37 protein-coding genes and 1 pseudogene are annotated in these 40,928 nt (G+C 57.2%); 27 read left to right on the top strand and 11 right to left on the bottom strand.

The window, feature by feature from the left end:
• The 6 genes and pseudogenes from BMY49_RS10450 to BMY49_RS10425 all read right to left on the bottom strand — a co-directional run.
• Nucleotides 1-254, bottom strand: a pseudogene (locus BMY49_RS10450) (IS1380 family transposase); the annotation flags it as partial.
• 110 nt (nucleotides 255-364) lie between these two features.
• Complete coding sequence (locus BMY49_RS10445) at nucleotides 365-766, bottom strand: GlcG/HbpS family heme-binding protein (RefSeq protein ID WP_044628702.1); 402 nt, start codon at nucleotides 764-766, stop codon at nucleotides 365-367.
• A gap of 81 nt (nucleotides 767-847) precedes the next feature.
• Nucleotides 848-2,080 (bottom strand): glycolate oxidase subunit GlcF, encoded by a 1,233-nt coding sequence (gene glcF, locus BMY49_RS10440; protein ID WP_054640959.1) that lies wholly within the window; start codon nucleotides 2,078-2,080, stop codon nucleotides 848-850.
• A 14-nt stretch (nucleotides 2,081-2,094) separates the two neighbouring features.
• The gene (glcE, locus tag BMY49_RS10435) at nucleotides 2,095-3,192 is read right to left on the bottom strand and encodes a glycolate oxidase subunit GlcE (RefSeq protein WP_089675529.1); all 1,098 of its coding nucleotides are present in this window, start codon (nucleotides 3,190-3,192) and stop codon (nucleotides 2,095-2,097) included.
• A 17-nt stretch (nucleotides 3,193-3,209) separates the two neighbouring features.
• Nucleotides 3,210-4,709 (bottom strand): glycolate oxidase subunit GlcD, encoded by a 1,500-nt coding sequence (gene glcD, locus BMY49_RS10430; RefSeq protein WP_054640957.1) that lies wholly within the window; start codon nucleotides 4,707-4,709, stop codon nucleotides 3,210-3,212.
• A 202-nt stretch (nucleotides 4,710-4,911) separates the two neighbouring features.
• Complete coding sequence (locus tag BMY49_RS10425; protein WP_089675528.1) at nucleotides 4,912-6,603, bottom strand: L-lactate permease; 1,692 nt, start codon at nucleotides 6,601-6,603, stop codon at nucleotides 4,912-4,914.
• A 362-nt stretch (nucleotides 6,604-6,965) separates the two neighbouring features.
• Between BMY49_RS10425 and BMY49_RS10420 the strand changes: the two genes are divergently transcribed.
• From BMY49_RS10420 to BMY49_RS10410, 3 genes are all read left to right on the top strand, one after another.
• Nucleotides 6,966-7,658: a glutathione S-transferase family protein gene (locus BMY49_RS10420; protein ID WP_044628697.1), complete on the top strand. Its 693-nt coding sequence runs from the start codon at nucleotides 6,966-6,968 to the stop codon at nucleotides 7,656-7,658.
• Between the two features lie 78 nt (nucleotides 7,659-7,736).
• Entirely contained in the window at nucleotides 7,737-8,426 is a 690-nt protein-coding gene (locus BMY49_RS10415) for a glutathione binding-like protein (RefSeq protein ID WP_062360615.1), read from the top strand.
• Between the two features lie 176 nt (nucleotides 8,427-8,602).
• A complete protein-coding gene (locus BMY49_RS10410; protein ID WP_054640956.1) occupies nucleotides 8,603-8,959 on the top strand; it encodes a phasin family protein in 357 nt (118 codons plus the stop codon).
• Nucleotides 8,960-9,069: 110 nt separating this feature from the next.
• Here the strand turns inward: BMY49_RS10410 and uraD are convergent, their stop codons facing one another.
• A complete protein-coding gene (gene uraD / locus BMY49_RS10405; RefSeq protein WP_089675527.1) occupies nucleotides 9,070-9,615 on the bottom strand; it encodes a 2-oxo-4-hydroxy-4-carboxy-5-ureidoimidazoline decarboxylase in 546 nt (181 codons plus the stop codon).
• A gap of 138 nt (nucleotides 9,616-9,753) precedes the next feature.
• On the opposite strand from uraD, the gene uraH reads away from it, so the two are divergent.
• From uraH to BMY49_RS10390, 3 genes are read left to right on the top strand one after another with little or no spacing between them, the layout of a single operon-like run.
• Nucleotides 9,754-10,107, top strand: a complete 354-nt coding sequence (gene uraH / locus BMY49_RS10400) for a hydroxyisourate hydrolase (protein ID WP_062360619.1) — start codon at nucleotides 9,754-9,756, stop codon at nucleotides 10,105-10,107.
• 11 nt (nucleotides 10,108-10,118) lie between these two features.
• On the top strand, nucleotides 10,119-11,318 hold the full coding sequence (locus BMY49_RS10395; RefSeq protein ID WP_089675526.1) for a urate hydroxylase PuuD: 1,200 nt from the start codon (nucleotides 10,119-10,121) through the stop codon (nucleotides 11,316-11,318).
• Nucleotides 11,319-11,342: 24 nt separating this feature from the next.
• The gene (locus tag BMY49_RS10390; protein ID WP_062360622.1) at nucleotides 11,343-12,059 is read left to right on the top strand and encodes a GntR family transcriptional regulator; all 717 of its coding nucleotides are present in this window, start codon (nucleotides 11,343-11,345) and stop codon (nucleotides 12,057-12,059) included.
• 131 nt (nucleotides 12,060-12,190) lie between these two features.
• Here BMY49_RS10390 and BMY49_RS10385 read toward each other — a convergent pair whose 3' ends face one another.
• The 3 genes from BMY49_RS10385 to BMY49_RS10375 form a co-directional block, all read right to left on the bottom strand.
• A complete protein-coding gene (locus BMY49_RS10385) occupies nucleotides 12,191-13,663 on the bottom strand; it encodes an NCS1 family nucleobase:cation symporter-1 (RefSeq protein ID WP_089675525.1) in 1,473 nt (490 codons plus the stop codon).
• A gap of 65 nt (nucleotides 13,664-13,728) precedes the next feature.
• Nucleotides 13,729-15,099: an NCS1 family transporter gene (locus BMY49_RS10380; protein WP_062374107.1), complete on the bottom strand. Its 1,371-nt coding sequence runs from the start codon at nucleotides 15,097-15,099 to the stop codon at nucleotides 13,729-13,731.
• A 128-nt stretch (nucleotides 15,100-15,227) separates the two neighbouring features.
• Entirely contained in the window at nucleotides 15,228-15,983 is a 756-nt protein-coding gene (locus tag BMY49_RS10375; protein WP_058577171.1) for an aspartate/glutamate racemase family protein, read from the bottom strand.
• A gap of 263 nt (nucleotides 15,984-16,246) precedes the next feature.
• On the opposite strand from BMY49_RS10375, the gene puuE reads away from it, so the two are divergent.
• The 19 genes from puuE (at nucleotide 16,247) to BMY49_RS10280 (ending at nucleotide 37,364) form a co-directional block, all read left to right on the top strand.
• A complete protein-coding gene (gene puuE / locus BMY49_RS10370) occupies nucleotides 16,247-17,173 on the top strand; it encodes an allantoinase PuuE (protein WP_044628690.1) in 927 nt (308 codons plus the stop codon).
• Between the two features lie 14 nt (nucleotides 17,174-17,187).
• Nucleotides 17,188-18,012: a bifunctional allantoicase/(S)-ureidoglycine aminohydrolase gene (locus tag BMY49_RS10365; RefSeq protein WP_062374104.1), complete on the top strand. Its 825-nt coding sequence runs from the start codon at nucleotides 17,188-17,190 to the stop codon at nucleotides 18,010-18,012.
• 44 nt (nucleotides 18,013-18,056) lie between these two features.
• Entirely contained in the window at nucleotides 18,057-18,548 is a 492-nt protein-coding gene (locus tag BMY49_RS10360; protein ID WP_089675524.1) for an ureidoglycolate lyase, read from the top strand.
• A gap of 86 nt (nucleotides 18,549-18,634) precedes the next feature.
• Nucleotides 18,635-20,119 carry a pyruvate kinase gene (pyk, locus tag BMY49_RS10355; RefSeq protein WP_054640952.1) on the top strand — a complete coding sequence of 495 codons (1,485 nt, stop codon included), beginning with the start codon at nucleotides 18,635-18,637 and terminating at the stop codon, nucleotides 20,117-20,119.
• Nucleotides 20,120-20,122: 3 nt separating this feature from the next.
• The gene (modA, locus tag BMY49_RS10350) at nucleotides 20,123-20,890 is read left to right on the top strand and encodes a molybdate ABC transporter substrate-binding protein (RefSeq protein WP_074211564.1); all 768 of its coding nucleotides are present in this window, start codon (nucleotides 20,123-20,125) and stop codon (nucleotides 20,888-20,890) included.
• Nucleotides 20,890-21,558, top strand: coding sequence for a molybdate ABC transporter permease subunit (gene modB, locus BMY49_RS10345; RefSeq protein WP_054640951.1), 669 nt, complete (start codon nucleotides 20,890-20,892; stop codon nucleotides 21,556-21,558). The genes modA and modB overlap by 1 nt, the downstream gene beginning before the upstream one ends.
• Nucleotides 21,551-22,684: an ABC transporter ATP-binding protein gene (locus BMY49_RS10340; RefSeq protein WP_244154947.1), complete on the top strand. Its 1,134-nt coding sequence runs from the start codon at nucleotides 21,551-21,553 to the stop codon at nucleotides 22,682-22,684. The genes modB and BMY49_RS10340 overlap by 8 nt, the downstream gene beginning before the upstream one ends.
• On the top strand, nucleotides 22,681-23,202 hold the full coding sequence (locus BMY49_RS10335) for a DUF192 domain-containing protein (RefSeq protein ID WP_054640950.1): 522 nt from the start codon (nucleotides 22,681-22,683) through the stop codon (nucleotides 23,200-23,202). Before BMY49_RS10340 ends, BMY49_RS10335 begins: the two co-directional genes overlap by 4 nt.
• A gap of 258 nt (nucleotides 23,203-23,460) precedes the next feature.
• Nucleotides 23,461-24,471, top strand: a complete 1,011-nt coding sequence (locus BMY49_RS10330; RefSeq protein WP_089675522.1) for a DctP family TRAP transporter solute-binding subunit — start codon at nucleotides 23,461-23,463, stop codon at nucleotides 24,469-24,471.
• Nucleotides 24,472-24,531: 60 nt separating this feature from the next.
• Nucleotides 24,532-25,011, top strand: coding sequence for a TRAP transporter small permease (locus tag BMY49_RS10325; RefSeq protein ID WP_044628679.1), 480 nt, complete (start codon nucleotides 24,532-24,534; stop codon nucleotides 25,009-25,011).
• On the top strand, nucleotides 25,001-26,302 hold the full coding sequence (locus BMY49_RS10320; RefSeq protein ID WP_054644999.1) for a TRAP transporter large permease: 1,302 nt from the start codon (nucleotides 25,001-25,003) through the stop codon (nucleotides 26,300-26,302). Before BMY49_RS10325 ends, BMY49_RS10320 begins: the two co-directional genes overlap by 11 nt.
• A gap of 398 nt (nucleotides 26,303-26,700) precedes the next feature.
• The gene (locus BMY49_RS10315; RefSeq protein ID WP_089675521.1) at nucleotides 26,701-27,681 is read left to right on the top strand and encodes a TAXI family TRAP transporter solute-binding subunit; all 981 of its coding nucleotides are present in this window, start codon (nucleotides 26,701-26,703) and stop codon (nucleotides 27,679-27,681) included.
• A 135-nt stretch (nucleotides 27,682-27,816) separates the two neighbouring features.
• The gene (locus BMY49_RS10310) at nucleotides 27,817-30,417 is read left to right on the top strand and encodes a TRAP transporter permease (protein WP_044628676.1); all 2,601 of its coding nucleotides are present in this window, start codon (nucleotides 27,817-27,819) and stop codon (nucleotides 30,415-30,417) included.
• A gap of 10 nt (nucleotides 30,418-30,427) precedes the next feature.
• Nucleotides 30,428-30,856: a universal stress protein gene (locus BMY49_RS10305; RefSeq protein WP_044628675.1), complete on the top strand. Its 429-nt coding sequence runs from the start codon at nucleotides 30,428-30,430 to the stop codon at nucleotides 30,854-30,856.
• A 282-nt stretch (nucleotides 30,857-31,138) separates the two neighbouring features.
• Nucleotides 31,139-31,960: a DUF2189 domain-containing protein gene (locus tag BMY49_RS10300; RefSeq protein ID WP_089675520.1), complete on the top strand. Its 822-nt coding sequence runs from the start codon at nucleotides 31,139-31,141 to the stop codon at nucleotides 31,958-31,960.
• A 151-nt stretch (nucleotides 31,961-32,111) separates the two neighbouring features.
• Nucleotides 32,112-32,639, top strand: coding sequence for a putative pterin-binding protein (locus tag BMY49_RS10295; protein WP_054640948.1), 528 nt, complete (start codon nucleotides 32,112-32,114; stop codon nucleotides 32,637-32,639).
• Nucleotides 32,629-34,872 carry an ATP-binding protein gene (locus BMY49_RS10290; protein ID WP_089675519.1) on the top strand — a complete coding sequence of 748 codons (2,244 nt, stop codon included), beginning with the start codon at nucleotides 32,629-32,631 and terminating at the stop codon, nucleotides 34,870-34,872. Before BMY49_RS10295 ends, BMY49_RS10290 begins: the two co-directional genes overlap by 11 nt.
• The gene (gene nosP, locus BMY49_RS10285; protein WP_228168320.1) at nucleotides 34,853-36,010 is read left to right on the top strand and encodes a nitric oxide-sensing protein NosP; all 1,158 of its coding nucleotides are present in this window, start codon (nucleotides 34,853-34,855) and stop codon (nucleotides 36,008-36,010) included. Before BMY49_RS10290 ends, nosP begins: the two co-directional genes overlap by 20 nt.
• Complete coding sequence (locus tag BMY49_RS10280) at nucleotides 35,988-37,364, top strand: ATP-binding response regulator (protein ID WP_044628672.1); 1,377 nt, start codon at nucleotides 35,988-35,990, stop codon at nucleotides 37,362-37,364. The genes nosP and BMY49_RS10280 overlap by 23 nt, the downstream gene beginning before the upstream one ends.
• Here BMY49_RS10280 and BMY49_RS10275 read toward each other — a convergent pair.
• Nucleotides 37,361-38,041, bottom strand: coding sequence for a response regulator (locus tag BMY49_RS10275; RefSeq protein WP_058577195.1), 681 nt, complete (start codon nucleotides 38,039-38,041; stop codon nucleotides 37,361-37,363). The genes BMY49_RS10280 and BMY49_RS10275 overlap by 4 nt on opposite strands.
• 117 nt (nucleotides 38,042-38,158) lie before the next feature.
• Here BMY49_RS10275 and exaC point away from each other — a divergent pair, with 117 nt between their 5' ends.
• Both exaC and adhP read left to right on the top strand, forming a co-directional pair.
• Nucleotides 38,159-39,679, top strand: coding sequence for an acetaldehyde dehydrogenase ExaC (gene exaC / locus BMY49_RS10270; RefSeq protein ID WP_062360648.1), 1,521 nt, complete (start codon nucleotides 38,159-38,161; stop codon nucleotides 39,677-39,679).
• Between the two features lie 120 nt (nucleotides 39,680-39,799).
• A complete protein-coding gene (gene adhP, locus BMY49_RS10265) occupies nucleotides 39,800-40,828 on the top strand; it encodes an alcohol dehydrogenase AdhP (RefSeq protein WP_172416473.1) in 1,029 nt (342 codons plus the stop codon).
• Nucleotides 40,829-40,928 lie beyond the last annotated feature (100 nt).

Below are 40,928 nucleotides of genomic sequence, written 5' to 3'. Positions count from 1 at the left end.
ACCTTCTGCAGGGTCAGCAGTTGTTGGAAGGGCTTGTCGCGGCGGAAGTTCTCGACAGCGTCATAGTCGCTCATGCCCAGACACAGCAGGCCCAGGTAGCTCTTGATCACGTCACTGGTGCGCATGCCCAGCGTGGTGGGGAAGCGGCTGTCGATGCTGTCGACGCCAGCGATCTCGAAGCATTGCCCGATGATGGACAGCCCGGCGTGGCTGGTGAGGGTGCGGCGACTGGCGCGGAACTTTATGTTGGGCATGGCACTGTCTGGGTGAATGGCGATAATGGCTATATTGCCATGCAGGTCAGTGGGTTAGAAGTGCTTCCGGGGGCCGGTCTCACGGATTCAGGTTACTTACTATGGAAGTGTTAGGCGATTGCGCTGACGCCTGCTTTGGCAATTTGCACGTCTTGATCTGGCTTGACGCCAGAGATGCCAACAGCGCCGACGACTTGGCCATCCACGATGATCGGCACGCCGCCAGATAGCAGACCCTGTAGCGGCGCAGAGACAAACGCCGTGCGGCCACCGTTAATCATCTCTTCAAACACTTGGGTCTCTTTACGACCCAGGGCCGCGCTACGCGCTTTTTGGGTAGCGACATCGGCGCTGAACGGGGCAGCACCGTCTAAACGGCGCAGTGCCAGCAGGTGGCCGCCATCGTCGGTGACGGCGATGGTGACCGGCCAGCTGTTGTTGTCAGCTTCTTTCTGTGCGGCATCGAGGACTTGGATAACGTCGGCTTGGCCTAAAACAGCTTTGGTTTGCATCAAAGGATCCTTCTTATCATAGGGATTAAAGCGCTGCGCCCAACCGTTAATACGTTGTGAAAGCGCAGCGAGTGCACAGGGTTATACCAGGGCAGCGTCTACGACTTCTACCCAGTGGCGTACCGGCGTGCGGTTGGCACTGGCCAGATGCGTTTGACAGCCGATGTTGGCGGTCACAATCACCTCAGGGTTGCCTGCTTCTAGCGCATTCAGCTTGTTATCGCGCAGCTGAGTGGCGAGCTCTGGCTGTGTCACCGAGTAGGTGCCCGCCGAGCCGCAGCACAGGTGGGCATCTTTCACGGGCGTGAGTGCAAAGCCGAGTTTGCTAAGCACGCCTTCCACTGCGCCGTTGAGCTTCTGGGCGTGCTGCAGCGTGCAGGGGCAGTGGAACGCTAAACGCTGGTGCTCTTTAAGCTGCAGCGCTTCCAGCGGCTCGTCGCGCAGTATTTCGACGATATCCTTTGCCAGTGCGCTGACTTTTTTGGCCTTTTCAGCGTAGGCGGGGTCGTCCTTGAGCATGTCGGCATACTCTTTGACGAAGGCGCCGCAGCCGCTGGCGGTTTGCACGATGGCTTCCGCGCCCTGCTCGATTTGCGGCCACCAGGCATCGATATTGGCGCGCATCCGCTCGCGGCCCGCCTCTTGGGCATTGAGGTGAAAGTCGATAGCACCACAGCAGCCAGCTTCACTAATCGGTGTGACGCTAATGCCCAAACGATCGAGCAGGCGTGCCGTGGCTGCGTTGGTGTTGGGCGACAGGCCCGGCTGCACGCAGCCTTCTAGAATCAATACCTTGCGGGCATGGCGCTGGCTGTCGGGTCGCTGGCCTGCATCGACCGGTGCGGGCGGCATTTTGCTACGCAGTTTGCCGGGCACTAGAGGCTTGAAGGTTTGCCCCAGGGCCAGCAGCGCTTTGAAGCGTTTCGGGTCGACCAGCATTTTGCGCAGCGCATAGCGCTGAGCCCGTTCTGCCGCTGAACGCGGCACACGACGGTCGATTTCCGCACGGCCAATATCCAGCAGCTTGTGATACTCCACGCCGGAGGGGCAGGTGGTTTCGCAGTTGCGGCAGGTTAGGCAACGGTCTAGGTGCAGGCGAGTCTCTTCGGTGACTTGGTCATCGTCATCGCGGCTCTCCAGCAGCTCTTTCATCAAGTAGATACGCCCGCGAGGCCCGTCTCGCTCATCGCCCAGCAACTGGTAAGTGGGGCAGGTGGCGTTACAAAAGCCACAGTGCACACAGGTACGTAGAATGCGCTCGGCTTCCTGAATATGCGGTTTTTGGCGGTCGGCATCGGTAAAGTGCGTCTGCATGTCAGCTCTCCTGATTAAAATGCCGCATAAAGACGACCAGGGTTGAAAATGCCGTGGGCATCCAGCTCGGCCTTCAGGTTGCGGTGGTACTTCTCGACCACAGCATTCAGCGGAGTAAACGGTGACTCCGCGCCCCCTTGGGCATGCGGGGTGTAGCAGGTAGCGTGGCCACCGGCCTTCTGGCATTCATCGCGCAGCGTGTCTGCGAGCAGTGCGGTTTTCACCCAGCGCTGGCTGCCGCCCCAATCATAGAAGATATCGCTTTCATCAACGGCGAGCTCTAGCGCTGGGGTATGGGGCGGTAGCGAGAGGCGCCACAGTGCTTGCCCTTCGTTGAGGCTGAAAAAGCCATGCTGCTGGTCACGCAGCTGTTGCCAGAAATCCGCAGAGAGCGCTTCACCGCCCAGGCGCTCTTTCGTGGCCTTGACGGAGCTTTCACCGCCTTCCAGCCGAATAAACAGCTCGCCCGCGTGCCATGCCGCAGCCGTGATAGGCAGCGGCTGGCGGCCAAGCTCAGAGAGCTTCGCTAAAGCATCTTGCAAGCCCATTTCAAGGCGCAGACTGTGGCTGGCGGTGGGAATAGGCAGCACCTTAAATGAGATATCGGCCAGCACGCCTAGCGTGCCCTGGGCACCTGCCATCATGCGAGAAAGGTCATAGCCCGCCACGTTTTTCATGACTTCGCCGCCAAAGCGCAGCAGTTTGCCTTCCTGGGTGATCACCCGGGTGCCCAGCACGAAATCCCGTGCGGCACCTGCCCAAGGGCGGCGAGGGCCGGACATGCCGGTGGCCACCGCGCCGCCAATGGTGCTGGCGTCGCCAAAAATGGGCGGCTCGAAAGGCAGCATTTGATGTTTTTCTGCCAGTGCCGCGTTCAGCGCGCTCAGGCGGGTGCCTGCCCGTACCGTGACGACGAGTTCGATAGGGTCGTAAGAGACGATGCCGCTATGCGCTGCGACATTGAGTTCCGTGCCTTCCACCGGGCGGCCATAAAAGGCCCGGGTGTTGCCCGCTACAATGCGTAGCGGGGTGCGGTCGTGGTAGGCGCTACGAACCTGTTCGCACAGCTCATTGGCGATATCCTGGTCAGCGTGTATCGCTAGTTCGGTCATGGTCGATCCTTATAGCATCAGAAGCGTGGCAGTTCTGGATGCGGTAACTCGTTGTTATGCACATGCATCGCGCCAAATTCGGCACAGCGCGCCAGGGTGGGAATATTTTTCCCTGGGTTGAGCAGCCGTTTGGGGTCGAAGGCCGCTTTCAACGCGTGGAAGACCGTCAGCTCATCGGGCTGGAACTGGCTGCACATCTGGTTAATTTTTTCGCGACCTACGCCATGCTCGCCAGTAATCGAGCCACCGGCGGCCACGCACAGCTCCAGGATCTTGCCGCCTACGTCTTCCGCCAGGGCAAGCTGACCCTCTTTGTTGGCATCGAACAGGATCAGCGGGTGCATATTGCCGTCACCCGCGTGGAAGACGTTGGCCACGGGCAGGCCGCTCTCTTCTGAAAGTGCGGCAATGCCTTTCAACACGCGCGGCAGCTCGCGGCGGGGAATGGTGCCATCCATGCAGTAGTAGTCCGGCGACATGCGGCCTACGGCAGGGAAGGCATTCTTGCGCCCGGCCCAGAACTTGGCGCGCTCGGCTTCGTCCCGCGCCTGTTGAATGTTAGTGGCTCCGGCCTTTTCCAGTACGCGGCGCACGGTCTCGCAGTCGTCGTCCACGTCGGCTTCCACACCATCCAGCTCACAGAGCAGAATGGCTTCGGCTTCCACGGGGTAGCCTGCCTTGATGAAATCTTCGGCGGCTTTGATGGCGAGCTTATCCATCATTTCCAGGCCACCGGGGATAATGCCTGCGGCAATGATGTCGCCCACCGCGCGGCCCGCTTTTTCGATATCATCGAAGCTGGCCATCAGCACTTTGGCGGTTTGTGGCTTGGGCAGCAGCTTCACGGTGATTTCCGTGACCACCCCAAGCATGCCTTCTGAACCGTTCATCAAAGCCAGAAGGTCGAAACCGGGGGCATCCAGGGCTTCAGAGCCCAGCGTCATGTGCTCGCCTTCAATGGTCAGGACATCCACGCGCATGACGTTATGCACGGTAAGACCATACTTCAGACAGTGCACGCCGCCTGCATTTTCAGCCACGTTGCCGCCAATCGAGCAGGCAATTTGTGAGGAGGGGTCGGGGGCGTAGTAGAGCCCGTAAGGGGCGGCCGCCTCGGAAATGGCAAGGTTGCGCACCCCAGGCTGAACGCGGGCAATGCGCGCGTCGGGGTCAACGGTAATAATTTGGTTGAACCTCGACATGACCAGCAGCACGCCCTGCTCAAGCGGCAGTGCGCCGCCGGAAAGGCCGGTGCCTGCGCCCCGGGTCACCACGGGTACGCCCAGTGCATGGCAGCGCTTTAACAGGCCCTCGACCTGTTCCAACGTTTCCGGCAGGGCCACCAACATGGGCAGCACGCGATAGGCGGCGAGGCCATCGCACTCGAAAGGACGTAAATCCTCCTCACGATGCAATAGCGTCAAAGAGGGGACAGCGCCTTGCAGGTCGCTGAGTACGTCAGCTTTATCACGGTGGACAAGCTCGCCATCGAGGCGCTCGTCGAAAAGGATATTCATGTTAACTCCTATGGATGAGGAGGATAGATGGCTATCTAATCACTTTATGGAAAATGCTTCCATAACGTATGAGTGGTTTTGGAATTGTTTTTCATAAAGTACTTGAGGAGTGGTCGGTCAGGTAAAATACATCTTTTTAATATAGTGCTGGGTAGCCCTAGGGCTACCCAGCGGGTGATGACCAATGAGGTAAAGAGGCCCTTTACATCAACGGGTCAGTAACACCAAGGACATAAAACGCGATCAGCGCGATAATGCCAGCAAAGACTAGGTAATAAATAGTCGGGATGATCGTTTTACGAATGGTGGTGCCCTCGCGGCCGAGTAGGCCAACAGTAGCCGACGCCGCCACGACGTTGTGAATTGCGATCATGTTACCTGCGGCAGCACCCACGGCTTGCAGTGCCACCATCATGGCTGTGGACAGCCCCAGCGTTTCGGCAACGCTGAACTGGAACTCCGCCAGCATTAGGTTAGACACCGTGTTGGAGCCTGCAATAAAGGCACCCATCGCCCCAACGGCAGGCGCAAAGAACGGGTAGATGCCGCCCACACCGTTAGCCACCGCTTGCGCCATCATGACGGGCATCGAGACCAGGTCCGCGCCGTTGACGCCGGAGTTGATCAGGATACGTACCATCGGCACAGTGAAGATCAGGACGAAGCCCGCACCAAAAATGGTTTTGGTCGACTCGGATACTGCAGCGCTTAGCTGGCGCGGGTTCATGCGGTGCAGGAAGTAGGTCACCAGCACGACCGCTAGGATGATACCGCCGGGCAGGTAGAGAGGCTGGATGCCACCGCTCACGCCTGCTTCGCCGAAGATATTGGCCCAGTTCAGGTTGATGGAGGTTAACGCAGCTTTGAGCGGCTCGATGGTGCGTGAGGCTACCAGGAACAGAGCGAGCAGTACGTAAGGCACCCAACCTTTAAAGGTCGACATCGGTGCTTTACCGGCCACATCGTCAAGCTTGATTTGCAGGTTGCCGATCCACTCATCCGGCCAAGCGGTCGATTCTGGGAAGTCCCAGGTATCTTTGGGCAGCAGGAAGCCTTTACGTGCAGCAGGCACCACAATCGCTAAGCCCACCATCGCGCCAATCATGGAAGGGAATTCCGGCCCAAGCAGCACGCCCACCAGCATGTAAGGCACCACGAAAGAGACACCCGTGAAGATGGCGAATGGTGCAATCGAGAGCCCCTCTTTCCAAGAGCGGTTGGCACCGAAGAAGCGCACCATTACCAGTACGAGGATTAGCGGCATCAAAATACCCACGATACCGTGGGTGATCGCCACCGAACTGGTCACCTGCTGGAAAAACACGTCCCAAGTAGAGCCGTTCGCTTCTAGCTGCGCGGTAATGTCGGCACGGTTTAAGCCGCTACCCACACCCACCACAACAGGCGTACCCACGGCGCCAAACGACACTGGCGTGGATTGGATCATCATACCCACGACCACCGCCGCCAGAGCCGGGAAGCCCAGCGCTACCATTAGCGGGGCTGCAACGGCAGCAGGTGTGCCAAAACCAGACGCGCCTTCAATGAAACAGCCAAACAGCCAAGCAACAATCAGCGCTTGTACACGGCGGTCAGGGCTGATGCCTGAAAAGCCGTTACGAATCGCGGTGATGCCGCCTGAGTGTTTAAGCGTGTTGAGCAGTAAGATCGCGCCGAAGATAATCCACAGCAGGCCAGCGGTCTGGATAAGCCCCTGTACGGTGGATGCCGCCACGCGGCTAAACGACATATCCCAGGCGGTTAGGCCAATAATGGCCGCCGTGAGGAAGACAATCGGCATCGCTATCTTGGCCGGGACTTTAAAGCCTACGAGCAAAATCCCGGCGAGCAACAGCGGCAGAAATGCCAGAAGAGCGAGTATAGTTTCATTCATGGGAGGAACGGCCCCTTGTTATTGATTTGGTGTGCTCCGCAGTAGCCAACTTGTCATTTCAATGATAGTTGGGTCAGCTTGAAAGATACGGTTAGGCGGGCTGAATGACTACATTGGAAAATTGGTCTTACCAGTTGATGTGGGCCGTTTTGAGCATGATTTAAGCGGTCGTTTTAATTTAACGTGTTGTTTTTAAGGTGTTTTAAACATTGCATCAGAGTGTTAATACAGCAACAGTCATTAGACTAATAGACAGTGCAGCAGGCCTTCGCGCGGTGGGTTACTAACGTCGCTTGTGTCGCTAACCACTTAGACTCACTGTAGGTGGCGGATTGACCCCTGTAAAAAAGAGAACTAACAATATGGCAATAACACTTTATGACCTGTGCGGCCGTGATGAGCGCCTACGCTTTTCGCCTTATTGCTGGCGGGTACGTATGGCGCTAGCCCATAAAGGGTTGGACTACACAACAGTAGCCTGGCGTTTCCAAGAAAAAGAGGCGCTGGCGTTTGCCAACTACGACAAAGTACCCGTGTTGACCGATGGCGACACGGTAGTGACCGATAGCTTCGAGATCATGCGCTATCTGGACCGCGCCTACCCCGAAGCCCCGGTGCTGGGCGAGGGTGTAAGCCTTCAGCGCGTGATGTTTTTTAAACAGCTGGTAGAGCGAAGCATTACGCCTGCGCTGTTCAAGATTGTGGTGTTAGATCTCCTAGAGGCGATTCACCCTGATGACCGCGCTTACTTCCGTAAAACCCGGGAGGCGCGTTTTGGCGCTACCTTAGAAGCCGTCAGCAATCCGGAGCAGGGGCGTCAGCAGCTTAAACAGGCACTAGTACCGGTAAGCGCTCAACTGAAAGAGAGCCTATTTTTGGATGGTGAAACGCCCAGCGGTGCGGATTACTTGCTGTTTGGCAGCATGATGTGGGCCTATACCGTTTCTACCGAGCCGCTCGTGGAAGAAAGTGACCCTGTAGCAGCGTGGTTTGCGCGTATGCTAGAGGTGCATGATGCAGCCGCTGGCCAAGCCATGACGATTCGTGATCTATAACAGGTAAGGCGGCCATGGCCGCCTAACACCCACAGGCAACACTAACGGCGTAGTCCGTTAGTGTGAAAGGAGATGGCAATGATTGACCTGTATTACTGGACAACCCCGAATGGCCATAAAATCTCCATCATGCTTGAAGAGGCAAAGCTGGCTTACCGTGTTAAGCCCGTTAACATTGGCCGCGGCGAGCAGTTTGACCCTGAGTTTCTAACCATTGCTCCTAATAACCGCATTCCCGCCATTGTTGACCACTCCCCCCAAGACGGCGGCCAGCCGATGGCGCTGTTTGAATCAGGTGCGATTCTTGAATATCTCGCCGATAAGACAGGGCAATTTCTGCCAGCAGAAGGGCGAGAACGCTATGTAGTACTGCAGTGGCTGCACTGGCAGGTGGGTGGGCTTGGCCCTATGGCGGGCCAGAACCATCACTTTTGCCACTACGCACCGCAGAAAATTGAGTACGCCATAGAGCGCTATATACGCGAGACCAACCGGCTCTACAGCGTGCTGGATCAACGACTCTCTCAGCAGCATTATGTTGGCGGCGACCGCTACTCCATTGCGGATATGGCGATCTACCCCTGGATTGTGCCCTGGGAGAAGCAGCGTCAAACCTTGGAAGAGTTCCCCGATCTTGAACGCTGGTTCGAAGAGGTATCGCAACGCCCGGCGGTGCGTAAAGCCTACGCGCTAGTGGAAGATATCAATCCCCAAGCGGGCATCACGATGGATGATGAAGCTCGTAAACATCTGTTTGGCAACCGTTAATCCAACGGCTTTTTCTGGTCTTTGAGTGGGCGAAAGTGTGGCAAGCGCAGCATGTTGAAAATCATGTTGCGCTGCACAAAAATCGCTGCTAGCTTTGTGGGTAGCAACGGCAAACGCCCACTACCGGCCTGCCTCGGCGCGGGTCGAATCGCTAGCTCACTCAAGGAGATTACGTGATGAACAAGGCCGCAGAGAAAACCAGTCAGCAGTTCGAGTCGGTATTCGTGTCCCCCATGCGTTCCTACACGTTGGCGGCACTGAACTACTACGAGCAGCTGGTCGGCGCGCAGATGGATGCAGCCCGTGCCTACTCCGACATGACCATTGCCCAAGCGCGCACATGGTTAGACGTAAAAGACGCGGACAGCTTCAAAAAAGCGATGGAGAGCCAGCAAAAAACTGCTGCCGATCTGATGGAGCGCATGAAAGGCGACTCTGAAAAAGTCACTTCTATCAGCCAGAGCTTCATGCAAGACAGCCAGAAAATGGCCGAAGAAACGACCAAGAAAGCGGTAGAGACTGCCAAGCAGTAATTATCCCGCTTGAGTGAAAAGATGCCGCGCCTGGAATTATTCCAGGACGCGGCATTTTTTTGCGTACTTGTTACTTAGCATGTTTTTTTGGTTAGTAGGAGGCGTGGCGATTATAGCGAGGCCTCGTTAGCGCGTGCTCGGAGCCGAAAGCGCGCTATGCGAATAATTTGCTGAATCGCGGTTTCACGCTCCTGGGCTAATCCGTTCTCCAGGCGTTCTTCAAACGCCGCGAGTATGTCGTAGCGGTCCAGCCCTTTCACCGCAATCACAAACGGGAAGCCGAATTTCTCTTTATAAGCCTGATTGAGCTGTTCAAAGCGGGCAAATTCTTCTGGTGAGCACTGGTCGAGCCCTGCGCCTGCCTGCTCGCTGGTGGAGTCGTGCGTTAACTCTCCCGCCAGTGCGGCCTTGCCAGCTAGATCGGGGTGGGCCCGAATAACGGCAATCTGCTGCTCGGGCGTTGCCTGACGCAGCATTAAACCCATCAGTTCGGCTAGCGCGTCAGGGTTGTCATGTTTAGGACGCAGGCCCTGGTGCCAAGCGGCTTCTGCCACCCAGGGCGAGTGCTCATACACATCGCCATAGTGGGCGACGAAGTCTTCCAGGCTGCATTGGCTGGGGGTAGGGGATAATGTGAGTGGGGTAGCAGTCGACACAAAAACTCTCCAGGCGTGCGAAAAGGGAAATGCTGTATACAATAAATAGCATCAACGGTACTCTTTGACCAATAGGTCAAACTCTACACATAACATCTATCCATAACACCAATAACCCCGCCAATGTAAGGAGTGACGATGGGACGCTTAACTACCCACGTGCTGGATACCGCCAAAGGACAGCCCGGCCAAGGCATTACCATTGAGGTTTTTCGGCTAGCGGACGGCAGCCGCGAGCATTTAGGCACCACCGTCACTAATAGCGATGGCCGCTGCGATGCCCCCATTTTAAAAGGCGATGCGCTAATGCCAGGCGAGTATGAGCTTGTGTTCCACGCTGGAAACTATCTGCGCGCTCAAGGGGTAGAAGCCGCTGAACCGCGCTTTTTAGACGTTATTCCGCTGCGCTTCGGCGTGGCCGATGCAAGCCAGCACTATCATGTACCGTTGCTGCTTTCGCCCTACGGCTACTCCACTTACCGTGGTAGCTAAGAGGACTAGGCATGCAAGCGTATATCATCGAGTTTGTGAATCTACTGCTGCGCTGGTTACACGTGATCGCAGCGATTGCATGGATCGGCGAGTCGATCTACTTCGTAATGCTGGATAATGGCCTGCGCACTCCCAAAGCCGCTGAAGATCGTGAAAAGGGTGTTTTTGGCGAGATGTGGGCTGTGCATGGTGGCGGTTTCTATCATAACCAGAAATATGCCACGGCCCCGGCCAAGCTGCCCAACGACCTGCACTGGTCGTTCTGGAAAGCCTATACGACGTGGCTATCGGGTTTTGCGCTGTTCGTCATTCTCTACATGGTGAACCCCGGTTTCTACTTAGTGAATCCGGACAGTAACTGGGCCTGGGCGGCTAACCTCACCGGTTGGCAGGCGAACCTGCTGGCGCTTGGGTTCCTGCTAGGCGGCTGGGTGGTTTATAACGAGCTGTGCAAGCGTATTAGCCCCAACATGGAGCGCGATGGCCTGCTGAGTATTGCCGTAGCGGTGATGATGGTGGTGGTTGCCTACTTAAGCACCCAGATGTTTACCGGGCGGGCGGCATTTCTGCTCACCGGCGCGGTAATGGCCACGGCGATGTCGGCCAACGTCTTTTTCTGGATCATTCCCGGCCAGCGCCGCATGGTGAAAGCCATGAAGGCGGGCGAGGCTCCCAACCCACTAGACGGCAAGCGCGGCAAGCAGCGTTCGGTGCACAACACCTACTTCACGCTCCCCGTGGTGCTGCTGATGGTGAGTAATCACTACTCATTTATCTACGCCCACGAGCTCTCTTGGGTGGTAATGGTGCTGTTTATCTTTGCCGGAGCGCTGATTCGTCAGTTCTTTGTACTGATGCATGCCGGTAACATTCAGCCTGCCTACCCTGCAGTAGGCGTTGGGCTGATTTTGCTCGCGTTCTGGGTGGCCGCGCCCAGCCCAAGTAGCATCGCAGAAAGCACTGGCGGTGCGCCCACACAAGCGCAGATATCTGGATTGATTGAGCAACACTGCACCCAGTGCCATGCCCGCAACCCCGAGCATGCCGGTTTCTCCGCGCCGCCTGCAGGCTATGCCTTTGATAGCTGGGACGATATTCTTGGTCACAAAGCGCAAATCCAACAGGTCGTTGGCAGTCGCTACATGCCGCTTGGTAATATCACCAACATGAGTGACGAAGAGCGCGATATCATTGCGGCCTGGGAGGAGTAATCAGAGTCGCAGACAGGAGACACTATGAGTGATGCGCAGGCGGCGTTAAAGCGGAGGCCTTCTGACAAAGAGGGCGATGAGCGCCACGAAGCGATTTACCGGGCGGTGAGCGATGCGATTGTGGAGCAGCGCCTTAAGCCCGGCGCTCGGCTGCGTGAAGATGCGCTAGCGGAAGTATTCGGTATTAGCCGCACGGGGATTCGTAAGATCCTTCAGCGGCTGGCGCTGGAGCAGCTTGTTACCTTGACCCCGCGTCGTGGGGCTAGCGTGACGCGCCCCACCGCCGATGAAGCGAAAGACGTGTTCGATGCCCGCCAGTTGATCGAGTGTGGCCTCATGCCCGATGTGGCCAGGCGAATGAACGCCGCGGCGGCGGCGGAGCTTCGCGAGATGGCCCGCCAAGAACGTCAAGCCCTACGCAGCGGTCAGCAGAGCGTGGCGATTCGTCTCTCGGCGGATTTTCACGTGCGCTTAGCCCAACTCTCCGGCAATGCCACCCTGGCAGAATTCGTCGAGCGCCTCTGCTCCCGCTCATCACTGATCCTCGCCGTTTACGGCCATCGCGGCCACCTAGGCTGCGAATCCCACGACCACGACGACCTGATTGGCTATCTTGAAACCGGCAACGGCGAACGCGCCAAAGCCTTTATGAGCCGCCACCTCAAAGCCATCGAAGCCTCGCTCTCCATGGTTGAAGAGGAAGAGAATGTACCGGATCTGCAGCAGATTTTTGGTGTTTAGCGACGACGCATCTGCTCAACTGTAATGGCGGTTAGGCAGTTTTTTTGGATTAACGTAAAAGCGCCACCGGAGCTCATCCGGTGGCGCTTTTAGTGGTTACCACGTTTTGCTATGAGCCATCACTTCATGGCTTAGTGCGCTTTTTGCTCAGCCATCACGGGCGCTGCCTTAAACCGCTTCATCAGCCCGTAATAGAACACCCCACCCAAGCCAGCGCCGATCAGCCAGCCATAGCCGCCTAAGCTGGCTAAAGCCGGTACCAATATGGTAGAGAGCGAGAACATTGCCGCCACGCCAAAGGCGATGAGGGCGCGGGTGTTCCAGCCGTTGACGTAGTAGTAGGCGCTGCTGGGGGCTGAGGAGAATAGCTCCTGCATGTTGAGGTGCTGGCGTTTGATCAGGTAGTAGTCCACCACGATGATGCCGTAGAACGGCGCGACGATAGCGCCCAGCGCATTTACAAAGCCCGGCACGCCAATTTGGCTGATCACTGAGATCCATAGCGCACCCACGAAAAAGGCAATCACGGCGGTAATCAAGCCGCCCATCTTGAAGCTGATTTTGCTTGGGAACAGGTTAGCTAAGTCGTAGGCGGGGGGAATGAAGTTAGCGACGAGGTTGATACCCACCGTAGCGGCAAAGAAGGTGAGGGCGGCCACAAGGGTCAGCGGCAGCGAATCGACGCGTTCCACAATATCTGCTGGGTTGGTTAGCGCTTCGCCAAACAGTACCAGCGTGCCGGCGGTGATAATCAGCGCAATAAACGAGAAGAACGCCACGTTCAAGGGCAGGCCCAGCAGGTTGCCCAGCTTCATCTGGCGTTCGGTTTTTACAAACCGGGTAAAGTCGCCGAAGTTGATCACCACTGCGGCGAAGTAGGCCACCATCGTACCCACAATGGCGAGAAACGCACCCAGGCCGCCCTGCTCATCGCTGCCGCTAAAGATGGTGCTAATGGCGGGGAGTAGCTCGCTACCGGCTTGTACCCATACCACAATCATCAACACCACCATCACCACATACACCAGCGGGCCTGCCCAGTTTAGGAAGTGTTTAATGCGCTCGATGCCCTGCCAAAAAATCGCGATCTGAAACAGCCACACAATCACGAACGACAGCCACGCCACCCCGGAAAGGCCAAGAAAGGTGCCGCCGTTGCCCACGCCAAACAGCGCGGTAATCAGCAGCGCCACGGCGGTGGAGGCGAAGTAGGTCTGCACGCCGTACCAAAAAATACCCACAATGGCGCGCAGCATGGCGGGCAGGTTGGCACCACGCACGCCCATGCTGGCGCGCACCATGACGGGGAAAGGTATGCCGTATTTCACGCTGGGTTTGCCGGTCAGGTTGACCAAAAACATGACGATAATCCCGGCCAGAATAATCGCTGCCATTACGGCCCAGCCGTTTAGGCCATAAGAGAGGAACAGCGACGCCGCCAGGGTGTAGCCAAACAGGCTTTGAATATCGTTGGACCAGACGTTAAAAATCTCAAAGGCGCCCCAGGTGCGGTGCTCTGGCTTTAGCGGGGCGAGGTCTTCGTTATAGAGCGTTGGATCAATCTGCTGGATGTTTAGGTCGCTTTGGCTGGGTTGTTCATTCATTGCAAGGCTCTTTATCCGGAAATGGTCGCCTGCCACGCGAGGGTGGTAGGCGTTGGCAAGGCGAGTTACTGGGTGAAGCGCTGGCAGGCGGGCCAGTGTTTCATCAGCAGGTAGTAGGTCAGCCCGGCAGGAATAAGGCTGGCGTACCAAGAGACCGCCGAGAACGAGAGTGCTGCGATAATCCCCACCGCCGTGGCAATCAGTGCGGCGTTGTTAATGCCTTGGTACGGGCCGTTTTCATCGTAGAGCTTGCCGATATCCAGCGTGCGGCGGCGAATCACGTAGTAGTCCACCACCAGAATGGCGAAGATGGGGCCAAGGAACGCGGAGTAGGTTTGTACAAAGAGCTGCAACCCTGCGGCCGATTCCGGCTGCACCAGCTTCCAGGGGAAAGTGGCGAAGGCCAGCAGACCCACAATCACCGTTGCGACGGGGAACTTGAGTTTGAACACGTCCATCAGCACGTAGGTGGGCGGCACCACGTTGTTCAGCACGTTGGTGGTTACCTGGGCGAAGGCGATAAACAGCAGGGTGATCATTAGTAGCGGCGTGTTATCTACCGCGTTGGCGAACACCTGGATGGGGTCTGCGGTGCCAGTGGCTTGCGACACCATGTAGCCAATCAGGCCCATAAACAGCGTGCAGGGCAGAATCGACATGGCGTAAATAGTGGTTAATAGCCCTTGGCCGGTGCCTTTTTTATGCTCACGGGAGTAATCGCTCACATTCAGCATCATGGTGCTGTAGATGCCCAAAAACAGCATGGTGGCGCTCCAGAAGGGCATCCCCCAAGAGCCTTCCATGGTCAGCAGGCTGGTGGAAAGCTCGTCACCGTAGCGCTGCACCGTGGCGTAGAACATGTACATCAGCGAGCAGAGAATAAAGGCGCTGCCGATATTTTCCAGCCACTTAATGCCCTGAAAGCCGAGTACCGAAAGGCCAATCTGCAAACACTGGAAAGCAATGAAGTAGAAGATCAGGTTGTCGAAGCCAAACAGTGTCGCCGACACCATGTTGAGGGCACCTGCGCCAATCCAGCTTTGAAAACCGTACCAGACGATGGCAGGAACGGCGCGCACCAAACCGGGAATACGCGTGCCGGTAAAACCGAATGCACTGCGTGCCTGCACCATAAACGGGATGCCGTATTTGTAGCCAGCAGCCCCGTTAATGGCGAGCGCCACGCCAATCACAAAGCAGCCAATGGCGATGGCCAGGGTGGCTTGAAGCAGGTTGAGCGTGCCCACCACGCTTGAGCCCATGGCGAAGGTGCCGATAGAGACACACCCCCCAAACCAGGCTAAAAAGTAGGAAGTGCGCCCCATAATGCGGGTACTTTGCGGAGCTAAGCTTTCCGCCCCAACGGCTTTGGCGGTGGCGGGGCTAGCCGCTCCCGGTAGTTCATCTGAGGTAAGAGCAGAGGTTGAAGTGCTCATGTTACCGTCCTCGCAAGATTATCGATGTTATTGGTAACCTGGGCAGACTCTGCCCAAGAGACGCTTGCGGCGTGGCGTGCTAATGGCGGTATTCGTACGGTTGTTATAGTTTTATGGTGCGTGATTTTTTAGCGTGTGGGTGGCAGGGTTAGGTTGGATAAATCCGCGAACTTGCCGGTAAAGGGTTTTGGGCGAGGGTAGTCTAAATCGCCGTATTTGCTGGTATGTAAGCCCAGCCCCACCAGCGATTCGGCAAGCTTCAGCGCCGCGCTTACCCCTTCCACCACGGGCAGGCCAACTTCGCGGCTAATGGCGTGGGTGAGGTTCGCCATCCCGCCGCAGCCCAGCACAATCGCGCCGATGCCATCCTCATCGCGGGCACGGCAGCACTCTTGCACAATGCGGCTAAAGGCGGCGTCAGGGTGGTCTTCCAAATCCAGCACCGGAATTTCAGCGGCGCGAATGCGGCGGCAGTGGTGGCTAAAGCCGTACTGCTCAAGAAGGTGCTCGGCAATAATACCGGTACGGCCTAGCGTGGTCACAATCGAGAAGCGCGTGCTAATCAAGGTGGCCATGTGAAAAGCGGCTTCGGCAATGCCAATCACTGGGGCGCGGGTCAGCTCGCGGGCAGCCAGCAAGCCGGGGTCACCAAAGCAGGCCACTACGTAGGCATCAATATTGCCCTCGCGCTCGCCTTTCAGCACCTCTTCGGCCACGCCCACCGCGCTCACTGCTTCATCGAAGTGGCTCTCGATAGAGACCGGGCCAGCGTCGGGTTGAGTGGCGCTCACCGTGGTCGATGGGGCCGCTAACTGTTCGGCTGCTTGTCGAATTGTCGCCGTCATGGCAGCCGTGGTATTAGGGTTAATCAAGCGTATATGCACGGGGTGATACTCGCATGTGAACAATATTTTCTATCTTGTATACGAAAATAGGGCGCTTTTCTGCGATGCGCAAGCCCTTTCATGCAACGGTTTAGCGCTCGTAGAGTTGATCAAGTGTTCAGGTTTCAAAGGGTTAGTGTGCTGTTGAGCCGAAAAGCGTCGTCATCTCAATTAATTAGCCCTGCGTTGAATTGCGATGGCCGTTCAAAATGGCTATTTTGTATACAAACTAAAACGCTCTGCCTTTGTTAAGGAGCCTGTCCATGACCTCTCATTACCCTCGCGATTTAATCGGCTATGGCCGCACGCCGCCCCACGCTAACTGGCCAGGCAAGGCCAAGATCGCCGTTCAATTTGTGCTTAATTATGAGGAGGGCGGCGAGAACTGCGTGCTGCATGGGGATTCAGGCTCGGAGCAGTTTTTGTCCGAGATTATTGGTGCGGCCAGCTACCCAGACCGCCACCTGAGCATGGAATCCATCTACGAGTACGGCTCCCGCGCTGGCGTGTGGCGTATTCTGCGCGAGTTCGAGCGCCGTGGGTTGCCACTGACCGTATTTGGGGTGGCGATGGCGCTAGAGCGCCACCCGGACGTGGCCCAGGCGTTTAAAGAGCTTGGCCATGAAGTGGCGTGCCACGGCTACCGTTGGATTCACTACCAAGAAACTCCTGAGCATGTCGAGCGCGAACATCTGCAAAAAGCCATGGAGATCTTCCAGCGTTTGTATGGTGAAAAGCCTGAAGGCTGGTACACCGGGCGCGATAGCCCCAATACGCGCCGTTTAATTTTGGACGAAGGTGGTTTTCTTTACGACAGCGACTACTACGGCGACGACCTACCGTTCTGGACCAAGGTGAGCGATAGCCAGGGGGCTGAGCATAACCACCTGATCGTGCCTTACACCTTAGATACCAACGACATGCGCTTTGCTGCTCCGCAAGGTTTCAACACGGCGGACCACTTCTTTACCTACCTGCGCGACGCCTTTGATGTACTGTATGCCGAAGGGGAAGAAGCGCCGAAGATGCTCTCGATTGGTATGCACTGCCGTTTGCTGGGCCGCCCCGGGCGCTTCCGCGCGCTGCAGCGCTTCTTAGACCATATTGAAGCCCACGACCGAGTGTGGGTGGCTCGCCGGGTGGATATCGCCCGCCACTGGGCGGAGCATCATCCGGCACCGACTCGTTAAAAGGCAGCATCATAATGAATAAAACGACTTACTACGCCCCCTCCGGTGGTCACCCGCCGCAAACCCAACTCACCGCTGACCGTGCGGTCTTTACCGAAGCCTATGCACTGATTCCCAAAGGCGTGATGCGCGACATCGTGACCAGCAACCTGCCGTTTTGGGAGGGCACTCGGTTGTGGGTGCTGGCGCGGCCGCTGTCGGGATTTGCAGAAACCTTCTCCCAGTACATTATGGAAGTGCAGTCCGAGGGCGGTAGCGATAAGCCTGAGCTAGACCCCCAAGCGGAAGGCGTGTTGTTTATTGTGGAGGGTGAGTTAACGCTCACTTTAGCGGGCGAGCGCCATACGATGGGGCCGGGCGGCTACGCGTTTATTCCACCTGGCAGCCACTGGCAGGTGCGCAATGAAACCCGCGAGCCTGTGCGTTTCCACTGGGTGCGCAAAGCCTACGAGTATGTAGAAGGTCTGGAAGTGCCCAAAGCCTTCGTGACCAATGAGCAGGAGATTGCACCGATCGAAATGCCGGGCACCGAAGGCCGCTGGGCCACGACGCGTTTTGTCGACCCTAACGACGTGCGCCACGATATGCACGTCAATATCGTTACCTTTCAGCCGGGCGGCGTGATTCCGTTTGATGAAACCCACGTGATGGAACACGGCCTCTACGTACTTGAAGGCAAAGCGGTGTATCACTTGAACCAGCAATGGGTCGAAGTGGAAGCGGGCGACTTTATGTGGCTACGCGCCTTCTGCCCTCAGGCGTGCTACGCCGGTGGCCCTGGCCCGTTCCGCTACCTGTTGTACAAAGACGTTAACCGCCATGCGGCGCTCAAAATCTGAGTTGGGAAAGCCCACCACAACTAATTACTCGTTAGGATGATGCTATGTTAAATCTGACGGCAAAACCGCTGACGGCGGAGGCGTTTGCGCCCTTTGGAGACGTCATCGATGCCCGCACCTCCGCATCGTTCCCGATTAACGCCGGGCGCACCCAGCGCCATCACGACCTCGCCAGGGTAGAAACCCTCGGCGACAACGCTCGAACGCTGATCAATATTTTTGTCAGCCAGCCAGTGACGCTGCCGCTCAATCTCACGTTTTTAGAGCGCCACCCCCAGGGCAGTCAGGCGTTTATGCCGCTGCATCAGGAGCGCTTTATTGTGGTGGTGGCACCACCTGGCGACACCATTGCGCCAAATGAGGTGCAGGCGTTTGTCACCGACGGCCGCCAAGGGGTGAACTACCGCGCCGGTACTTGGCACGCGATTCAGTCGGTGCTGGAGCGCGAAGGGGAATTCCTGGTGGTGGATCGCGGTGGGGATGGCAATAACTGTGACGAATATCCCCTGGATGTTACCGTCACTTTAGCGGAATAGCCCACCGCAAGTGCATGCGAGTGTCATCTTGGTTGGGTTATGCTGATAAGCTGACACTCCACTCTATATGAACGGTTAGGACATTTATGAGCGCAAACACCCATATCCCCCTTCGTCGTACCAAAATTGTCGCGACCCTCGGCCCCGCCAGTGACCGTGAAGGCGTGCTGGAAGCCATGTTGAAGGCGGGGGTGGATGTGGTCCGCTTGAACTTTTCCCACGGCACGGCGGACGACCATCGCCGCCGCCTTGCCCGTGTGCGTGAAATCGCCGCTCAGCTAGGCCGCAGTGTGGCCGCGCTGGGCGATTTGCAAGGCCCCAAAATTCGCGTTGCTCGCTTTAAAGAGGGGGCGGTTTATTTAGAAGAGGGCCAGCCGTTTGTACTGGATATGGCCATGGATAGCGACGCTGGTGATATCCACGGCGTCGGCTGCGATTACAAAACCCTGGCGGATGATGTAACCGCGGGAGACCGCCTGCTGCTGGATGATGGTCGCGTGGTGCTGGATGTTACCCGCGTAGAGGGCAAGCAGGTTCACACCGAGGTGGTGGTGGGTGGCAAGCTCTCTAATCATAAAGGCATTAACAAGCAGGGCGGCGGGCTATCGGCTCCCGCGCTAACGGAAAAAGATAAAACCGACCTGAAAACCGCCGTTGAGATTGGTGTCGATTACTTGGCGATCTCCTTCCCTCGTACTGCGGAAGATATGCTGGAAGCCCGCCGCCTGTTGGGCGAAGAGGGCAAGGAAATTGGCCTCGTTGCCAAAGTGGAGCGCGCCGAAGCCGTGGCCGATGACGCCACGCTGGATGGCATTATCGAAGCCTCCGAAGCGGTGATGGTGGCTCGTGGCGACCTCGGCGTGGAAATTGGCGATGCCAAACTGGTCGGCGTGCAAAAGCGCATGATTAAACGCGCCCGTTCGCTTAACCGCGCGGTGATTACCGCCACCCAAATGATGGAGAGCATGATCTCCGCGCCGCTACCCACCCGCGCTGAAGTTTTCGACGTGGCGAACGCGGTGCTGGATGGCAGCGATGCGGTCATGCTCTCTGCGGAAACCGCCGCGGGCGACTACCCGCTGGAAACCGTAGAAGCGATGGCGCGTGTTTGTCTGGGTGCCGAGCGTGAGCGGGTCGCTCAAGAGTCGGGCCATCGTATCCACGAAGGCTTTACCCGCCCGGACGAAACCATCGCCCTTTCGGCGATGTACGCCGCTAACCACATGAACGGCGTGGTGGCGATTGCTTGCATGACCGCCTCGGGCTACACGCCGTTGATCGCCTCGCGCATCCGCTCGGGCCTGCCTATCGTGGGGTTGGCTCACAACCCGATTGCCCAGCGCCGTATGGCCCTGTACCGGGGCGTGGTCTCACTTCCCTTCGATACCTCGAAAATGACCGCCACCGAGCTTAACGACCAAGCCCTTACGCTGTTGGTGAAGCAGGGCGTCGCCAAGCCGGGTGATCACGTCATCCTGACCCGTGGCGACCACATGAACGCCCACGGTGGTACCAACACCATGAAAGTGATGGCTATTACCGAGCAACACGCCGACAGCGCAAAGGCCTAGCATATGCGCTTACTGCTGTTGCTATGCGGTTGGCTGTTAAGCGCGCCTGTGATGGCGGGCGCGCCCATCGTGGCGGCGGCGTCTAGCCTGCAGTTCGCCCTGGAGGAAGCCGCCGCCCAGTTTACCCAGCAGACCGGGCACACGCTGCGGCTGAACTTCGGCTCCTCCGGCAACTTTCGTCGTCAAATCGCCCAAGGCGCGCCCTTCGAGCTGTTTTTGTCAGCAGATGAAGGGTTCGTTCAGGCGCTTTACGACGAGGGCTACGTGGATAACGCGGGCGTGATTTACGCCCGAGGACGGCTAGCCTGGGTACAGCCGGCTGGCCGTTACTCCGTACCCAGTGAGCAAGCGCCGCTTGCCGGCGTGCAGGAGGCCATTACCGCCTGGGAAGAGGGGCAGCGGCTGCGTATCGCCATTGCTAGCCCTGAACACGCCCCTTACGGCGTGGCTGCCCGAGACGTGTTGCAAAAGGCGGGCCTATGGGAAGCCAGCGAACCGCTGCGGGTGCAAGGGGAGAATGTCTCCCAGGCGATGCAGTTTGCCCTTTCCGACGAGGCGCGAGGTGGTTTGGTGGCTTATTCGTTAGCGGTGGCACCTGCGTTGGCTGAGCGCAGCGAGGCGGTGTTGATGCCTGAAACGTGGCATACGCCGCTGCGCCAGCGCATGGTGTTAACGCCGCAGGCTGGAGAAGTGGCTCACGCGTTTTACGAGTGGCTGCAACAGGCGGATGCGAAAGCGATTTTTGAAACCTACGGATTTAGTACCGATTAATGGACTGGTCGGCGTTCTCTGTCTCGCTGCGGCTCGCGGCGTTTACCTGTCTCTTCTTATTACCTCTAGGCATTTGGTGGGGGCGCGTGCTGGCGACCGCACAGTTCCGTGGCAAGGGGCTGTGTGAGGCGCTGATTGCGCTGCCGCTGGTGCTACCGCCTACGGTGCTGGGGTTTTATCTGCTTCAGCAGTTTGGCCGCGATGCGCCGTTAGGCGGTGCCTGGGCGGCGCTGACAGGGGGCGGGCTCAACTTTACCTTTAGCGGTATTTTGTTGGCTTCTCTGATTGCCAATCTCCCCTTTGCTATTCAGCCGATTCAGCGTGCCTTTGAGCATGTGCCTGCGAACCTGCGTGAGGCTGCGTGGTGCAGTGGGCTAAGCCCATGGCAAACCCTGTGGCGTATTGAATTGCCGCTGGTGTGGCCGGGCATTTTGTCGGCGGCAGCGCTAACCTTTGCGCACACACTGGGCGAGTTTGGCGTGATTTTGCTGGTCGGCGGTGCGATTGATGGCGAGACCCGCACGCTCTCTATTGCCATTTATGACCGCGTACAGGCCTTTGACGAGCAGGGCGCGGCGAGCATGTCTGCCCTCTTGCTGGCCATTTCTCTGGCAACCTTAGGCCTTGTCTATGGGCTCGCTGGCAAGCGCAGGTGGTCACGTGGATGATCTGATAGTGACGGCCCAACAGGCTGGCCCGATTCCGCTCAATGCCTCGTTTCGCTGCGCCCCTGGGGAGCTGCTGGCGCTGGTCGGGCCATCGGGAAGTGGTAAAACTACCTTGCTGCGCACCATTGCCGGGCTTTACCAGCCTCAGCAGGGCAGAGTGAGCTGCGCGGGCAGGGAGTGGTTTCTGGCCCAAAGCGGCCAGCGCCACTCACTGCCGCCGCAAGCGCGCCAGATTGGTATGGTGTTTCAGGATTATGCGCTGTTCCCTCATCTAACGGCGCTGCAGAACGTTCAGCTAGCCATAGGACACCTGCCCCGCGCTCAAAGGCGTGAACAGGCTGTTCAGTGGCTCACTAAAGTGCGCTTGGAAGGCTTAGAGGCGCGCTACCCCAGCGAGCTTTCCGGCGGCCAGCGCCAGCGAGTGGCCTTGGCTCGCGCCTTGGCCAGAGAACCCCAAGCGCTGCTGCTGGATGAGCCGTTCTCTGCGGTGGATCAGGTGACTCGCCGCCGCTTGCAGCGTGAGCTGGCGCTACTGCGCCAGCAAATTTCTATCCCCATTATTCTCGTCACCCACGACTTGGAAGAAGCCACCGCGCTCGCCGATCAAATCTGCGTGTTGCATAACGGGGTAAGCCTGCAGCAGGGCACACCTGAAGCGCTGTTTCGACAGCCCGCTTCGCCGCTTGTCGCTAGGCTGCTGGATCGCCATAACGTTTTTACCGGGCAGGTTGTCGAGACGGTCCATGGGCGACGCTTGCAGTGGGGGGAATGGCTGCTAGAAGTCAGCGAAGGTATCGCCCAGTGTGAAGTAGGAGAGTCATTGGCCTGGTACCTGCCGTCGTCGGATATTGTACTGCATCGTCGGGGACGGCCTTCCCAAGGCGAACGCGAAAACCCGGTGGCGGCGACGGTCAGTGAAATGGTGGTGTTGGGTGGCATGACATCAATCTCGCTGCGTGTTTCCCACGGAGATATGCTACGTTTCGACATCGCCACCCACGCGGCCAAACGTAACCAGCTTAGCTTGGGGGAAAGGGTGCACGTCTCGCTGCTGGCTGAGGGGATTCATCTTATGCCCGCGCAGCGTACCCACACGGCATCACACAACAAAAGGAACCTGTTATGACCCTGACACGCCGCCAACTGCTGAAAACCGCTGCCGGTGTTTCGCTTGCCGCCTGTTTACCCCTGTCGCTGTTAGCGGCTTGGGCAGCTGAACCCGCGCCAGCCAACACGCTGCCGCTGGCGATCCATAGCGAAGGTGGCCCGCACCGTCTCGATGTCGAAGTCGCCGAAACCGCTTCCCAGCGCCAGCGCGGCCTGATGGGACGTGAACATCTGCCAGAAACACGAGGCATGCTGTTTCGCTTCGAGCGTGAGCAGCCCGCTGGTAACGCCTTTTGGATGTACCGCACGCTGATTCCGCTGGATATCGCGTATATCGACGGCGAAGGGCGCATCGTTGCTATAAACACGATGCCACCCTGCGAATCTGATGCCCCCCAGGAGTGCCCCTCTTATCCTGCCGGGACGGCCTACCATGCGGCGCTGGAAGTTAACGCGGGTTACTTTGCGGAACGTGGCATACAGGTAGGCGACTGTGTCTCGGTGCCTGCGCTGGCCGGTTTTTGCCGCCCTGAGTAATGCGCTATTTCATGCTCTGGCGAGTAGCCTTTTAGCGCAAGCCTATGAAACGCCCTGACGCTGATGCGCGGGGCGTTTTGCGAAGTAGACACCTGAGGATAACTCACTGAGTTGCCAAGACCGACCTTAGATGGCTTCCTTTCGCTTGCTAACTGCCTACAATGGGCGTGTGCCTGTTGCCTTTCACTGGGCCGGGCATCTCATAAGAACCGCAAAAAGTATTGATAAAAAAAGAACGGATAAAAAGGATCGATAATAATGACGCTGACACGCTCTATGGCTCGTTTTACCGCTGGCTTAGCTGGCGCTGCACTGCTCTCGGCTGCTTTTTCCGCGCAAGCGCGCGAACTCTCGGTCTCTACCGTGCTATCGGATGCTTTTCCTTGGGGCCAAGCCGCCGAGAAGTGGGCGGAATTGGTAGAAGAGCGCAGCGGTGGTGAACTCACTCTGCGGGTCTACCCCAACTCTCAGCTGGTGTCGGGTGACCAAACCCGCGAGTTTTCCGCCATGCGCTCTGGGCTGATTGATGCCGCCGTGGGTTCAACCATCAACTGGTCGCCCCAAGTGCCGGAATTGAACCTGTTCTCTTTGCCGTTCTTTATTCCTGATGAAACCGCTGTCGATGCCGTGACCGGCGGGGATGCGGGCACTATGGTGTTCGAGGCGATTGAGTCCCGTGGCGTTATTCCGCTGGCCTGGGGGGAAAATGGCTTCCGTCAGGTATCCAACTCCCGTGGCCCTATCAGCCAGCCGGAGGATCTGGATGGCCTGAAGATCCGTGTAGTGGGCTCGCCGCTGTTCCAGGATACGTTCTCCGCTTTAGGCGCTGACCCTACGCAGATGAGCTGGACCGACGCCCAACCGGCCCTCACCACGGGTGCGGTCGATGGCCAGGAGAACCCGCTTTCCGTATTTGATGTGGCGCGTATTGACCAGGTGGGCCAAGAGCATCTAACGCTCTGGAACTACATGAACGACCCGCTTGTTTTTGCCGTTAATCAGCAGGTATGGCAGTCGCTGAGTGAAGAGCAGCAGGCCATGCTGCGTGAGACAGCCGAAGAAGCGGGCGCGTGGGAAATTGCCATGACCCGTGAGCAGGAGAGCGAGCGTTTAGCCGCGATTCAAGAGCGTGGTGTCACGGTAACCGAGCTGACCGATGAGCAGTACCAGGCGTTTGTGGATGCCACTCAGTCGGTGTACGAAAAATGGACTCCGCGCATTGGTGAAGAGGTGGTAAATGCCGCCCAAGCCGCTATCGACGCACGTTAATTCTTCGAGGGTTTTGACTGCCGCTTAACCAGGGCGGCGGTTCTTTGCTGTGAGGCTGCCATGAAAGGCTTTCCTGATGCACGCCCAGAGCGCTGGCTAGGTGCGCTGGCGCTGATTGTGATTTCATTGATTAGCCTGGGTAATGTGATCACTCGTTACCTTACAGGTGGCTCATTTTCGTTCACGGAAGAGTTTTCCGTCTTTCTATTGGTCGTGCTGACCTTTGCCGGTGCGTCGGTAGCATTACGCCGCGACCGGCATATCCGCATTGGCTTTTTAGAGCGTGCCCTGCCTGAGCGGTGGCGGGGCGCGCTGATTCTTTTTCAAGCCCTGTGTGGCCTGATCGTATTGGGTTTAATTACTTGGTATGGCGGCAAGTTGGCGTGGCAGGAATATCAGTGGGAGTCACTGTCGCCTGGGTTAGGCCTGCCCCAGTGGTGGTACTTGGTGTGGCTGCCTATTTTGTCTGCTGCCATGCTATGGCGCTTGGTGCAGCAAACCCGTGACCGTTTGAAAGGGGAGCTAACCAGTGACGCCTGATATTTGGATGATTTTGGCATTTGCCGGGCTGTTAATTGCTGGCGTACCGGTGGCGTTTTCCTTGGCGCTTTCTGGTGCGGTGGGCATCGTGCTTGGGCTCTCGCCGGATATGCTGGCCACCCTGGGTACCAATACCTATAACAGCATCGCTAAATACCCTCTCATTGCGATTCCACTGTTTATTCTCACCGGGCTGATTTTTGAGCGAGCAGGCGTGGCGCTGCGTTTGGTGCGTTTTGCCCAGGCGCTCATTGGGCCCCGTCACGGTGGGCTGGCGCTGGTTGCGGTATTGGTGTGCATGATTATGGGCGGCATGAGCGGCTCTGGCCCCGCTGACGCCGCTGCCGTGGCCATGGTGATGCTGCCTAGCATGACGAAAGCAGGCTACCCCAAGCCGTTTTCGGCCACGCTCATTGCGGCTTCGGCATCCACGGCTATCTTAATTCCGCCTTCAGTGGCGCTGATTCTCTACTCGATTGTGGTGCCGGGCGTTGATCTGCGTGCGCTGTTCGCCGCAGGGCTTTTCCCTGGTGTGCTAGCGGGTTTGGCGCTGCTGGTACCGGCGATGCTGGTCGCCAAGCGTTACGGTTGGGAAGGCACGCCGGTAGAGGGAGCCGAAAAACTGACGGTACGCGGAACCTTCCGCGAGGCGCTGCCTGCTTTGTTTGCGCCAGTGCTGATTTTAGGTGGGCTGCGCTCAGGACTGTTTACCCCCACGGAAGCCGCCGTGGTGGCCGTTGCCTATGGGGCGGTGGTAGGCCTGTTTCTTACCCGAGAGCTGACACTTCGGGATGTGTGGGAGCTACTGGGGGAAGCGGCGATTATCTCTGGCGTAGTGATGCTGATTATCGCACTGGCGGGAATTTTTGCCTGGTCAGGCACGATGCTCGGCACCTTCCGCCATTTAGCGGAATGGATCATCAGCCTGACTGATAACGGCGTCTTGCTGTTGATACTGGTGATGTTGGCGGTACTGGTGGCGGGCATGCTGCTGGATGCGATTTCGATTTATCTGATCATGATGCCAATTCTGATTCCGGTGATGCAGCATTTTGAGTGGAATCCGGTATGGTTTGGTATTTTGCTGGCGATGAATATTGCCATTGGTCAATTTACGCCTCCGGTGGCGGTGAACCTGATGGTGACCACGGAAGTTGCCAAGATACGCCTAGAGCATACGATTGGCTGGGCGCTGCTGTTTGTGGTTGCCATGGGGGGCGCTTTGGCACTGGTGGCGATATTTCCCAGCATTGCTCTTTGGCTGCCCACGGTGTTGGGCTATAGCGTCTAATGATCAATCGAGATAACCAATAAGCGATGGCCTATGCCAATATGACATGATGTTTAACGTTTACTAAACGTTACCGGCTATTAGACTGGCGACAGACGTGCAAACAAGCGAGAAAGTATGGCAATGCCTAAGTGAAAGCCTTTAGGAAAAGCGCTTAGGCCAAACTCCTGAGAGAGTAGCTAGCGTCATCACGCTGCCTGCGGTGCAGGCATAAAATTGTCTCGTACTTCGCCAATTAGCAGTTTTTTCGCTAAAGTAGGAACAGTCGGCACTAAATGCCGAGATCGATAACAGACTGTCTTGACAACGTTTTGGAGCCGAAACACCTGAAGGGAGCCGTTCTGCAGATGGCTTCAAAGCGCATAACGCTCACAACATCAAGATAAAGAGGTGTGTTCATGAAACGCCATGTATTTTCTACCGCGGCTTTCTCAGGCGCGTTCATTGCGGCGGCAACCTTTGCCTCTCCGGCCGTTGCCCAGGAGCGCTACATCACCATCGGTACTGGAGGTCAAACCGGTGTTTACTATGTCGTTGGTCAGTCGGTGTGCCGCATGGTTAACCGTGGCAGCGATGAGCACAACATCCGTTGTAACGCCCCGTCTACCGGTGGTTCCGTTGCTAACGTCAACGGCATGAAGAGCGGTGAGCTGGATATGGGCGTTGTGCAGTCTGACGTTCAGTACCGCGCTTACCACGGTGAGTCCAACTTTGAAGAAGAAGGCGCTTGGGAAGATATGCGTGCCGTCTTCACCATGCACGGTGAGCCGCTGACCGTGGTGGCCCGCGCGGATTCCGGAATCGAGGACATCAGCGATTTCCCAGGCAAGCGCGTCAACATCGGTAACCCTGGTTCTGGCCAGCGCAATACCATGGACGTGGTCATGGATGCGTTCGGTTGGGATGAAGACACCTTCGCACTGGCGTCTCAGCTCGACGCGGCTGAGCAGGCAGCTGCCCTGTCTGACAACAACATCGATGCCATGGTGTACGTGGTAGGCCACCCGAACGGCTCTATCCAAGAAGCGACCACCACCATTGATGCGCGTCTGGTCTCTGTGACCGGTGACGAAATCGACGGTTTGATCGAAGAGTACCCCTACTACACCCGTTCTGTGATTCCGGGTGGCCTTTACCGTGGTAACGACGAAGATGTCGAAACTTTCGGTGTGGCGGCAACCTTCGTTTCTTCCACCGCTGTTGATGAAGACATTGTTTACGAAACGGTGAAAGCAGTATTCGAAAACTTCGATCGCTTCAAGCGTCTGCACCCGGCGTTCGAGAACCTCAACGAAGAAGACATGATCTCTGACGGCTTGACCGCGCCGCTGCACGATGGTGCGGCACGTTACTACCGTGAGCGTGGCTGGATCGAATAAGTCGTAAAAAGAGTGATGCTACTGACGGAAGGTGAGTAGCGTCGCTTTGAGTTGCAAAGCGCGGGCACCTTGGGTGTCCGCGCTTCTTGTTGAGAGCGCTGATTGTCAGCGCTGACCATTAGGCAGGGCAAGCGTATGCGTGATGACAAACAACCTTCGGCAGCCGCTGAGAACGACCTGGAGGATATGGTCGCTTCCAGCGATACAGGGGCACGGAAACCCTTAGGCGTACCCGGTAAGCTGCTGGTGAGTATTGCAGCAGTGTGGTCGCTGTTTCAGCTATGGATTGCATCGCCACTTCCCTATATTGTTGGCTTCGGCGTATTTAGCGCCACGGAAGCGCGCTCGATTCATTTAGCGTTTGCGCTCTTTTTAGCCTTTATGGCGTACCCCGCCTTTAAGCGCTCTCCTCGTGATCGTGTGCCCTTAGCTGATTGGGCATTGGCAGCGGTAGCGGCGTTTTGCGGCGCCTATCTGTTTATTTTCTATGCTGATTTGGCCCAGCGGCCTGGGTTGCCGATTACCCAGGATATTATCGTGGGCGTTGTTGGCATTCTGATGCTGTTAGAGGCGACTCGTCGCGCATTAGGGCCGCCCCTGATGATCGTGGCGGCGGTGTTTATTGCTTACTCGTTGTTTGGCCCTTACATGCCGGGCATTTTGGCCCACCGCGGCGTTAGTCTGGGTGGTTTGATTAACCACCAGTGGCTAGGTACCCAAGGGGTGTTTGGTATTGCGCTGGGGGTCTCGACCAGCTTTGTTTTCCTGTTTGTACTGTTTGGTGCGTTGCTGGATAAAGCGGGCGCCGGTAACTACTTCATCAAAGTGGCGTTCTCGCTGCTTGGCCACTTCAAAGGCGGCCCAGCCAAAGCGGCAGTGGTAGCCTCTGGTATGACTGGTTTGATCTCGGGGTCGTCGATTGCCAATACCGTTACCACTGGCACCTTTACGATTCCGATGATGAAGCGAGTCGGCTTTAGCGCGGAAAAAGCGGGGGCGGTGGAAGTATCGTCTTCGGTGAATGGCCAGATCATGCCGCCCGTCATGGGGGCTGCTGCTTTCTTGATGGTGGAATACGTGGGTATTCCTTATGTCGACGTCATCAAGCACGCTTTCTTACCGGCGCTGATCTCCTATATCGCGCTGATCTACATTGTTCACTTGGAAGCGCTCAAGGCCAATATGAAAGGCCTGCCGTCCAGCAATCCGGCACGCCCGTTGCTGAACAAAGTGATCGGCTTTATGACCGGTTTGCTGCTGCTGATGGGCCTCTCCATCGCCGTCTACTACGGCTTGGGCTGGTTAAAGCCGGTACTGGGTGAAGCGACCCCCTGGGTGGTCTCTGTAGGGCTGGCGATTGTATATGTCGGCTTGTTGAAAGTAGGCGCTAACTACCCTGAGCTGGAGATGGACGACCCCAACTCAGAGGTCGTGAAGCTGCCGCAAACTCGCCCGACGGTCATGGTCGGCCTACACTATATTCTGCCGGTTGTCGTGTTGGTGTGGTGCTTGATGGTGGAGCGCCTTTCGCCTGGGTTGTCAGCGTTCTGGGCCACCATGTTTATGATTTTCATCATGGTTACCCAGCGCCCGATCATCGCGATTTTCCGTGGCCGCAGCCAAATGGCGGCCGATATCAAAGAAGGCTTTAAGGATCTGTGGGATGGCCTGGTGACGGGTGCCCGCAACATGATTGGTATCGGTATTGCGACTGCCACGGCGGGTATCGTCGTGGGTGCGGTCTCCCAAACGGGGGTAGGCCTAGTGCTCGCGGACGTAGTGGAAATTCTCTCAGGCGGTAACCTGATGATGATTCTACTGCTGACGGCTCTGCTGAGTTTGATTCTGGGTATGGGCTTGCCAACAACGGCGAACTACATCGTGGTATCGGCGCTGATGGCTCCGGTGATTGTGCTGCTGGGCCAGCAAAATGGCCTGATCGTACCGCTAATTGCTGTGCACCTGTTCGTGTTCTACTTCGGCATCATGGCGGATGTCACGCCGCCTGTGGGGCTGGCCTCTTTTGCTGCGGCGGCAGTTTCTGGCGGTGACCCGCTACGTACCGGCTTCCAGGCGTTTTACTACAGCCTGCGTACCGCCGCACTGCCGTTCCTGTTCATCTTCAACACGGATTTGCTGTTGATCGATGTCACGGTGATGCAGGGCATTGTGGTGTTTATTGTCGCCACCATCGCCATGCTGATCTTTGCGGCAGGTACACAAGGCTACATGCTGACTCGGAACCGCTGGTATGAGTCGCTGCTCCTACTGTTAGTGGCCTTCACCTTGTTCCGCCCTGGCTTCTGGATGGATAAAATCCATGACCCCTACGAGTCGGTGCCACCTGCGCAATTTGCCGAGGCACTGGGCCGGGTCGATGACGGTAGCAACCTGCGCGTGCAAATTGCCGGTGAAGACGATTTCGGGGCGCCGATGACCACCTATATGCTCGTCCCCGTGCCGCGCGGTGAAACAGGCGAAGAGCGCATGGCCAACCTGGGCATAGAGCTTTACGAAGATGGCGACCAAACCCTGGTCGATTTCGTCGAGTTCGGCAGTCAGGCGGCTGAGCTAGGCTTCGATTTCGATCAAGAGATCCTCGAAGTGCTGGCCCCGGTAGATCGTTGGACAAAAGAGTGGATGTGGTTACCCGCACTCGGCATCTTTGGCTTGGTCGTCGTGATGCAGCGTCGCCGTCGGCGTCGTGAAGAAGCCAACGAAGTGGCCGCTGTTTAAGGAGGTTGCTATGTACCATAAAGTGCTACTCCCCGTAGACTTGAACGAAGAGGCCTCATGGAAGAAAGCGTTGCCCACGGCGATAACGCTGTGCCAAACCTTTGGCGCATCGCTGCACGTGGTGACGGTACTACCGGAATTTAAAATGCCCATGGTTGGCGCTTACTTTCCGAAAAACTTCTCTGAAAAAGCGCATGCGGCGGTGAAAGAAGCGCAGCATAAATTCATTCAGGAACATGTGCCTGAAGGGATCAAAACCCAAAGTGTGATTGTTGATGGCTCACCATGGGAGGCCATCATCAAGGTCGGCAAGAAGATTGATGCCGATTTAATTGTGATGGCATCCCATACTAAGCGTAAATTCGTCGATTACGTACTGGGCCCCAACGCCGAGCATGTCGTTCACCACGCTAAAGTGTCGGTGATGATCGTGCGGTAAGCGCAACGTGCGTCATAAAGCTCCAAGCCCCGGCTTGGAGCTTTTTTTTGGCTCGAATATAACGAAACGCTAACGCATCGAATTAATTGTCGTTAAAAGCGCCGATGAAGGATTTTTTGTACTGAGTGCCTTCAAAAGCATTCGCGAAGCAGCGGCTCAGCTACATTAATAGAACATTAAGCCATTAACGTTGGATTAATGGTCATCAATACACATGGTAGCTATTTCCCTTGGTGCTTGGGTCAGTGACAGCCATCTGGGGTAAATCACAGGAGTTACGCCATGAATGCAGTAACAACAAAAACACACGACCACTCATCCGGTGCGCCGAACGTTAAAATTATCATCAACAAAGTCGGGATGGACAGACCAAAGGCTTGGCTTGCCGCCGGTATGGAAGACTTCCGCCGTGCGACTGCCGTCAGTCTTTCGTATGGCATGTTTTGGGTGGGGTTGAGTATTGCCATTACCCTTGGTGCTTACACGCTGGGTTACTGGTATTGGCTATTGCCAATGATTGCTGGCTTCATGTTTATCGGGCCACTGGTGGCCGTTGGTTCCTATGGCATTAGCCTTGCCCTTGAGCGCGGACGTACCCCGAACTTGGGCGATGCGTTTGGTAGCTGGCGGCCCCATGCTGGGCAACTTGCCATGATGGGCGTCATGATGATGATCTTCTTTCTCGCCTGGATACGTCTGGCTACGCTGCTGTTTGCGCTGTTCTTTGGATTTGAAGTGCCCAGCCCGGCAACGCTATACACTACGCTGGTAACCACGCAGGAAGGCCTGAGTATGCTGGCCGTTGGCACAGTGGCAGGTGGCATTCTTGCCTTTGGCGCTTTCGCCATTAGCGTGGTCGCTATTCCAACTCTGATGGATCAAGATCTGACGTTCATGGAAGGCATCGAGGCTAGCGTGCGCTGCGTGGCGCGTAACTTCCGGACCATGCTGTTATGGGCTGCTATTTTAACCGGCTGCGTCGTCGTTGGGGTGATGACCTTCTACATCGGTCTGGCCCTCATACTGCCCGTGCTTGGTCACGCTAGCTGGCATGCCTACGAAGAACTCGTTCGGTTCGAGCCGGTCGAGAAGCTGAGTACTTAACGACATCTCCGCTACATTTCTCATCACTAAGTAAAAAAGTCGACATTCGACTGACCAATGAAAAGAGATGGCGTACCCTAACGCCATCTCTTTTTTTATTGCCTGGAGTGGCCGCTGCTGCGTCGTTTAGGCACTGCGATACGAGGAGTCGATGGTGAAAGCGTTGTTATTGGGGTGGACTATGCTGGCGTTCAGCATTCCCCATACGGGGCTAGCGGACGCGGCTGAGGCAGGCGTGGATAAATTGGCCACTCCTGATGGGCCCGTCATCCTCAAAATAGATGGTGAAGTAACGGCAGCCAACGTCGAGGAAGAGGCTCATTTTGACCGTGAGATGTTGGGCGCGCTGCCGCAGCACGCTTTTACGACCGGTACACCGTGGACCGAGGGAGCGAGCCACTACCGCGGCCCGCTGATGCGCACACTGCTCGAGCATGCAGGGGCCGAAGGCAACACCATTAACGTAGCGGCCTTGAACGGTTATGAGGCCGAAATTCCTATTGAGGATTTTTACGACTACGACGTTATTTTGGCACTAGAGCGGGACGGGCAGGCCATTCCTATCCGCGAATATGGCCCACTATGGGTGCTATATCCATTCGACCATGATGAGGCGCTGTTGAGCGAGCGTATGCGTTTCAGGGCAGTATGGCAGGTCATGCACATCAATGTCCGTTAGTGAGTCCGCTCGGGCACCCCGCCTGCTACGCTACCCGCGCCGCCTCAAGCTGGTAGCGATTATCACCGTACTGCTGTTTGCGGTTGCGTTGGTGGTGGCTGGCCTTTCGGCATGGCGGCAGGATAATTTGACGCAGAGTTTGCGAGAGGACACCGCCTGGGTGGTCTATAAACTCGACCGCGATGCCGTGCAATTGCTCAATCATTTGTTGGCCGACACGCGGGGCCGACTATCGCCTGCCGCCCAGGATGCCCTCAATCTTCGCTTCGAATTGCTCTATAGCCGGATCACCCTGCTGCGAGAGGGAGAGATTAGTTCTCTATTGCAAAGTATCAGTGCAGCGAGCGAGCTATTGGATCAGATTCAGCAGCAGCTCGACGCCCTCGATCCCATGTTCGAACCCCACGAGGATATGGATCGGCTGCCCGTCACGGCCTTGGAGAGCGAGCTTCAATCGCTTACCCGTTTGACCGAGCGCTTGGTGATTGCGATCAACGGTTATCTAGCGGAATCCGCCACCGAAGAGAGGGCGCTGCTAAGTACGCTCTATAAGCTGCTCATTTCGCTGCTGATTGGAATCAGCTTTGCCGTGTTGACGGTCATCGTCTTTTTGGTGCGTGAAATGCGCGAAAGCGCAGCGGCGCGTCGAGAACAAGAGCAGCTCAGTAAACAGCTCCAGGTCACAGCGAAGCAGGCCCAAGCGGCCAATCATGCAAAGTCAGACTTTCTCGCCATGGTCAGTCACGAAATTCGTACGCCGCTCAATGGTGTGATTGGCATGAGCGAGCTGCTGCGCGAGCCCGCCAGCCCCGCCCAGGTCGAAGACTATGCTCGCACTATTCACGATAGTGCCAATCAGTTACTGGCGATGATCAATGAGATCCTCGATTTTTCTAAAATCGAGGCCGGCCATTTGACCCTGGAGACGTCGCCTACGGCGCTGACGCCGCTAGTCGAAGGTGTCATGGCGCTATTCGAGCCAAGAGCGCAAGCAAAAGGGCTGCAACTATCGCTTCATGTGGACCCACTCGTGCCAGCATGGGTCATGATTGATGCGGGGCGTCTGCGACAGATACTGCTCAATCTCATTGCCAATGCGATCAAATTCACTGACTACGGCAGCGTCTCGGTACGCGTCTCCTCGACCGTCGGGCATTTGCTTTTTGATATCAGCGATACCGGTTGTGGTTTGAACAGTGAACAGCAAGAGACACTCTTCGAACCCTTTCAGCAGGCGGATGAGAGCGTCGCGCGCCGCTACGGCGGCACCGGTTTGGGATTGGCAATCTGTAAACGGCTGAGCGAAGCCATGCAGGGACGTCTGGGTGTCGACAGCACGCCGGGTCTAGGCAGTACGTTTTGGTGCGAACTGCCATTAGTCGAGGCTTCTCCTGTCAGCTCCCCACTGCCCGTTGAGCCAGCGCGAGATTTTGACGGTACCTCGTTGCTGCTGGTCGAGGACAATGCGGTCAATCGCAAAGTCGCGGTGGGACTTTTGTCGCGACTTGGTTGCGAGGTGGTGTGCGCAGAAAACGGCCGCGAAGCCCTTGCCATGGTACGACGCCAGCAGGTACATCTTATTTTTATGGACATACAGCTTCCTGATATCGACGGCGTGACGGTGACCCAGCGATTGCGTGAAATGGGCGGCTGGTGCAGCGAGGTGCCCATCGTGGCCATGACCGCAGGGGGAGCAGAGGATGATCGTCGCCGCTGTCTCGCTGCGGGTATGAATGACTACATCACCAAGCCGCTCTCGCTGTTGGCGCTGGGCAACGTGTTGGCGCTGCAGCTGTCAACGACACCAACACTGATGACGCCGATCCCTTCTGCGTTGCGTCAGGAAGAAGGCGACGCGGCCCTACTCAATGAAACGACGTTGGCCACCCTCGTCGGCTCGCTCGGGGCTGATAGTGTCGATCAACTGGCGGTGCTCTATCATCAGCAGGCGAGCGACTACATTGCCCAGCTTTCTGGCTACTTTGCTGCTGGGAGCACATCGAGTCGTGACCACTGGCGTCAGGTCGAGCGGCTAGCGCATCAACTGCGGGGCGAGTCAGTGAGCATGGGCGCAGAGCAGTTGGCTGCGCAAGCCAAGCGGTTGGAGAGCATGGCTGCGCTTGACGAGGCATCGCTCGAGGCGCTAACAGCGTGTTTTGACACGCTGCGTCACTGCGCTGCACGAACTTATGCCGCGCTGGAGAGATGGCGTCGTGACCACCCACTTCACTAATCATGGTTTGAGTGCGGCCGCGAGCCGTGAGCCCAACCCTCAGGATGCTGCCCATGCGCTGGCTCTCGCGCTGTGTCACGAGCACGCCGGTTTCGTGCTGTTCTTTTGTAGCGCTGAGTATCCGTTGTCGCAGCTAGCGGACGCGCTTTGTCAGGCGTTTGGTGAGCTTCCAGTCAGTGGCTGTACGACGGCAGGTGAGCTGACGCCCGATGGCTACGATCGCGGCTCTATTGTCGCCATCTGTTTCGATAGACGCTTGTTTGCCGTCGAGACCGCGCTGATCGATGACCTCGAACACTTTGATTTGCCCACCGCTCAACCGCTGGTCGATGGGCTACTGGAGCGCTGTCGTCGCCAAGCTGTCGCACCGGTCAACGAGCACAGCTTTGCCCTGACGCTGCTGGATGGGCTATCCAGCCGTGAAGAGCAGGTGCTGGCAACGCTGGATGCGGCCTTGGGGCGCATCCCAAGCTTTGGCGGTTCCGCAGGGGACGATAACCACTTAACCCATACCCATGTATACGCCAACGGGCGCTTCCATACCCGTGCGGCGGTGGTGGTCATGATGAATACTCGGCTACCGTTTGAAGTATTCTCCACCCACCACCTTGAGCCACTCGAGCACAAGCTAGTGGTCACCGCTGCGGATCGTGAGCGCCGCCGCGTGCTGGAGCTTAACGGTGTCCCCGCGGCCGAACTGTATGCCGCGCTGGTGGGCTGTTCGGTTGAGGCGCTTGCGCCTCCCATTTTTGCCCAGCACCCGCTGGCGGTACACCTGGGCGGCCAGCACTATATTCGCTCGATTCAACGGGTTAATGATGACGGCAGCCTGAGCTTCTACTGCGCGGTGGAAAACGGCATTGTGCTGACTGCCATGCAGCCCACGCCGCTGCTCACCGATTTAGCCCATATGCTGCAGCGAGTGGAAGCCCGCTTAGGCGAGCCCGCTGCGATTATTGGCTGCGACTGCTTTTTGCGACGGATGGCGCTGGAGTCGTTGGGGCAACTTGACCAGGCATCGACGCTGCTGCGCCAAGCCCGTGTCGTGGGATTTAATACCTACGGCGAGCAGCACCACGGCATGCATGTGAACCAGACGTTTACGGGGGTGGCCTTTGGCGCTCTTCCAACTCCCTGATTCGCAACAAGGCGATGATATTGCGGCCCTGCGTGAAGAGAACCACCGACTACGCAAAGTGTGTACGGCGTTAATGGAGCGAGTGGAATCCGGCGGTAGCCCTAATGGCGCGCCCTATGCAGCCTTTGAGCGCTCGGTGCTGCTTGCCGAACAGGTGCGCGAGCGCACCGACGCGCTGCACCGCACGTTGGATGAACTAAGCCAGGTCAATGCTCGTTTGCTGGCAGCCAACGCTGAAGCCCACGCGGCTAACGTCTCTAAAACCAAGTTTTTGGCCGCCGTTAGCCATGACCTTTTACAACCGCTCAATGCGGCACGGCTGTTTGCCAGCGCCCTGGAAACCCATGCACTACCTGAGTCCTCCCAGGCGCTTGTCGGCCATATCGGGCGCTCGCTGAAAGATGTCGAGGGCTTGCTTGGGACGCTGGTGGATATTTCCCGCTTAGATGCCGGAGTGCTTCATGCCGATAAAGCTCCCTTTGCCGTAAGTACGCTGCTGGATGCGCTGGCGGAGGAGTATCGCCAAGTGGCAGGGGTACGCGGGCTCACCCTTCACTATGTACCTTCGCGGGTGTGGGTGGAGTCCGATTTAGCGCTGCTGGCGCGGGTGGTGCGTAATTTCCTTAGCAATGCGGTGCGCTACACCGAGCACGGCCACCTGCTGTTAGGCTGCCGCCGCCGGGCCGATGGCCTGGAGATTATGGTGGGTGATACTGGCCCCGGTATTCCAGAGCCCCAGCGCAAAGCCATTTTTCTGGAGTTTCGTCGCGCCAGCCAGCCACAGGCCAACCACAGTCGCGGCCTGGGGCTGGGTCTAGCCATTGTCGATCGTATTAGTACCATGTTGGATCACCCCGTCACACTGGCATCACGGCTAGGTCATGGCTCGCTGTTCTCTATTTTGGTGCCCTACGCAGCCTCTTGCGGCGCGTTAGAAGGCGCATCCAGCCCGGTGCCATCCGCGCAGTGGGGCGATGACCCGCTGCAGGGCTGTGTGGTGTGGGTGGTGGATGATGACCCCGCCATTACCGAAGGGATGCAGGCGCTGCTGGGCAGTTGGGGGTGTCGGGTACGGGCAGCGGCGACGGTGAGCGCGCTGGAAGCGGCTAGCGACGGCGAGCGCCCGGCGGTGCTGCTGGTGGATTACCATTTAGGGGAGCACCGTGAGAACGGCATCGACTTAGCTGCTCGGCTGCGCCGCCGCTATCCTGGGTTAGCCACAGTGGTAATTACCGCCAACCATGAAGCTTCGTTAAAGCGGGCCACCCGAGAGGCGGGAATGCACTGCTTGTTAAAACCGCTTAAACCACTGCGCTTGAAGATGCTGTTAGGTACGCTGTTAGAGGGCCGTTAACGCGCCATTCGCTTGGCGATGTAGCCGTTTAAATCCTCCTCTCCGGCCATCACAATGGCGTGTACCCGGCTGGTGGCGCCCAGTTTTCGCAAAATAGCCGATACATGGGTCTTTACCGTGGTTTCAGCAATGTCCAGTTCTCGGGCAATCTGCTTGTTGGACATTCCCTGACTCATACAGCCCAACACGTCTAGCTGTTTGTCGGTGAGCCGGGGCAGGCGGCTCGGTTTATCCTCCGAATCTTCGCCTGCTGCCGCAGGTATTGCTCGGGGAGGAGGGCGTCGCATGATATCGGCGGGCAGGTAGAGTTGGCCCTGGAGAATTTGCTGTAGCGCGCTAAGAAGCTGCTCCCTTGGCGTTGATTTTGGAATATAGCCCACGGCCCCCAGAGTAATCGCATCCAGCACCAGCTGGCGCTCTTGATGGGCTGACACGATGGCAACGGGCAGCCCGGGGAAGGTCTCCCGTAGGGTTTTCAGCCCCTCTAACCCATCGGCATCCGGCAGGCTTAAATCTAAGAGCAGCAGGTCTAACCCTTCCAAGGCTTCAATGTGTGCCATGGCCCCCGCTAGGCTGTCGGTTTCCAGCAGTTGGGCATCGGTGAATCCGCTGCTGATCACCGCGTGCAGCGCATCGCGGAACAGCGGATGATCATCTGCGACTAACAGCGAGTACATGGCGTCTCCTTCCAAGGGATGAGGGTGCGTCCTGCCATCGGGCTATATCGAGAATGGCGCGAATGACCAACACTGGGTAGGCACCTTTTAATAATCATAATACTCAGGAGCAGTACCATGATCTACGCCAACCCAGGTGAAGCGGGCTCTGTTGTTTCGTTTGAGAAACGCTATGGTAACTACATTGGCGGTGAGTTTGTTCCCCCAGTGAAGGGCCAATACTTCGACAACATTAGCCCAGTTAATGGCAAAGTGTTCTGTGAAATTCCCCGCTCTAGCGCTGAAGATATCGAAAAAGCGCTGGATGCCGCCCATAAAGCCGCTCCGGCGTGGGGCAAGACCTCGGTACAAGAGCGCAGTAACATCCTGCTCAAAATCGCCGACCGTCTCGAGCAAAACCTCGAAATGCTGGCCGTGGCCGAAACGTGGGACAACGGCAAAGCGGTGCGTGAAACCCTCAATGCGGACATTCCGCTGGCTGTTGACCACTTCCGCTACTTTGCAGGCTGCCTGCGCTCCCAAGAGGGCACCGCCGCTGATATTGATGCCAACACGGTGGCGTACCACTTCCACGAGCCGTTGGGCGTGGTAGGGCAAATTATTCCGTGGAACTTCCCGATTTTGATGGCGGCTTGGAAACTAGGTCCGGCGCTGGCAGCGGGTAACTGCGTGGTGCTGAAGCCTGCCGAACAAACCCCAGCGTCAATTTTGAAAGTGGTAGAAGTGATCGGCGATCTGTTGCCTCCAGGCGTGCTGAACATCGTTAATGGCTTTGGCGCAGAGGCAGGCCAAGCGCTGGCTACCAGTAAACGCATCGCTAAGATCGCCTTTACCGGCTCGACGCCGGTGGGCTCACATATTTTGAAGTGCGCGGCAGAGAATATTATTCCTTCCACGGTGGAGCTAGGCGGCAAATCTCCGAATATCTACTTTGCCGATATTATGAACGCCGAGCCGACGTTTATTGATAAGGCGGTAGAGGGGCTGGTGCTGGCCTTCTTTAACCAGGGCGAAGTGTGCACCTGCCCGTCGCGGGCGCTGATTCAAGAGAGCATGTACGACGAGTTCATGGCGAAAGTCATTGAGCGCACCAAGACCATCAAACGGGGTAACCCGCTGGATACCGACGTCCAGGTGGGCGCTCAGGCATCCCAAGAGCAGTTCGATAAGATTATGTCGTACATGGATATCGCTCGGGATGAAGGCGCTGAATTCCTTACCGGTGGCGACAAAGAAACGCTGGATGAAAGCATTAACAGCGGTTACTACATTCAGCCGACGCTGCTGAAAGGTAACAACCAGATGCGCGTGTTCCAAGAAGAGATCTTCGGCCCGGTAGTGGCGGTGACCACCTTTAAAGACGAAGAGGAAGCGCTGGCGATTGCCAACGACACCGAGTTTGGCTTGGGCGCGGGCGTTTGGAGCCGCGATATTAACGTGGCCTTCCGCATGGGGCGTGGCATTCAAGCGGGTCGCGTCTGGACAAACTGCTATCACCAGTACCCCGCCCACGTAGCCTTCGGCGGCTACAAGAAGTCAGGCGTTGGTCGTGAAACCCATAAAATGGCGCTTGGGCATTACCAGCAAACCAAAAGCCTGCTGGTCAGCTACGATATCAATCCGCTTGGGTTCTTCTAAACGTTTGTTATGTCGTCCCATCGCCCGGCCTAGGCCGGGCGATGCTGCACATCCTCTGGCGCTAACTCTACGGATAAGAGCAGCTTAGAACTTCCGTTAACCATTATTAGGAGTCGAATCATGGATAATACAATGCGGGCGGCCGTCGTGCGCGAGTTCGGACAGCCGTTAGTCATAGAAGAAGTCGATGTTCCACGCCCAAAGCAGGGGGAGGTATTGATGAAGGTGGCGGCCTCGGGGGTCTGCCATACGGATCTACACGCAGTGCACGGCGACTGGCCAGTCAAACCTTCACCTCCCTTTATTCCAGGGCATGAAGGCGTTGGGCATGTTGTGGCGGTCGGGGCCGGTGTCTCCCATGTCAAAGAGGGCGACCGTATTGGTGTTCCTTGGCTCTACTCGGCCTGCGGTTTTTGCGAACACTGCTTAGGCGGCTGGGAAACCTTATGTGAGTCCCAGCAAAATACCGGTTACAGCGTTAATGGTGGGTTTGCCGACTATACCTTGGCCGATGCGGGGTATGTGGGTCGGCTGCCGGATAACGTTGGCTTTGTCGAGCTGGCTCCGGTGCTGTGTGCCGGCGTAACGGTTTATAAAGGTTTAAAAATGACCGATACCCGCCCCGGCCAATGGGTGGTGATTTCGGGCATTGGTGGCCTTGGCCACATGGCAGTGCAGTATGCCAAAGCCATGGGGCTTAACGTGGCGGCTGTCGATATTGATGACGGCAAGCTGGCGCTGGCTGAGCGCTTGGGCGCGACGGTTACGGTAAACGCCATGAAAACCGACCCCGCGGCATACCTTAAAAAGACCATTGGCGGTGCCCATGGTGCGCTGGTCACCGCAGTGTCGCCGAAGGCCTTCGATCAGGCGCAAAATATGCTGCGCCGTGGCGGTACGCTGGTACTTAATGGCTTACCGCCAGGGGATTTTCCACTGCCCATCTTTAGCACCGTGCTCAATGGGATCACTATTCGTGGCTCGATTGTCGGTACGCGTAGCGACCTTCAGGAAGCGCTCGATTTTGCGGCGGAAGGTAAAGTGGAAGCCACCGTCGCAACGGATACACTGGACAATATCAACGATGTTTTTCAGCGCATGATAGACGGTAAAATCGAAGGGCGTATTGTGCTAGACATGGCGGGTTAAACGCCCAGAGCGCATAAAAAATCCCGGCCGCGTGGCCGGGATTCTTCGTTGTGCGCCAGGCATGGCGCGCAGCGCCTTGACTGGCGCTATTCCTGAGGGT

The sequence above is a fragment of the Vreelandella aquamarina genome, from assembly GCF_900110265.1.
GTDB classification, from domain to species: Bacteria; Pseudomonadota; Gammaproteobacteria; order Pseudomonadales; family Halomonadaceae; genus Vreelandella; species Vreelandella aquamarina.
This window is presented reverse-complemented; position numbering and strand designations above follow the sequence as displayed.

Excerpts from the sequence above, each read along its gene's own strand:
- BMY49_RS10445 (WP_044628702.1), bottom strand. The coding sequence starts at position 766 with ATGCAAACCAAAGCTGTTTTAGGCCAAGCCGACGTTATCCAAGTCCTC.
- glcF (WP_054640959.1), bottom strand. The coding sequence starts at position 2,080 with ATGCAGACGCACTTTACCGATGCCGACCGCCAAAAACCGCATATTCAG.
- glcE (WP_089675529.1), bottom strand. The coding sequence starts at position 3,192 with ATGACCGAACTAGCGATACACGCTGACCAGGATATCGCCAATGAGCTG.
- glcD (WP_054640957.1), bottom strand. The coding sequence starts at position 4,709 with ATGAATATCCTTTTCGACGAGCGCCTCGATGGCGAGCTTGTCCACCGT.
- BMY49_RS10425 (WP_089675528.1), bottom strand. The coding sequence starts at position 6,603 with ATGAATGAAACTATACTCGCTCTTCTGGCATTTCTGCCGCTGTTGCTC.
- BMY49_RS10420 (WP_044628697.1), top strand. The coding sequence starts at position 6,966 with ATGGCAATAACACTTTATGACCTGTGCGGCCGTGATGAGCGCCTACGC.
- BMY49_RS10415 (WP_062360615.1), top strand. The coding sequence starts at position 7,737 with ATGATTGACCTGTATTACTGGACAACCCCGAATGGCCATAAAATCTCC.
- BMY49_RS10410 (WP_054640956.1), top strand. The coding sequence starts at position 8,603 with ATGAACAAGGCCGCAGAGAAAACCAGTCAGCAGTTCGAGTCGGTATTC.
- uraH (WP_062360619.1), top strand. The coding sequence starts at position 9,754 with ATGGGACGCTTAACTACCCACGTGCTGGATACCGCCAAAGGACAGCCC.
- BMY49_RS10395 (WP_089675526.1), top strand. The coding sequence starts at position 10,119 with ATGCAAGCGTATATCATCGAGTTTGTGAATCTACTGCTGCGCTGGTTA.
- BMY49_RS10390 (WP_062360622.1), top strand. The coding sequence starts at position 11,343 with ATGAGTGATGCGCAGGCGGCGTTAAAGCGGAGGCCTTCTGACAAAGAG.
- BMY49_RS10385 (WP_089675525.1), bottom strand. The coding sequence starts at position 13,663 with ATGAATGAACAACCCAGCCAAAGCGACCTAAACATCCAGCAGATTGAT.
- BMY49_RS10380 (WP_062374107.1), bottom strand. The coding sequence starts at position 15,099 with ATGAGCACTTCAACCTCTGCTCTTACCTCAGATGAACTACCGGGAGCG.
- puuE (WP_044628690.1), top strand. The coding sequence starts at position 16,247 with ATGACCTCTCATTACCCTCGCGATTTAATCGGCTATGGCCGCACGCCG.
- BMY49_RS10365 (WP_062374104.1), top strand. The coding sequence starts at position 17,188 with ATGAATAAAACGACTTACTACGCCCCCTCCGGTGGTCACCCGCCGCAA.
- BMY49_RS10360 (WP_089675524.1), top strand. The coding sequence starts at position 18,057 with ATGTTAAATCTGACGGCAAAACCGCTGACGGCGGAGGCGTTTGCGCCC.
- pyk (WP_054640952.1), top strand. The coding sequence starts at position 18,635 with ATGAGCGCAAACACCCATATCCCCCTTCGTCGTACCAAAATTGTCGCG.
- modA (WP_074211564.1), top strand. The coding sequence starts at position 20,123 with ATGCGCTTACTGCTGTTGCTATGCGGTTGGCTGTTAAGCGCGCCTGTG.
- modB (WP_054640951.1), top strand. The coding sequence starts at position 20,890 with ATGGACTGGTCGGCGTTCTCTGTCTCGCTGCGGCTCGCGGCGTTTACC.
- BMY49_RS10335 (WP_054640950.1), top strand. The coding sequence starts at position 22,681 with ATGACCCTGACACGCCGCCAACTGCTGAAAACCGCTGCCGGTGTTTCG.
- BMY49_RS10330 (WP_089675522.1), top strand. The coding sequence starts at position 23,461 with ATGACGCTGACACGCTCTATGGCTCGTTTTACCGCTGGCTTAGCTGGC.
- BMY49_RS10325 (WP_044628679.1), top strand. The coding sequence starts at position 24,532 with ATGAAAGGCTTTCCTGATGCACGCCCAGAGCGCTGGCTAGGTGCGCTG.
- BMY49_RS10315 (WP_089675521.1), top strand. The coding sequence starts at position 26,701 with ATGAAACGCCATGTATTTTCTACCGCGGCTTTCTCAGGCGCGTTCATT.
- BMY49_RS10310 (WP_044628676.1), top strand. The coding sequence starts at position 27,817 with ATGCGTGATGACAAACAACCTTCGGCAGCCGCTGAGAACGACCTGGAG.
- BMY49_RS10305 (WP_044628675.1), top strand. The coding sequence starts at position 30,428 with ATGTACCATAAAGTGCTACTCCCCGTAGACTTGAACGAAGAGGCCTCA.
- BMY49_RS10300 (WP_089675520.1), top strand. The coding sequence starts at position 31,139 with ATGAATGCAGTAACAACAAAAACACACGACCACTCATCCGGTGCGCCG.
- BMY49_RS10295 (WP_054640948.1), top strand. The coding sequence starts at position 32,112 with ATGGTGAAAGCGTTGTTATTGGGGTGGACTATGCTGGCGTTCAGCATT.
- BMY49_RS10290 (WP_089675519.1), top strand. The coding sequence starts at position 32,629 with ATGTCCGTTAGTGAGTCCGCTCGGGCACCCCGCCTGCTACGCTACCCG.
- BMY49_RS10275 (WP_058577195.1), bottom strand. The coding sequence starts at position 38,041 with ATGTACTCGCTGTTAGTCGCAGATGATCATCCGCTGTTCCGCGATGCG.
- exaC (WP_062360648.1), top strand. The coding sequence starts at position 38,159 with ATGATCTACGCCAACCCAGGTGAAGCGGGCTCTGTTGTTTCGTTTGAG.
- adhP (WP_172416473.1), top strand. The coding sequence starts at position 39,800 with ATGGATAATACAATGCGGGCGGCCGTCGTGCGCGAGTTCGGACAGCCG.